General features: G+C 70.6%; 49 protein-coding genes, 1 tRNA gene and 6 pseudogenes. 30 read left to right on the top strand and 26 right to left on the bottom strand.

All coding sequences use genetic code 11. From position 1 onward, the window contains the following. Positions 1–324 precede the first annotated feature (324 nt). On the bottom strand, positions 325–1,521 hold the full coding sequence (locus tag Msi02_RS00005; protein ID WP_204046493.1) for a phosphotransferase: 1,197 nt from the start codon (positions 1,519–1,521) through the stop codon (positions 325–327). Between the two features lie 355 nt (positions 1,522–1,876). Between Msi02_RS00005 and Msi02_RS00010 the strand changes: the two genes are divergently transcribed. From Msi02_RS00010 to Msi02_RS00025, 3 genes and pseudogenes are all read left to right on the top strand, one after another. After that, the gene (locus tag Msi02_RS00010) at positions 1,877–7,255 is read left to right on the top strand and encodes a type I polyketide synthase (protein ID WP_204046494.1); all 5,379 of its coding nucleotides are present in this window, start codon (positions 1,877–1,879) and stop codon (positions 7,253–7,255) included. A gap of 139 nt (positions 7,256–7,394) precedes the next feature. After that, a pseudogene (locus tag Msi02_RS44360) lies at positions 7,395–8,044 on the top strand (DUF2332 family protein); the annotation flags it as partial. Between the two features lie 385 nt (positions 8,045–8,429). Beyond that, positions 8,430–8,843, top strand: coding sequence for an NUDIX hydrolase (locus Msi02_RS00025; protein ID WP_204046722.1), 414 nt, complete (start codon positions 8,430–8,432; stop codon positions 8,841–8,843). A 535-nt stretch (positions 8,844–9,378) separates the two neighbouring features. Here the strand turns inward: Msi02_RS00025 and Msi02_RS00030 are convergent. The 9 genes from Msi02_RS00030 to Msi02_RS00070 form a co-directional block, all read right to left on the bottom strand. Beyond that, a complete protein-coding gene (locus tag Msi02_RS00030; RefSeq protein WP_275414057.1) occupies positions 9,379–9,627 on the bottom strand; it encodes an STAS domain-containing protein in 249 nt (82 codons plus the stop codon). Between the two features lie 139 nt (positions 9,628–9,766). Next, the gene (locus Msi02_RS00035; RefSeq protein ID WP_204046497.1) at positions 9,767–9,931 is read right to left on the bottom strand and encodes a hypothetical protein; all 165 of its coding nucleotides are present in this window, start codon (positions 9,929–9,931) and stop codon (positions 9,767–9,769) included. Between the two features lie 96 nt (positions 9,932–10,027). Continuing rightward, positions 10,028–10,354: a hypothetical protein gene (locus Msi02_RS00040; protein ID WP_204046498.1), complete on the bottom strand. Its 327-nt coding sequence runs from the start codon at positions 10,352–10,354 to the stop codon at positions 10,028–10,030. After that, entirely contained in the window at positions 10,354–10,698 is a 345-nt protein-coding gene (locus tag Msi02_RS00045; protein WP_204046499.1) for a hypothetical protein, read from the bottom strand. Before Msi02_RS00045 ends, Msi02_RS00040 begins: the two co-directional genes overlap by 1 nt. 124 nt (positions 10,699–10,822) lie before the next feature. Further along, positions 10,823–12,190: a discoidin domain-containing protein gene (locus Msi02_RS00050; RefSeq protein WP_204046500.1), complete on the bottom strand. Its 1,368-nt coding sequence runs from the start codon at positions 12,188–12,190 to the stop codon at positions 10,823–10,825. Positions 12,191–12,309: 119 nt separating this feature from the next. Next, a complete protein-coding gene (locus Msi02_RS00055) occupies positions 12,310–13,635 on the bottom strand; it encodes a discoidin domain-containing protein (protein ID WP_204046501.1) in 1,326 nt (441 codons plus the stop codon). 108 nt (positions 13,636–13,743) lie between these two features. Continuing rightward, positions 13,744–14,955, bottom strand: a complete 1,212-nt coding sequence (locus tag Msi02_RS00060; protein WP_204046502.1) for a heparin lyase I family protein — start codon at positions 14,953–14,955, stop codon at positions 13,744–13,746. Between the two features lie 460 nt (positions 14,956–15,415). After that, positions 15,416–16,741 carry a sensor histidine kinase gene (locus Msi02_RS00065; RefSeq protein WP_204046503.1) on the bottom strand — a complete coding sequence of 442 codons (1,326 nt, stop codon included), beginning with the start codon at positions 16,739–16,741 and terminating at the stop codon, positions 15,416–15,418. 1 nt (position 16,742) lies between these two features. Continuing rightward, the gene (locus Msi02_RS00070) at positions 16,743–17,411 is read right to left on the bottom strand and encodes a response regulator transcription factor (RefSeq protein ID WP_079321023.1); all 669 of its coding nucleotides are present in this window, start codon (positions 17,409–17,411) and stop codon (positions 16,743–16,745) included. Between the two features lie 155 nt (positions 17,412–17,566). Here Msi02_RS00070 and Msi02_RS00075 point away from each other — a divergent pair, with 155 nt between their 5' ends. Then, positions 17,567–18,169 carry a hypothetical protein gene (locus tag Msi02_RS00075; RefSeq protein ID WP_204046504.1) on the top strand — a complete coding sequence of 201 codons (603 nt, stop codon included), beginning with the start codon at positions 17,567–17,569 and terminating at the stop codon, positions 18,167–18,169. Between the two features lie 196 nt (positions 18,170–18,365). Here Msi02_RS00075 and Msi02_RS42870 read toward each other — a convergent pair. Beyond that, positions 18,366–18,573 (bottom strand): annotated as a pseudogene (locus Msi02_RS42870) (ISL3 family transposase); the annotation flags it as partial. A gap of 118 nt (positions 18,574–18,691) precedes the next feature. Between Msi02_RS42870 and Msi02_RS00080 the strand changes: the two are divergent. From Msi02_RS00080 to Msi02_RS00115, 8 genes and pseudogenes are all read left to right on the top strand, one after another. Next, on the top strand, positions 18,692–18,844 hold the full coding sequence (locus Msi02_RS00080; protein ID WP_204046505.1) for a hypothetical protein: 153 nt from the start codon (positions 18,692–18,694) through the stop codon (positions 18,842–18,844). A gap of 21 nt (positions 18,845–18,865) precedes the next feature. Then, positions 18,866–19,228 (top strand): GntR family transcriptional regulator, encoded by a 363-nt coding sequence (locus Msi02_RS00085; protein WP_275414069.1) that lies wholly within the window; start codon positions 18,866–18,868, stop codon positions 19,226–19,228. A gap of 87 nt (positions 19,229–19,315) precedes the next feature. Further along, positions 19,316–19,885, top strand: coding sequence for a DJ-1/PfpI family protein (locus Msi02_RS00090; RefSeq protein WP_204046507.1), 570 nt, complete (start codon positions 19,316–19,318; stop codon positions 19,883–19,885). A gap of 19 nt (positions 19,886–19,904) precedes the next feature. Further along, the gene (locus Msi02_RS00095; RefSeq protein WP_204046508.1) at positions 19,905–20,063 is read left to right on the top strand and encodes a hypothetical protein; all 159 of its coding nucleotides are present in this window, start codon (positions 19,905–19,907) and stop codon (positions 20,061–20,063) included. Next, the gene (locus Msi02_RS00100) at positions 20,060–20,368 is read left to right on the top strand and encodes an ROK family protein (protein WP_204046509.1); all 309 of its coding nucleotides are present in this window, start codon (positions 20,060–20,062) and stop codon (positions 20,366–20,368) included. Before Msi02_RS00095 ends, Msi02_RS00100 begins: the two co-directional genes overlap by 4 nt. Positions 20,369–20,587: 219 nt before the next feature. Continuing rightward, positions 20,588–24,514 carry a ThuA domain-containing protein gene (locus Msi02_RS00105; protein WP_204046510.1) on the top strand — a complete coding sequence of 1,309 codons (3,927 nt, stop codon included), beginning with the start codon at positions 20,588–20,590 and terminating at the stop codon, positions 24,512–24,514. A 92-nt stretch (positions 24,515–24,606) separates the two neighbouring features. Next, positions 24,607–26,646, top strand: a complete 2,040-nt coding sequence (locus Msi02_RS00110) for a ThuA domain-containing protein (RefSeq protein WP_204046511.1) — start codon at positions 24,607–24,609, stop codon at positions 26,644–26,646. Between the two features lie 165 nt (positions 26,647–26,811). After that, a pseudogene (locus tag Msi02_RS00115) lies at positions 26,812–27,498 on the top strand (IS256 family transposase); the annotation flags it as partial. Between the two features lie 57 nt (positions 27,499–27,555). Here Msi02_RS00115 and Msi02_RS44245 read toward each other — a convergent pair. Both Msi02_RS44245 and Msi02_RS00120 read right to left on the bottom strand, forming a co-directional pair. Beyond that, positions 27,556–27,699, bottom strand: a pseudogene (locus Msi02_RS44245) (IS630 family transposase); the annotation flags it as partial. A gap of 410 nt (positions 27,700–28,109) precedes the next feature. Further along, positions 28,110–28,183, bottom strand: a tRNA-Pro gene (locus Msi02_RS00120). Between the two features lie 92 nt (positions 28,184–28,275). Between Msi02_RS00120 and Msi02_RS00125 the strand changes: the two genes are divergently transcribed. Next, positions 28,276–28,710: a hypothetical protein gene (locus Msi02_RS00125; RefSeq protein WP_204046512.1), complete on the top strand. Its 435-nt coding sequence runs from the start codon at positions 28,276–28,278 to the stop codon at positions 28,708–28,710. Positions 28,711–28,753: 43 nt separating this feature from the next. Here Msi02_RS00125 and Msi02_RS00130 read toward each other — a convergent pair whose 3' ends face one another. Then, positions 28,754–29,089 carry a DUF6458 family protein gene (locus Msi02_RS00130; protein ID WP_079319766.1) on the bottom strand — a complete coding sequence of 112 codons (336 nt, stop codon included), beginning with the start codon at positions 29,087–29,089 and terminating at the stop codon, positions 28,754–28,756. Positions 29,090–29,207: 118 nt separating this feature from the next. Here Msi02_RS00130 and Msi02_RS00135 point away from each other — a divergent pair, with 118 nt between their 5' ends. The 6 genes from Msi02_RS00135 (at position 29,208) to Msi02_RS00160 (ending at position 35,086) form a co-directional block, all read left to right on the top strand. Then, positions 29,208–29,849 carry a hypothetical protein gene (locus Msi02_RS00135; protein WP_204046513.1) on the top strand — a complete coding sequence of 214 codons (642 nt, stop codon included), beginning with the start codon at positions 29,208–29,210 and terminating at the stop codon, positions 29,847–29,849. Then, entirely contained in the window at positions 29,846–30,676 is an 831-nt protein-coding gene (locus tag Msi02_RS00140) for a hypothetical protein (protein ID WP_204046514.1), read from the top strand. Before Msi02_RS00135 ends, Msi02_RS00140 begins: the two co-directional genes overlap by 4 nt. Before the next feature lie 7 nt (positions 30,677–30,683). Then, on the top strand, positions 30,684–30,878 hold the full coding sequence (locus Msi02_RS00145) for a hypothetical protein (protein ID WP_030509495.1): 195 nt from the start codon (positions 30,684–30,686) through the stop codon (positions 30,876–30,878). A 161-nt stretch (positions 30,879–31,039) separates the two neighbouring features. Next, positions 31,040–31,321, top strand: a complete 282-nt coding sequence (locus tag Msi02_RS44365) for a CBS domain-containing protein (RefSeq protein ID WP_373308221.1) — start codon at positions 31,040–31,042, stop codon at positions 31,319–31,321. 37 nt (positions 31,322–31,358) lie between these two features. After that, entirely contained in the window at positions 31,359–33,092 is a 1,734-nt protein-coding gene (locus Msi02_RS00155; RefSeq protein WP_204046516.1) for an ABC transporter ATP-binding protein, read from the top strand. Continuing rightward, positions 33,089–35,086, top strand: coding sequence for an ABC transporter ATP-binding protein (locus Msi02_RS00160; RefSeq protein WP_204046517.1), 1,998 nt, complete (start codon positions 33,089–33,091; stop codon positions 35,084–35,086). The genes Msi02_RS00155 and Msi02_RS00160 overlap by 4 nt, the downstream gene beginning before the upstream one ends. A gap of 57 nt (positions 35,087–35,143) precedes the next feature. On the opposite strand, the gene Msi02_RS00165 is transcribed toward Msi02_RS00160, so the two are convergent. The 3 genes from Msi02_RS00165 to Msi02_RS00175 all read right to left on the bottom strand — a co-directional run bounded on the left by Msi02_RS00165 (position 35,144) and on the right by Msi02_RS00175 (position 37,774). Next, on the bottom strand, positions 35,144–36,442 hold the full coding sequence (locus Msi02_RS00165) for an NAD(P)/FAD-dependent oxidoreductase (RefSeq protein WP_204046518.1): 1,299 nt from the start codon (positions 36,440–36,442) through the stop codon (positions 35,144–35,146). 15 nt (positions 36,443–36,457) lie between these two features. Next, on the bottom strand, positions 36,458–36,874 hold the full coding sequence (locus tag Msi02_RS00170; RefSeq protein ID WP_179155480.1) for an ATP-binding protein: 417 nt from the start codon (positions 36,872–36,874) through the stop codon (positions 36,458–36,460). Positions 36,875–36,994: 120 nt separating this feature from the next. Beyond that, positions 36,995–37,774: a SigB/SigF/SigG family RNA polymerase sigma factor gene (locus Msi02_RS00175; RefSeq protein WP_193208067.1), complete on the bottom strand. Its 780-nt coding sequence runs from the start codon at positions 37,772–37,774 to the stop codon at positions 36,995–36,997. Positions 37,775–37,960: 186 nt separating this feature from the next. On the opposite strand from Msi02_RS00175, the gene Msi02_RS00180 reads away from it, so the two are divergent. After that, the gene (locus Msi02_RS00180; protein ID WP_239107979.1) at positions 37,961–38,317 is read left to right on the top strand and encodes an STAS domain-containing protein; all 357 of its coding nucleotides are present in this window, start codon (positions 37,961–37,963) and stop codon (positions 38,315–38,317) included. 40 nt (positions 38,318–38,357) lie between these two features. On the opposite strand, the gene Msi02_RS00185 is transcribed toward Msi02_RS00180, so the two are convergent. Continuing rightward, complete coding sequence (locus tag Msi02_RS00185) at positions 38,358–39,068, bottom strand: GAF and ANTAR domain-containing protein (protein ID WP_204046519.1); 711 nt, start codon at positions 39,066–39,068, stop codon at positions 38,358–38,360. Positions 39,069–39,165: 97 nt separating this feature from the next. Between Msi02_RS00185 and Msi02_RS00190 the strand changes: the two genes are divergently transcribed. The 5 genes from Msi02_RS00190 to Msi02_RS00210 all read left to right on the top strand — a co-directional run bounded on the left by Msi02_RS00190 (position 39,166) and on the right by Msi02_RS00210 (position 45,268). Next, entirely contained in the window at positions 39,166–40,971 is a 1,806-nt protein-coding gene (locus Msi02_RS00190) for a SpoIIE family protein phosphatase (protein WP_239107980.1), read from the top strand. A gap of 253 nt (positions 40,972–41,224) precedes the next feature. Next, complete coding sequence (locus Msi02_RS00195) at positions 41,225–42,277, top strand: glycosyltransferase (RefSeq protein ID WP_204046520.1); 1,053 nt, start codon at positions 41,225–41,227, stop codon at positions 42,275–42,277. Positions 42,278–42,367: 90 nt separating this feature from the next. After that, positions 42,368–43,588, top strand: coding sequence for a glycoside hydrolase family 16 protein (locus Msi02_RS00200; protein WP_204046521.1), 1,221 nt, complete (start codon positions 42,368–42,370; stop codon positions 43,586–43,588). A 20-nt stretch (positions 43,589–43,608) separates the two neighbouring features. Continuing rightward, positions 43,609–44,727 (top strand): RNA polymerase subunit sigma-70, encoded by a 1,119-nt coding sequence (locus Msi02_RS00205; protein ID WP_239107981.1) that lies wholly within the window; start codon positions 43,609–43,611, stop codon positions 44,725–44,727. 100 nt (positions 44,728–44,827) lie between these two features. Beyond that, entirely contained in the window at positions 44,828–45,268 is a 441-nt protein-coding gene (locus Msi02_RS00210) for a hypothetical protein (protein ID WP_079319754.1), read from the top strand. A 5-nt stretch (positions 45,269–45,273) separates the two neighbouring features. Here the strand turns inward: Msi02_RS00210 and Msi02_RS00215 are convergent, their stop codons facing one another. Further along, complete coding sequence (locus Msi02_RS00215; protein WP_239107982.1) at positions 45,274–46,329, bottom strand: PucR family transcriptional regulator; 1,056 nt, start codon at positions 46,327–46,329, stop codon at positions 45,274–45,276. A gap of 83 nt (positions 46,330–46,412) precedes the next feature. Here Msi02_RS00215 and Msi02_RS00220 point away from each other — a divergent pair, with 83 nt between their 5' ends. Together Msi02_RS00220 and pruA are read left to right on the top strand one after the other, a co-directional pair. Next, positions 46,413–47,324, top strand: a complete 912-nt coding sequence (locus Msi02_RS00220; RefSeq protein ID WP_204046523.1) for a proline dehydrogenase family protein — start codon at positions 46,413–46,415, stop codon at positions 47,322–47,324. Continuing rightward, the gene (gene pruA / locus Msi02_RS00225) at positions 47,324–48,997 is read left to right on the top strand and encodes an L-glutamate gamma-semialdehyde dehydrogenase (RefSeq protein WP_204046724.1); all 1,674 of its coding nucleotides are present in this window, start codon (positions 47,324–47,326) and stop codon (positions 48,995–48,997) included. The genes Msi02_RS00220 and pruA overlap by 1 nt, the downstream gene beginning before the upstream one ends. On the opposite strand, the gene Msi02_RS00230 is transcribed toward pruA, so the two are convergent. Continuing rightward, on the bottom strand, positions 48,991–50,268 hold the full coding sequence (locus Msi02_RS00230) for an MFS transporter (protein ID WP_204046524.1): 1,278 nt from the start codon (positions 50,266–50,268) through the stop codon (positions 48,991–48,993). The genes pruA and Msi02_RS00230 overlap by 7 nt on opposite strands. 96 nt (positions 50,269–50,364) lie before the next feature. On the opposite strand from Msi02_RS00230, the gene Msi02_RS00235 reads away from it, so the two are divergent. Continuing rightward, positions 50,365–50,817 (top strand): winged helix-turn-helix transcriptional regulator, encoded by a 453-nt coding sequence (locus Msi02_RS00235; protein ID WP_239107983.1) that lies wholly within the window; start codon positions 50,365–50,367, stop codon positions 50,815–50,817. Positions 50,818–50,882: 65 nt separating this feature from the next. Next, positions 50,883–51,041, top strand: a pseudogene (locus tag Msi02_RS42875) (MmyB family transcriptional regulator); the annotation flags it as partial. Positions 51,042–51,094: 53 nt separating this feature from the next. On the opposite strand, the gene Msi02_RS42880 reads toward Msi02_RS42875, so the two are convergent. From Msi02_RS42880 to Msi02_RS44370, 3 genes and pseudogenes are all read right to left on the bottom strand, one after another. After that, the gene (locus Msi02_RS42880; RefSeq protein WP_079320555.1) at positions 51,095–51,427 is read right to left on the bottom strand and encodes a putative quinol monooxygenase; all 333 of its coding nucleotides are present in this window, start codon (positions 51,425–51,427) and stop codon (positions 51,095–51,097) included. 11 nt (positions 51,428–51,438) lie between these two features. Beyond that, positions 51,439–51,705, bottom strand: coding sequence for a hypothetical protein (locus Msi02_RS00245; protein WP_204046760.1), 267 nt, complete (start codon positions 51,703–51,705; stop codon positions 51,439–51,441). A 217-nt stretch (positions 51,706–51,922) separates the two neighbouring features. Beyond that, positions 51,923–52,615 (bottom strand): annotated as a pseudogene (locus Msi02_RS44370) (serine hydrolase domain-containing protein); the annotation flags it as partial. On the opposite strand from Msi02_RS44370, the gene Msi02_RS00250 reads away from it, so the two are divergent. Continuing rightward, positions 52,548–53,126, top strand: coding sequence for a copper chaperone PCu(A)C domain-containing protein (locus Msi02_RS00250; protein ID WP_204046526.1), 579 nt, complete (start codon positions 52,548–52,550; stop codon positions 53,124–53,126). The pseudogene Msi02_RS44370 and the gene Msi02_RS00250 overlap by 68 nt on opposite strands. Here Msi02_RS00250 and Msi02_RS00255 read toward each other — a convergent pair. From Msi02_RS00255 to Msi02_RS00265, 3 genes are all read right to left on the bottom strand, one after another. Next, positions 53,109–54,176: a hypothetical protein gene (locus tag Msi02_RS00255; RefSeq protein ID WP_204046527.1), complete on the bottom strand. Its 1,068-nt coding sequence runs from the start codon at positions 54,174–54,176 to the stop codon at positions 53,109–53,111. The genes Msi02_RS00250 and Msi02_RS00255 overlap by 18 nt on opposite strands. A gap of 3 nt (positions 54,177–54,179) precedes the next feature. After that, positions 54,180–56,261: a sensor histidine kinase gene (locus tag Msi02_RS00260; RefSeq protein ID WP_204046528.1), complete on the bottom strand. Its 2,082-nt coding sequence runs from the start codon at positions 56,259–56,261 to the stop codon at positions 54,180–54,182. Between the two features lie 158 nt (positions 56,262–56,419). Beyond that, complete coding sequence (locus Msi02_RS00265; RefSeq protein ID WP_204046529.1) at positions 56,420–57,085, bottom strand: esterase/lipase family protein; 666 nt, start codon at positions 57,083–57,085, stop codon at positions 56,420–56,422. Positions 57,086–57,297 lie beyond the last annotated feature (212 nt).

Genomic DNA, 57,297 nt, shown 5'->3' on the forward strand with positions numbered 1-57,297 from the left:
CCTCCCCGTACACGTCCTCTATCAGGGCGTCCACGGAGACGATCCGCCCGCCCGCGACCAGCAGCCGGGCCAGCACGGTCCGCTGACGCGGCCCACCCAGGTCGACGGTTGCGCCGTTCGCGTCGTAGACCTCCACCGGACCGAGAACACGGAACTCCACCCCGAAACTCCCTGCGGTCGGCCCATCAGCCTCGCGGCCCCTACGGGCTGGGAGAGTACGGTGGAGCTCCGCCGGATTCGTCCGCCGGACGGGTGATCGACACTCCTCCGCCGGACGTATGCCGCGCACGGGCCGGGGTGGCGAGGGCCGCCATGCGAAAAAACCTATCCGCAGGTTCGCCGCATGCTGTCGAGGGATTCGAGATCCTCCACCGCCTGGGACATCCGGGCGACGTTGATCATGCTGAACGCCTTGGGCTGCATCTCGGGCTGCAGCCGCGAGGCCCCGATGGTGAACAGCCAGAACGCCAGCCCATGGAACATCTGTCGACGGTAGGCCAGCCAGGCCTCCCCGAAGGCCGGCGGCTCGCCGCCCGCCGCCTTCAGCTCGTCGAGATACAGTTCGAGGAGTTCACGCTCCCACGCCCTTCTGTCGTCCACCGTGAGGGCCGACGAGAGGGCGTACGCGACGTCGCCCGCCCACTGGCCCTTCGTCAGGCACTGCCAGTCGTACAGACCCATGGCCTTCTGCTCCGTGGCATACCAGTTGCCAATGTGGACGTCGGTGTGCAGGAGCGTCAGGGGCGGCCGCGAGTTCAGCGCGAGGGAGCGCATGAAGGATGGCCAGATCTCCGACCTGCGCCGCAGGACGGATTCCGGCATGATCGTGTCCGACACCTTGACGCCGTTCTCCGTGACGCCGCGGAACCCGATCAGCTCGTTCAGGTTGACCTGGTACGCCTCGGAGTTCTGCAGCCAGGGGAAATCGGCAGCCAGCCGGGGGCTGTCCCAGAAGGCGCCGTGGAGAGCGGCCAACTGGACCACCATGCTCTCGGCCATCTGCCGGTCCACGTACATCTCCGGATTTCCCGGCCGGGCGCCGCGGGTCGTCATCACGTCCTCGAGCAGGAACATCGAGCGCCAGGACCGCTCGTCGTAGGCCGCGTAGTAGCCGACGGGCGCCTCGATGGACAGGCCCGGCCGGACGAACCGGTAGAAGCGCGCCTCGCTGGAGACCGCCGCCGCGGGACCGACCAGCATCCGCGAGAGCAGCTTCGAGGTGAACTTGGCGAACACGGCCTCCGGCAGGCCGGCCTTGCGCCCGGCCTCGTTGTACGACACGGTCATCGCCTGACGGGACGTGGTCCCCTCACTGCCGGCGCCCCGCTCGAATCCGAGGACGCGGGCGCCCGGATGCTCCCGGCACAGGACGGCGGTGAGCCACTGCTCCGTGATGTCGTGGTAGGACCCGGGGATGTCCTCGGCGGTCGCCACGCGCGGCTTCGCGACCCGTTCCCGGAGGGTGTGGCCCGCGATGCGCAGCATCGATCCGGCCAGCCGTGCCTTCGCTGAAACGCTCAATTCTCACTCCTCATGTCGAGGGCCGGCCTCCCTGCCGGGAGGCACGGTCGCTGCCGGGGTCAACCCTGTCCGCCTCTCGTTGCGGACGACTTGAAACGTCCGGCAGGACGCACCCGGTGCCGCGAGGCGGCCGGCGCCATGTGGCCGCGCTCGCAGACCACCCCCACAGGACCCGCCAAGTCAGCCGCAAGGTTCGCAAGTCGGGGGCAAAGGGCGGGTGTCATCGTTCGGTGCGCTGGGACCGCGAGGGATGCGCGTCCGCTCACGCGGCCGCGGCCACTCCTCCGTGCCGCTCGTCAGGGACGCGGCGCGGGCTCTCGGCTCCCACCCGGAAGAAGCAACGAGGGACACCGCCATGAGCTCGAATCACGAAACCAGGCCTGCGCTGGAACCGATCGCCGTCGTGGGGATGGCCTGCCGGCTGCCCGGCGCCCGCTCCCCCGAGGAGCTGTGGGAGCTGCTGTGCCGCGGCGAGAACGCTATCTCCGAGATTCCCTCCGACCGGTTCCCGATCGAGGAGGTCTACGCCCCCGCATCCGGGGTGCCGGGAAAGCTCGCCTCGAAGTACGGCGGTTTCGTCTCCGGCATCGACGAGTTCGACGCGGAGTTCTTCGGCATCTCTCCCCGGGAGGCCGCGGCGACGGACCCGCAGCACCGCATGGTGATGGAGGTGGCCTGGGAGGCCTTCGAGGATGCCGGCCTGGTGCTGGAACGGATGCCTGAGCTGACCGGCGCTGTCTTCATGGGGGTCATCACCAACGACTACTGGGACCGGCAGTCGGGGGTGCTGGAAGAGCTCGACGTGCACACGGTCACGGGAAGCGCCAAAGGGGGCAACGCGGGCCGCATCTCCCACGCCCTGAACCTCACCGGTATGAGCGTGGCCCTCGACGCCGCATGCTCCTCCTCTCTGGTTGCCGTACAGCTCGCCGTCCAGTCGCTGCGGGCGGGCTCGTGCGATCTCGCCTTCGCCGGCGGCGTGAACGCCATCCTCACCCCTGATCACGGCATCGGGTTCTCCCAGGGCGCGATGATGGCCCTCGACGGCCAGTGCAAGGCGTTCGACGCCCGGGCCAACGGCTACGTCCGCAGCGAGGGCGTCGGCGTCCTGGTGCTCAAGACCCTCTCGCGAGCGCTGGCCGACGGGGACCGGATCCATGCCCTGATCCGCGGCGCGGCCGCCGGCAACGACGGGCACTCGGACGGTTTCATGGCCCCCCAGGTCCACGGACAGCAGGCCGCGCTGCGGGCGGCCTACCGCGACGCCGGTGTGGATCCGGCGAGCGTCGCCTATGTGGAGGCCCACGGCACCGGCACCAGCGTCGGCGACCCGGTGGAGATCGCCGCCCTGGACGGGGTGCTCGGGCAGGGGCGGCCGAAAGACCGCCCGCTCCTGGTGGGCTCGGTGAAGACCAACCTGGGCCACACCGAGGCCGCCGCCGGCGTCACCGGGCTGATCAAAACCGTGCTGTGCGTCAAGAACGGCTGGCTGCCGGCCAGCCTCAACTTCACCACGCCCAACCCCTCAATCGCATGGGACGAGATCCGGGTACGCGTGTGCGACCGGGGAGAGGTCTGGCCGCAGGAAAACCAGCCGCGCAGGGCCGGGGTCAGCAGCTTCGGCATCACCGGCACCAACGTGCACATCGTCGTCGAGGAGCCTCCGCAGACCACGCACCCGGACGAGAGCCGCGAGGGCGGCGACCGCCCCATGCTGCTGCCGGTCTCGGCCCGCACCCCCGGCGCCCTCACCGCGCTCGGGGCGCGCTACCGCGACCTCCTTCAGACGGCCTCGCTTCAGGACGTCGCAGCGGCGGCGGGAGTCCGGCGCACCCATCACGACCAGCGGCTCGCCGTGGTCGCCGTCACGGCCGAGGAGGCCGCGGCCAAGCTGGACGCGTACGCCGCGAACGGCCACGCGGAGGGCGTGTACACCGGCGAAGCCGACGAACTGGGCGGAGCGAACCGTACGGCGTGGGTGTTCCCGGGACAGGGCGCGCAGTGGGTCGGCATGGGCCGCGACCTGCTCGACCAGGAGCCGGTCTTCGCCGCGGCGATCGCCGACTGCGAGAACATGATGCGCCGCTACGCCGACTGGTCCCTGACCGCCGAGCTCAGGGCGGATCCGGAGGCCTCCCGCCTCACCGAGATCGACGTGGCCCAGCCGGCGATCTTCGCGGTACAGGTGGCGCTGGCTCGCCTGTGGCGGTCGTGGGGCTTCGAGCCCGATGCCGTCATCGGGCACTCCATGGGCGAGGTCGCCGCGGCCCACGTTGCCGGAGTCCTCGACCTCGACGACGCCGCCCGGATCATCTGCGGCCGCAGCCGGCTGATCCGCGCCACCAGCGGTCGCGGCGCCATGGCCGCGGTGGAGCTGTCACCCGAACGCGCCGAGGCGCTGATCGCGGAGCGCGGTGGCCGGGCGGTCCTGGCCGTGCACAACGGGCCGGCCTCCTGTGTGCTCGCCGGAGCAGCCGAGGAGATCGACGCCATCCTCCGCGACCTCGACGCCGAAGGCGTCTTCGGGCGGCGCGTGCAGGTGGACATCGCCTCGCACAGCCCGCAGATGGACCCGCTCAGGGAACCGCTCCTCGAGTTGCTCGCCCCCCTGCGCCCCCGGCAGGGCGACGTTCCACTGATCTCCACGGTCACCGGCCGATTCGTCGACGGGGCGAGCATGGACGGGGCGTACTGGGTGGACAACCTTCGCGAGCCGGTGCTGTTCGCGGACGCCGTCCAGCATCTGGCGGGGTCGGGATTCGACACCTTCGTAGAGTTCAGCCCCAACCCGCTGCTCGCCCGGGCTGTCCAGCAGAACCTGCGTCACGCCGGCGGGGACGGGGTGGTCGTCACCGCGCTCACCCGCGACACCCCTGGCCGTACCGCCCTGCTGGAGGCCGCGGCCGAGCTGTACGTCAACGGCCGGGCCGTCGATTTCTCCCGCCTGCAGCCCCACCGTGGGCACCACGTGCCCCTCCCCTCCTACCCCTGGCAGCACGCGAGGTACTGGAAGGACCCGGTCAGGCGACCCGGAGTCGTCCGGGACGGCGGCGGCCACCCGATCATCGGCGCGGCTCTCACGCTGGCCCCCGCCGACACCCTGGTGTGGGACTTCGACCTGGACACCGAGCGACTGCCCTACCTGCATCACCATCAAGTCCATGACATGCCGATGCTGTCCGGCACCGCCTTCCACGAGCTGGCCCTTGCCGCCGGGGAGGAGGCGTACCGCGGCCGGACCTTCGCCGTGGAGGATCTCCGCATCGAGCGCGCCGTGTTCCTCACGGCGGACGTCCCTCAGCGCCTTCAGGCCCGACTCGACCCGGCCGGAGCCGACCACACCCGCCGCTGGACGTGTTACCTCGCGGACACGACCGGCGAGACCACCGAATGGTCCCCCGTCGCCACGGCCCTTGTGTGTTCCACCAACTCCCCCGAGGAGGCCCCCTGGGAGGGCCGTCCCGACCTCACCTGTTATCCCTGGACGGTCGACGTGGGGGAGCACTACGCCGCGCTGCGCCGCCGGGGCATCCAGCAGACGGGCCCGTTCCAGGCGATCGTCGCCCTCCATCGCGCGGAGGCGGCCGTCGCGGCCGAACTGCGGCTCGACGCCAGCATCACCGCCGGCCTGGACCGCTATATGTTCCATCCGGCGCTGCTCGACGCGGCCCTCCAGCCCGTGATGGCCCTCCTCGACGACACCGGCGGTGCGCATCACACCTATCTGCCGGTGCGCACGACCCGGTGCCGGGCGCACCGGCGCCTTTGGGCAGGCACCCGTCTGTGGTCGACCGCCGTACGAATCTCCCCCGCGGACGATCCCGGCCTGGTGGAGTTCGACGTGCTGGTCAAGGACGACGAGGGCCGCGTGGTCGCGTCGGTCGACGGCTTCCAGATCAGGCGGCTCGACGAAGATCCCCCTGAGGTCACCGAGCGGAAGGCCGCCCGCCTGCTGTACGGAGTGGAGTGGGCGGAACTCGACCCCCTGCCCGATCCCGCACCCGGGCACGCTCCCTGGCTAGTCGTGAGCGACTCCCCCGTCGGCGCCGAACTGTGCGACTCGCTGGCCGCAGCGGGCGGAGAGCCGCTGCTGGTCCAGCCCGGCGCCGGCTACCGGAGGCTCGATCCGCGGCGGTGCGTGCTCGACCCGGCCTCCACTCAGGACTGGACGATGCTCATAAAGGAACAGACCGCGAGCGGAGCCTGGCCCCCGAGAGCCGTCGTACGCCTGTCCGCCCCGCACTCCGGCGAGGGAGCGACCGGGCCGGAGGCACTGGCGGGCTCCTACGAGGTGCTTACGCTGGTCAAGGCACTGACGAGCGATCCGCAGGCCGCTCCCCGGCTCTGGCTGGTGACCACCGCCGCCCAAGCTCCCGACGGCATCGGGGACGTCGACCCCACGCACACCGCCGTGTGGGGCCTCGGCCGAGTGATCCCCTACGAGCACCCCGAACTGCGCTGCTCGCTGATCGACCTCCCCGGGAACCCGGACTCCGGCGTACTTCGCGCGCTCTCGGCCGAGATCAGGAATGACGGAACCGAGACCGAGATCGCTCTGCGGGGCGGCCGCAGGTATGCCGGCAGGCTCAGCCGCCGGCCGCTTCCCCCGGCGCGCCCGGTCCCCGTGCGGCCGGACGCGACGTACCTGATCGCGGGCGGCTGCGGCGGGGTGGGGCTGCTCACCGCCGATTGGCTCGTCCGGAACGGTGCGCGCCATCTGGTCCTGGTGGGCCGGAGCGGCGCTCCGGAGAGCGCGGCGGAGCAGATCGCCGCGATGCGGTCCGCCGGCGCGAACGTGCACGTCGCCGCGGCGGACATCGCCTCCCGGGAGGCGGTGGCGGATCTGCTGAACCGCATCGCACGGGACATGCCTCCGCTGCGGGGAGTCGTCAACTCCGCCGTCGTCCTCGACGACGGGACGCTGGCACAGCTGGATCACGCGCGCTTCTTCGCCCCCATGTCCCCGAAGGTGGACGGCTCGTGGAACCTGCACGAGCTCACCCGCCACCTGCCGCTCGACTTCTTCCTGATGTACTCGTCGGCCGCCTCCGTCATCGGCTCTCCCGGGCAGGGGAACTACTCCGCGGCCAACGGCTACCAGGACGGGCTGGCCTGGCACCGCCAGTCCTGCGGGCTCCCGGCACTGACAGTCAACTGGGGACAGTGGGCGGCCACCGGGCAGGTCGCCAAGGCGAACAAGGACCTCCGGCTGAACGAGCGCGGCTTCGCCGGTTTCGCCCCTGCGGAAGCGCAGGCCGTCCTCGGCCGGCTGCTGTCCTCTCCGCACGCGCAGGCGTCGGTCATGTCGTTCGACCCCACCGCCTGGACCCACTACTTCCCGGCTCTGCGCACCTCGTCCCTCCTCCGGCACCTGGTGCAGGACGAGTCGCCGGACGCGTCCGCGGCCGACCTCGATCGGGCCGCCCTCGCCTGCCTCGGTGAGGAGGAGGCCGGGCAACTGATCGCGGCGTACCTGTGCAGGCAGGTCGCGGCCGTCGTCCAGTTGCCCGAGGAGAAGGTGGACCCGGCGCAGCGCCCGCACCGTCTCGGACTCGATTCCCTCATGGCGGTTCAGCTGCGCAACCGGATCGCGGCCGACCTCGAGATCAACGTGCCGGTGGCGGTCTTCCTGCAGCGGCGTACGATTGGCGATCTCGCCACCGTCGCCCTCGCCCATCTGCGGGAATCCGCAGTCACGCCACACAGCTCCGACCCGGCGGGCCCGGGCAGGTGATGAGGTGCCGAAGAGCCGGCTCTCCGGCACCCGTACACGCCGACGCCGCCACCTCGTGCTCTCTTCCGGGGTGACCGCGGGCGACCCGCCCTCGTCGATCCGGCCGGCGAGCGGCCGGCACTGCCCGGCGTACGGGGAAGTGGCGTCGGCCGTCGTCGCCGACCCGGATCTGATCGGCCTGATCGACGGTCTCCCGGGGATGGAGCGCCACCCCAACCTGGTGCTGGCCGCGGCGGGTTTCCTCGGCGGGCCGCGGGAGGACGCCTCCCGTCTTCCCCGGTGGTGCGTGCGGCACTGGGACTCGCTGCGGGAGACGATCCTCACCCACCGGGTCCAGACCAACGAGGCCGGCCGGTGCGCGAGCCTGCTCCCGGCGCTCGCGTCCCTGCCGCGGCCCTCGCCCTCATCGAGGTCGGCGCCTCCGCCGGGCTGTGCCTCTACCCCGACCGCTACCGCTATGACGATCTGCCGCCCGTCGGGCTCGTGGACAGCCCCGTCGTCCTGACGTGCCGCACGAACGGAAGGGTCCCGGTGCCCGAACGGGTGCCGGAGGTGGTGTGGCGGGCCGGCATCGACCTCGACCCGGTGGACGTTCGAGACGACCAGGCCCTGCGCTGGCTGGAGTGCCTCGTGTGGCCGGGCCTGGACGAGCGCCTCGAACGGCTGCGCGCCGCCGCTCGGGTGGCACGGGGGACCCGCCGCTCCTGGTGCGGGGCGACGCCGCCGAGCGCTCCCGACCCGGTCACCCGGGCGCCAGGCGACGCGACGGTGGTGGTCTTCCACAGCGCGACCCTGCACTACCTGGATGCGGAGGCCCGGGACCGCTTCGGGGCCACCGTGCGGAGCCTGCCCGTCCGCTGGATCTCGACGAGGGCTCGCCCTGGCTGCGCTCCATCCTGCGACCGGTACGTGCCGTCGTCGTACGTGCTGCAGTCCCGCGACGGGGTGCCACTGGACTACGTGCGCCAGCTCAACGCGCTCGCGCTCCGGCCGGACCTGGCCGTGCTCGTCACCGCCTACCCCGGCATCCTGGAGGACCGTCTACGGGCCCGGGGTGCGCACTTCCGGTTCGAGCACGACGGATCATCCCGCGTCGAGGCCGGCATGTACGACGACCTCGCCGACGTGCTCGCCGAGGACGGATTCCCCATATGGCGGGTGGACACCGGTGACGATGCATGGCCGGATCCTGCTGTGCCTGCGCCAGGGCACCGGCTACGCCGACGACCTGTACTGCCTGCCGTCCGGGCACCTGGAGCTCGGCGAGACCATCGTCGACTGCGCGGTCCGCGAGGCCCGCGAAGAGGTCGGCGTCGCGATCGACCCGACCGACCTCCGCCCGGCCACCGTCGTCCACTACCTGTCCCCCGAGGGCCGCCCCCGTCTGGGTGTGTTCTTCGCGACCGACCGCTGGCCCGGGGAGCCGTACAACGCCGAGCCGGCCAAGTGCGGCGGCCTGGCGTGGCCCCGGGTCGACGAGCTGCCGGACAACACCGTGCCGTACACCGCCGCCGGCGTCGAGCTGTACCGGTCCGGCGTGAGCATCGGCCTGCGCGGCTGGCCCGAACTCGTCGGCGCCACGGCGTAGCCCGCGCAACACGAAGAACAGCCCCGCTCTCCCCGGGGGAGAGTGGGCCCTCGTTTCTCCGGGCTCATCATGCGTGGCGAGGATGGATCGCCCACGCGACTGCAACTGCCCCCGGCGTACCTCGTGGTGCGGACCGTGCGGCCCGAGGTCTAATGGCGCGCACCTCGGGCCCCCGGGCATGGGTTTGTCATGGTTTAAGGTCGGTTGCTACGAGTATTAGAGACGTCCGAGACGCAGCGGTTAGGAGGCTCGGGTGGATGTCCTCGATCAACTCGTCGACGCGGAGTTCCGTCTCGAACTCCTTCTCATGGCAGCCCTTCACGAGGAGGCGGAACGGCTGACCGGTCCGTCCGTGAGTGACGTCGGCGCACACGTGAGGTAAGAGACGGATGCAGCAGGATCACGACCGGACAGCCGGCACAAGCACGCCCGACGACGCGGCAGCGGCGGCGGCGCGGCTGGAGGCTGAGACCGCCGCGGCGGTGGCTTCCCTGCGTCGTCAGGCCGCCCAGCTCCGTAGCACAGAGCCGCACGCTCAAGCCGGTTCGAGCGGCTGACCGTCGGCGTCTGCTGCGAGGGCGTCGCCGACGGAGCGAGACCGCTCGAAGTGCGGCAGTAGGTTCGTGATGCGGAGCGCGCTCTCGACGCGGGGATCGATTCCGGTGAGGACCAGGCGGATCCCACGCTCCTGGCAGCCCTTCCACGTGAAGACGAGCACGCTGAGGCCGGCCGAGTCGCAGAAGGTCACCCCTGCCATGTCCAGGACGACGCCGACCGGCTGCATCTTCCAGGCGCCGATGCGGAGCGCTGCATGATGACCCAGAAGGGGCCCGTTGCGTCCTGCCGCCGGATCACAAATCCGGCCACGTGTATCCCCCCATATCAGCGGCGGAGGATGCGACTCAGCGAGGCGGCGAGGACTCCTACGAGGACGGATAACGATCCTGCGGGGAGGCGGTGTTCAACGATGTGCCGAGGGTGGCCTTGAGGTCGTGGAGGATCTGTTCGGCGGCGGCCTGGCGCTCGCGCAGGACCTCGTCGAATCCTTCCCGTAGGTGTTCCTGCTCGGCGAGGGCTTCCGAACCCATCACTGGCCCCCTTCTCGTTTGCCGTTCATCGGAACGCCTGCCCATTACGACCAAGACCATCCGCCTGCTCATGGATAGGGATGTGTGCTCCCCGAGCTATGGGGAGCACGCCTCGGCGATAAGGATGGCCCCGCCCTCGAAGCGACGAAGAAGAGGGCGGGGCCGGTGATGTTCTCCGGGGCCGCCCGGGCGCGGCAGAGCCCTGGCGTTGACGCTGATCGGGTTGTTGACGTTGTCAGCCCATCGGATGGTTCTCCACGCCGATCCGTCCCATACGAGCTCGGAATTCGTGTCGGTCTGCCAGATGTGCATCCCGGTGACGGGTGGAGGGCGTGTGCCGGACGTGCAAACGATCAGTGCCTGGCGCATGAGGTAGATATCCGCCGAGGTGAGTACTTCGGTGCCCCACGTCTTGTACGGCATCAGGCGATCCTCTTCGCGTACAGGTAGGAATTCGTCTTCACCTTCGCCGGTGTGGCGTTCGCCGCGGATTGCGCCCAGCGGAACGTCAGCGTCCCCGAGGACACAGTGGTGAGCCGCCCCCGAGGCATGAAGATCACGTCTATGTTGTCGCCGAAACCTGCCGCGTCGGCCTGCCCGCCGGAACCCAGTTGCGCGACGCTGATCGTCGCCTGGTCCCGGTTCGTCTGGGCAAGGTGCGGGGACAGCGCCGACCATTCCATCGTCGCGTCGCTCGGGGCGAGCCAGCCGAGCTTCATGTCGGCGTTGGTCGGTGACGAGCAGATGATGAACGCCTCGGCTCTCACTGCATCCGTCAGGTATGACTGTCACACGCGCCGTCGGCCCTTGTGATCCGCTAGCGGCCGCCGCTACGGACCTCTTCGGAGAGGTCCGCGGCGGGGCGACGGGCGCGTGGAACGGCGACGCCCGTCAGCCGTTGCATGAGACCGGGCCTCCGCTGTCCAGAACTGCGCCGTCGTCCCGCACGAACTGCCATGAGTAGGCGTTAGCGGCCAGGGTGAGCTTGAGGACCCCGTTCGCCTGGAGCCGCCTTTGGCTGTTGGCCCGGACGGTGCCGAAGGGCTTCGGCGTCGCGCCCCCGGTGCCGACGACGAACTCGCGGATCCCCGACGAGGAGGCCACAGCGTCCGGTGTCTCCTTGGCGAACCGCTCGTAGTCGTGGTCGTGACCGCTGAGCACCAGGTCCGCGCGGACGCCGTACAGCACGTCCCAGAACGGCTTCATGTTGGGGAAGTCGCCGTGCTCGGAGCCGGAGCTGAACAGCGGGCGGTGCCAGTAGGCCAGCACGCAGGGTTTGGTGGTGCGGGCGAGGTCGTTCTGTAGCCAGGTGACCTGCTCGCCGCCCGCGCTACGGCTCACCTCCGAATTGAGCGACACGAGGTGCCAGTCGCCCAGGTCGAAGCTGTACCAGCTCTTGCCCGCGGGTGCCGCCGCGGTGCCGAAGTACTGGAAGTAGCCCGCCGCGCCGTCGCCGAGTCCGTACTCGTGGTTGCCCGGCGCCGGCTTCGTCTTCGCCTTGAAGCGGCCCCAGGTCGTGGCGTAGTAGCGGGTGAACTCCTCATACGTGCCGTTGTCGTACTGGTTGTCGCCGAGGGTCAGTACGGCGGCGGGATTGATCGCGAGGACCCGCTCGGAGGTGCGGGCGTGCCCGCAGCCGCTGCCCTCGCAGGTGGTGGCGATGTCACCGGCGGCCACCACCACGTGCTCGCCGTCCTGGCCCGAGTCGGGCCCCAGGGCGGCCGTCTCCAGGATGCTGGCCCAGGAGCCCTCCTGGCTCTGCCAGAACGAGATCCGCACGTAGCGGGCGCTCACCGGCGCGGCGAACGGGTAGCTCTCGAACCCTGCGGTGCTACCCGAACTGCGGCCGGCCCAGACCACGGTGTAGTTCGCGCCGTCCGTTGAGGTGTAGATGTTGAAGTCGTTCCACCGCAGGTCGCCGCGGTGCCAGGCGATCTTCAGGCCGCACAGTGTGCGCGCCTGGCCGAGGTCGAGCACCAGGTTCGCGCCGAGTCCCTGACCCGACCACCTGGTGGTGAGGTCGCCGTCGACCGCCTGGCGCGGGGGGTTAACGTCCTCCCACGTACTGGCCGTGACAGCGGAGACCGGCTGAACCGCCGTGCATCCGGGGATGGACGGGACGACCGTCGAGGGCACGTCCGCGGCTCGGGCAGGAAGACGCGCGCCCGCGTGCGCGGCGCCCGCGGCGCCGAGCGTGGACAGCAGGAGGAGGGCGCCGAGCGCGGCCCGCAGTACTTTCTTCCGGGAGATTCGGGACATTCGTGACCGTCCTGTCGGTGTTCCGGCGGTGGTGGTGAGCGTCCGGCCGCTCCGGAAGGCGGCCGGACGTGAGGGCTTGCGGCGCCTGGCGGATAGGCGTCGCGAACCCGCTTACGGGGTCAGGAGACGCCGTAGGCGGCGGCCTCGGTGATGCTGGCCCAGCCGTTGCCGGCGGAGCTGTTCCACCAGGAGACGCGGACGAACCGGGCCTGGCGCGGCGGGAAGCGGTACGGCTCGGCGTTCAGGGTCGACCCCGAGCTTCGTCCCTCCGCGGCCTTCGTGTAGGCGACCCCGTCGGGCGAGGTGTAGACGGTGTAGTCGTTCCACCACTGGTCGCCCTGGTACCAGGCCACGTTCAGCCCGCACACCGACCGCGCGGCGCCCAGGTCGAGCGTCAGGTTCGCGCCGTACCCCTGGCCCGACCAGCGCGTGGACGGGTTGCCGTCGACGGCCTGCGCCGGCGGGTTGACCGCCTCCCACGTGCTCGCGGTCACCCCTGCTGGAGCGAGCTTCACGGGGCAGGGGTCCGCCTGCCCGTCGGCGGCGATCTCCCGGACGCTGAACTTGGCCAGATCGACCCGCGTGGCGTCGTCCCAGCGGAAGGCCGCCTTCGGGCCGCCCCACGTCACCTTCTCGTCAGGCGACCCACCGCAGGGGTTGGGCGTGTCGATGGACCACCCGCCGGTGTCCTCGCGGGCCGCGACGCGGGTCCACGTGCCGTTGTTCGCCCGGTCGAGGTACGCCTCCAGCCGCACGCCGCCGGGGATGTCGTACATGACCATCTTGAAACCGACCATCTTGCCCTTGATCGAGTCGCCGCCGCCCGTGTAGGAGTCCTGCGCGTACCCGGCGCCTCCGTCGTGGTAGATCTCCTTCTCGAACCTGACGGCGCCGTCGGAGTAGCGCAGGTCGCCCTTGTAGGCGGTCCCCCAGCACGCCTCGGGGGTCTGCCCCTCGCCGGTGTGCCGGCCGCCGCGTGCGTACCAGGTGAAGGCGTCTGCGTCGTCGGTGCCGCTGACGTAGCGGACATAGCCGGTGATCTCGACGTTCCGCCAGTCGTTGCCATCGTGCATGAACCCCTGAGTACGCAGGTCGGGCTGGCGCCAGGTGAGGGAGTCCTCGTCCTCGTCCTGGTCGTAGGTGGAGGTGGAGACGCCGATCCGAGTCTTGACGTCGCGAACGGTGAAGGTGCCGTCCAGGTTGGACGACATGGGCGTGCCGTCGAGGCGGGTGTCGGCGGAGGGATCGGCCGACAGGTGCCAGACCTGCCCTCCCGGCTTCGTGGGATAGATCATGCCGACGCCGTCGACCGGGTCGACACCCGCCAGCGGCACCGCGGCCGCGACAATGGTGGGCGTAGTGGGAACCGAGGTGAATCCGGTGGCCGAGACGGCGCCGGCGACGGCCAGCGCGATCATCAGCAGGGAGGCACGGGAGCGTCGCATCGCGAACCGCCTGGTGTGGTGAGGAGGTCGTCGCTAGGGCCGCTCCCGCGGTGTCTGCTCGTGGCAAGGGTGGTGCGGGAGCGGCGGGACGTTGAGGGAAGGGTTGGTTCAGGAGCCGAGGACGGCTGCTTCGGTGATGCTGGCCCAGTCGTTTTGAGGGTTCTGCCAGAAGGAGACCTTCACATACCGGGCGTCGCGGGGGCCGGTGGTGAACAGCTCCTGCTCAAATCCCAGCGTCGTGCCCGAACTGCGTCCCTCCCACGCCTTGGTGTAGGCGACCCCGTCGACGGAGGTGTAGGTGGTGTAGTCGTTCCATCGCTGGTCACCCAGGTGCCAGGCCACCCGCGTCCCGCACACCCGGCGCACCGACCCCAGGTCCAAGATGAGTGAGGCGCCGAAGCCCTGCCCCGACCAGCGGGTGGAGAAGTTGCCGTCGATCGCCTGAGCGGGCGGGTTGATCGCCTCCCAGGTGGTCGCCGTCGCCGACGCCACCGGCACCGTCCCCGCGCACGAGGGGTCCCCCGAACCTCCCGGCGCCACGTCGGCGTAGACGGCCCGCTGGTCACCCAGCCGCAAGGAGTCGTAGAACATCACCCGCTGACTGGTGGTCGACGGCTTGTCGGGATTGGCCCAGTCCCACTTGTAGATGCCGAACTTGAAATACGGCGACCGTGGCCCGCCGGCGTGCGTTGCACCACTGCGCTGCAGCACCCGCTGCCCGTTGCGCCACACCTCGAACATGCCCTGGGTGTCGGTCCGCCACTTGACGTGCACCACCCAGTCGGTCCAGGCCCCGGTGGCGTACGGGCCCAGGTCGATGATGTCCCCGCGGAAGTCCACCTTCCAGTGCCCCTCGTCGGTCAGCAACGCCAGCGGCGGAGACCCGCCCCCGCAGTCGTCGCACTGGTGCCACTGACTGACGATCTCCGCGGACACGTCGTAGACCCAGCTGGCGGGCAGGTTGACGCTGAAGCCGTACCACCGCTCGGCGTTGAGGGGTTGTTCGTCGCGCTGGCTGATCTCCGCCCGCTTGCTGCCCGACTGGATCGGATCACCCCGGTCCAGCTCGAACCGCGCCGCGTAGGACCCGTCGCGTACCGGGCTGGACACCACGGCCGCGCCGTGGTCGGCCACCCACTGCTTGACGAACCCCGGAGGCGCCGAGGCCGGCATCGTCCGATCGGCCGCCGCCTCCCAGTTCAACGTCCTGAACACCCCCGCCGGATCGGCCTGCGCGGGCAGCGGCGTGCCCCCCAACACCATCACCACCACGGTGACCAGCACCGCGGCGGCCGACGCCGCGACTCTCTTCCAGATCACTGTCATCACTCCCCTGTGGCCGGCCCGGCCCCGCCACTCGCGGCGGGGGTGCCGGCCGGTGTGCGTTTCCGACAGCATCGGGGAGCATCGGATGACGGTCATGAGTAAGCGATGCTCATTCGTCGAGTCATGCCGCCCGGCCGGAGGCGGCCGTCAGGAGGCGACCGGTGTTCACGCGGTCGCGACCGAGCCTCGGATGTGCCCCCGCCCCAGACTGGCAGCGGCGGGACCTTCACCGTCGTCGCACACGTTCCCGGTTCACTGGCGGCGCTCTTGGTCGCCGTCCGGGGGGTGGGCGGGCAGGTGAGCAGGGCCACCCACTGCCCGGAAACCAGTTTCTGCCAGCGCGATTGTGGTCGGTGCACCTCGCTGGGCAGCGGTATCAGGATGTCGCGCGGGGGTGGGCGGACACGACGAGCGCATGGGGGCGAGAAGCCAGTACCCACGCGGCTGCCGCCTCCTACACGCGGGCCCGCACCGCAAGGTCACCCAGCGGGTACGCAACAGACCGCCCGGACAACGGGAAGACCGCACGTAGCCTCGCGCCCGGGCTGTGCGGGACCACCTGGAGGGTCCCCCCGTGAGCCCGCGCGATATCCCGGGCGATCGGCAGCCCCAACCCCGAGCCTCCCGTGTCCCGGGTGCGGGCGTGGTCCAAGCGGGTGAATCGGTCGAAGACGATGGTGTGGTGTTCCGGGGGAATACCGGGGCCGTCGTCCACGACGTCGAGGACGGCGTGGTCGCCCGGAGACGTGAGGGTGACGTGGACTGACGTGGAGGCGTGGCGGACCGCGTTGTCGACGAGGTTCGCGACAAGACGGCGGAGTTGATCGGCGGAGCCGTTGAGGAGCAGGTCGGGGGTGAGGTCGAGGTACACATGGACGTCCGGACGAGGGCGTTTGCGGACGGCCTCCTCGGCGACGACCTGGGCCAGGTCCAGTTCCTCGGCCCGCGACAGGGGTTCGCCGGCGTCGAGCCGGGCCAGCAGGAGGAGGTCGGCGGAAAGGGACTGGAGGCGTGCGACATCGTCCAGTGCCGCAGTCGCCAGCTGCTTCTCGGCGGGCCGGGCCAGCTCCAGCCGGGTTCGCAGGATCGCCAGTGGGCTGCGAAGTTCGTGTGCGGCGTCGGCGACGAACTGCCGCTGCGCGTCGACGGAGGTCTGCAGCCGGTCGAGGGTCGCGTTGACGGTACGGGCCAGTGCGGCGATCTCGTCTCGGGTGTCCGGCTCCGGCACGCGTTCGTGCAGGCCGTGCGCGGTGATGTCGGCGACCTTCGCCCTGATCGCGGAGACCGGGCGTAGCACTCGGCCGACCGCCAGCCAGGTGAACAGTGCGACCACCGCGAGGAGCGCCGGAACCCCCGGGATCAGCAGGTTCCTCAGCGTGGTCATCGCCGCCAGGGCGGGTGCCTTGGAGGCCTTTCCGAGGACGGTGACCGGGCCGTCCTCGGTCTCGAACGTCTGTCTGACCACGAGCACGGCCTCATCGGGTACCGGAGGGCCGTCGTCTTTGCCGGTGGCAGCCGAGCCCGGCATCGGTCCCTTCCCGCCCGGCGGCACCGCTCCCTTTCCGAGCAGCGGCACCATTCCTTTTCCGTCCCCCGCGTCACCCGGCCCCGACTCCGCCTTCAGATGCCGCATCTGTTCCTTGGCGTCGTTCGCCGCCAACTCCTTGGTGGAGGCCGTCAGGCTCGAGTCCAGCGCGGCGAAAAGCGCGATCGAGGCCAGGCAGAGCGCCGCCGCCACCGCGGCGGTGGCCGTCAGCGTCGTGCGTAGACGGACTCCCATGTCAACCCTCCAGCCGGTAGCCCACGCCCCGCACGGTCTTCAGCGTCGTCCGTCCGAACGGTTTGTCGATCTTGCGGCGCAACGCGCTGATGTAGACCTCGACGACGTTCGAATCGCCGTCGTACGCGAAGTCCCAGGCCTGGGCGAGCAGCTCGGCCTTGGTCACCACCTCGCCCGCGTGCCGCGTCAGGCAGTGCAGGATCGCGAACTCCTTGGGTGTCAACGCGATCTGTACGTCCCCGCGACTGCACTTCAGCCCCGCCGGATCGACCCGGAGATCCCCGGCGGTCAGCACCGTCGGCCGCTCCCGCACCTTGCGCCGGGCCAGTGCTCTTAGTCGCGCCAGCAGTACGACGTACGAAAATGGCTTTGTCAGATAATCGTCCGCGCCGGTGTCCAGCGCCTCCGCCTCGTCGTACTCTCCGTCCTTCGCGGTCAGCATGAGGATCGGCGTCCAGTTTCCAGCCTCCCGCAGCTTCGCGCAGACCCCATAGCCGTGCAGCAACGGCAGCATCACATCCAGCACGATCACGTCGTACGAATGCTCGGTCGCCATCCACAGGCCCTCGCACCCGTCGTAAGCGAGATCGACCGCGAAGCCCTCTTTGGTCAGGCCGTCTTTGAGCAGCTCGGTCAGCCTGCGTTCGTCTTCCACCAGAAGTAGGCGCACATCAACAGGGTGAAGGTACGTACCTAAGGTAAACCTGAAGATCATCTTTTACCTCTTCAGGGTCGCTTCAGGTGTAGGGGCCCAAACTGCGGAGCGTTCCGTCAACCGATCACTGGCGGCCCCCACGGGCAGCCGATCTAGGGAGTGACCAGAGAATGAAGAAGAGGAGCATGATCCTCGCGGGGGTCGTCATGACGGTGGGCCTCGGCATCGGCGGCGCCACGGCCGCGTCCGCGACCTCCACCGGCGCCCCGAAGCCGGGGGTCGCCTGCGCCGTGAAGGGTGGTCCGACGGCCACGGGGGAGGGCAAGACCACTGTCAATGTCGACCAGGACGGCAAGGTCTTCGTGGACGGCAAGGAGGTCCCGAAGAGTGAGCTGAGGACCCTCTGCAAGGAGCCCCCGCTGCCCGGCAAGGGCGTCGCCTGCATCATGAAGGCCAAGGCCGACAGGGCCGACAAGGGCGGCAAGTTCAGGGGGGACAAGTTCAGGGGCGGCAAGGTCTTCGTGGACGGCAAGGAGGCCCCGAAGAGTAAGCCGAGCGCCCTCTGCAAGGAGCCCCCGCTGCCCGGCAAGGGCGTCGTCTGCATCGTGCACGTCAAGGGCGAGGAGAGCGGCGGGTTCGGCCCGAGCGACGAGAAGATCTACGTCGACGGCAAGCTGGCGCACGCCAAGTGCCCCCTGCCCAAGAAGCTCGGTGAGGGCATGGATGATGTGCACGTCGGGGACGACGCCCCGGTGGCCGTCACGCCGAACTGACACACGACTCGCCGCAGGCGCTGACCACTCCATGCGAACGTCCCGCCGGCCACCTCGCCGGCGGGACGTTTCCGTCGGCGCGGGCGGCGGGAACAGCAATGGGCAGATGGCGTGAGGTCATCGCCGAGTTCGCCGGCACGGCGCTCCTGCAACTGCTCGCCGTCAGCGCGCTCGTCGCGGGCTTCACACCAAACGTGGTGTCGGCCTCACGCAGCCTGCCGGGGCGGGTGAGTAGGAGCCGAGCAAGACGGCGTGGCGTGACGACGGGCCGATCGCCCCTCGGCCCGGCCTCGAGTGATGTAGCGGTAGAGCAGGTTGAGGCTGCGCGAGTACCCGAGTTCCTTGATCTCACCGAACAGCTGGGGGACCGGGACGGCCGGCTCGGCGGCGCGCCGCTCCCGCACGCAGGATGGCTAGCATCCGTCACCTTTCCTATACGATCCGAGTGGTCGTCAGCATGCAGCAGCGTTGCGACCGATGTCAACAGGTTCGCGAAGACGCTAGAAGGGACCTCACGTCACGATGGACGACGAAGTGATGATCGCGCGGCGCCCTGGGGCCATGACGGGCGGAACGCCGCCGGGAAGATCTCGCGGCCGGCTTGCCGACGAGGTGTACGACACGCTGCTCGGACAGCTGGAGGACTTCCCGAAACTCGGCTATTACGTATGTTGATGTGACGGTCGGTCGCTACGGATCGAGCCTGGCTCCCGCGTCACGATCGACGCCCTGGCGCGAGAGCTGGGGGTCTCGCAGACGCCGATCCGAGACGCTCTCAACCGGATGGAGGCCGAGGGCCTGGTCGTGCGTGTGCCCCATGCCGGCTATCGCATTCCCCCCCAGATCACCCGTCAGCGATTCGAGGACATGCTCGAGCTCCGCCTGCTCCTCGATCCGGCAGCGGCGCGCAGATCCGCCGAACGCGCATCCCCGAAGCAGGTGGCCGGTCTGCGACGACTGCTGGAGGAGATGGCGGAACTGGAGGGGGGCAACGGGCTCATGGCCTATGGCGCCTTCGGGCTACGCGAAGGGCGCGGACGGAATGGCGTAAAGGCTTGACGGGCGGGCTGGGTCGAGGAATGCTGACGCAATCGGATCGGATTGGATTGGATCCACCTCACCCGCCCCAGTTGCGAGGAGAAGCAGGTGCCCAGAGCGCTGCTCCTGACCGGCGATGCCGCCGAGGAGCTCGACACCATGTATCCCTACTATCGCGTGCAGGAGGGCGGCTGGGACGTTGACGTCTCGTCACGGACGATGCGTGACGTTCAGCTGGTCATCCACGAGTTCGACCCGAACTCCGACGCCTACGTGGAGAAGAACGGCCGGAAGTTGCCGGTCGACGTGACCTGGGCCGAGGTCGACGTCGAGCGCTATGACGCCCTCATCATCCCCGGGGGACGTGCCCCCGAGTGGATCCGGGTCGACGCCGACGTCAGGCGCATCACCGAGCACTTCTTCGCGCGCAACCTCCCGATCGCACTGGTGTGCCACGGCGCGCAGGTGCCGGCTGTGTACGGGCTGCTGAAGGGCCGGAAGACGGCGTGCTTCCCCCCCATCACCGGTGACATGGAGAACGCGGGCGCGACGGTCATCGACGCTCCCGACGTCGTGGACGGCAACCTCGTCTCCTGCCGGGGCTGGCCCGACATGCCGCAATTCGGCAGGGCGATGATGGAGGTCTTCTCGAAGTCCATCGACTCCGCATCGGCATGAGCACACCCGAGGTGTCTCGGTGACGGCACTTCGGACCGTCACCGTCGACGGCTCCCCCGTCCACGTCATGGAGAGCGGCACCGGGCCCGCGGTGCTGATGCTGCACGGCTCCGGACCCGGTACGACCGGATCCGGAGCCTGGGCGACGACGGCACAGGCGCTGGCGACCGGCGCATGATGCAGGCGGTGGCGCAGGTCGGCCAATGGCTCGGGCTCGGCGGCTCGATCGTGGCCAACCTGTTCAACCCGCGAGTGATCGTCATCGGGGGCTACTTCGCCTCACTGGCCGAATGGCTGCTGCCTCACGCGCAGGATGAGCTGCAGCGGCTCGTGGTGGCCGCCCCCGCCGCCCAGTGCCGATTCGTCGCCTCCACGCTCGGCTTCGGCGCCGCTTCCCGCGGCGCCGCAAGCATGGTGGTCAACCGGATCATCGACGACCCGACCACGATCATGGATTCACTACCCCGGCCGACAGCCTACTGACGGCCCCCACAGACCTGGAGGCGGCACCTCTCCAGCAACCCCCCGTATCCGCAACCAACGCCAACAAGCGGCAACAAGCGCGGCGGCGCGCGCCTTGCCTGACGTCCCCCCGGTCAGGAAGGGTTTTTCATGTCTCCACGTCATCGAACGTGGGCCAGGCTGCTCGAAGCAGCCCTGCCAGAAAACGGACGACGCCCGAGACGTCGCACCGCGACCACGATGGCCTTAGCCCTCATCGCCCCCTTCATCACGCTCCTCGCGACGCCGGTGAGCGCCGAGGCCCCCACGGCGGCTGAGCCCGCTTTCGTCGCTGCACCGGCGCTGCTGCAGCCGTCCGCGCCTGCCGCCAAGGCCGCACCACCAGACGCCGGCTTCAAGGTGCTCGTGGTGCGCAGCACCCAGGACGCGGTGTCGTCGGCCGGCCTGGCCGCGATCCGGGATGCGGCCAGAACCGGTCATTTCACGGTCGTGGCGCCCGGGCCCGCTGACGTGGGCGACCATTTCACGAAGAAGAAGCTGGAGCAGTACCGCGCGGTCGTGTTCTTGGACACGGGTCACGCGAGCCCGCTCACGGACGCGCAACGCGCGAACTTCGAGAGCTACTTCCGCGACGGCGGCGGCTTCGTCGGCGTCGGCTCCGCGGTCGAGACCGACGAGTCCTGGTCGTTCCTGACCGACATCCTGGGGACGCGTGCGTCCAGCAGGACCGACGTGCAATCGGGTGACGTGAAGGTCGCCGACCGCGTCCACGACGCGACCAAGGATCTGCCGCAGATCTGGTCGCGGACCGACAACTGGTACAACTTCACGAAGAACGTCCGCGGTGTGTCACACGTCCTCGACACCGTCGTCGAGGACCCGTTCGGGCCGCAGCCGCAGGGTGCCAACCTCGACGGGATCGCCGGGGGCACGATGGGCGCCGATCACCCGGTCTCGTGGTGTAAGGACTTCCAGGGCGGCCGCTCGTTCTACACCAGCCTGGGCAACACGGCCGCGAGCTTCGACGCCGGCCTCACCAAGCACCTCAAGGGCGCGATCGGCTGGGCCGCGGGCCAGGCCGACCCGGTCTACAGCGATTGCGGCGCGACCGTGCTGGCCAACTACCAGCAGACGAAGATCGGCTCGCCGCCGAACCTGCAGGAGCCGATCGGCTTCGACCAGCTGCCGGACGGCCGCATTCTGCAGACGGACCGCCTCGGCTCGCTGCGCATGCACGACTCGACCACGGGCGTCACCACGGTCGTCGCCAACTTCGCCGATCCGAGCCTGCCGATGACGCAGCAGATCTACTCCGCGGGCGAGGACGGGCTCTATGGCCCGGCGGTCGACGCCAACTTCGCGACCAACAAGTGGGTCTACCTCTACTACTCGCCGAAGGAGGTCACCGACGTCAAGCTGAGCGACGGATCGGTCGTCACCCAGATCACGCCGAACACCACCCCGCCGGACGTGGCGGCGTCCAAGACCGCGTGGGATCCGTACGTGGGCTATTTCCAGCTCAGCCGCTTCAAGTTCGTCGACGCCACCGACAGCACGCCGGCGCACCTCGACATGGGCTCCGAGCAGCAGATCATGCGCGTGCCGGTCAACCGCCAGGAGTGCTGCCACGTCGGGGGCGACATCGACTTCGACAAGCACGGCAACCTCTGGATGGTCACCGGCGATGACACGCCCGCGGGCGGCATCAACGGCGGCGGCTACGGGCCGTACAACTCGCAGAAGACCGACGAGCAGCAGACCGTGCGCGTCACCAACGCGACGGGCGGCACGTTCACGCTGACCTTCGAGGGCCAGACGACGGAGCCGATCGCGTGGAACGCGGACCGCAATGCGATCGACGCGGCGCTCGAGGCGCTCTCGAACATCGAGGCGGATGAGATCCAGACCAGCGGCGGCCCGGTCAACACGTCGAACGTCAACGTGTTCTTCCGCCGCGGCAAGCAGCAGTCCGATCAGCCGCAGATCACCGCCGACGGCGCCGGCCTGACCGGCACCGCCACGCCGGCGATCGCCACCAACACGGCGCAGGCGGGCGGCTGGTATCAGCGGCTCACCGGTGACTCGCGCCGCAGCGCGCTGAACACCAACGACCTGCGCGGCAAGATCCTGCGGATCAAGGTCAAGGACGGCAACATCTCCGCCGCCGACGCCAACAAGGCCGACTTCGGCTCCGGCACGGGCGCCTACTCGATCCCGTCGGGCAACCTGTTCCCGCTGGTCGCGGGCGCGCCGCAGGACAAGACGCGGCCGGAGGTCTACGCGATGGGTTTCCGCAACCCGTTCCGGATCCAGGTCGACGAGAACGACGTGGCCTACATCGGCGACTACTCGCCCGACGCCCAGACACCGCAGCGCTCGCACGGCCCGGCGGGCACCGGCCGCTACGAGATCGTGCGCAAGCCGTCCAACTACGGCTGGCCGACGTGCTACAAGCGCGACCTCGCGCACTACCAGTGGAACTTCCACGAGTTCGCGCCCGGCACCACCACCGCGGGCACGCCGCTGAACAACCCGCCTCAGAAGTTCGACTGCGACGGGCCGACGCAGCGCAACGACTCGCTGTGGAACATTGAGGGCGGTCCGACGGTCGAGCCGGGCCTGAGGGACGTCCCGCCGGTCACCGACCCGGACATCTGGTACTCCTACCGCGACAACAACACGAACGCGCCGCTCGGCACCCCGTGCGAGGCCTACTACGCGCCGACCCCGGGCCCGATCGCGCCCGGCTCGACGACCGAATGCCCGCGGCTGTTCCCCGAGCTCTACACCGGCGGCGTCGGTCCGCACGGGGTCACGAAGTACCACTACGACCCGGAGAACCCGAACCCTCACAAGTTCCCGCCGTACTACGACGACTCGGTGATCATCAGTGAGTGGACGCAGGACACGCTGCGCGAGGTCAAGCTCGACAAGCAGAACAACCACGTCCAGAAGATCAACAACTTCCTGGATTGCGGCAGCCGTGCGAACGCCGGGGCAGGCAGGTTCCGGTTCGAGTGCGACAACCCGATGGACTTGCAGTTCGGTTCTGACGGCGCGTTCTACCTGCTGACCTACGGCAACGGGTTCAACGTCATCAGCCCCGACGCGGGCATGTACAAGTGGGAGTACGTCAAGGGCAAGCGCGCGCCGAAGGCCGTGCTCACCACGGACCGCACCGACGGCTCAACGCCGCTGACCGTGAACTTCTCCAGCGCCGGCTCGCTGGATGAGGATCCCGGCGACTCGATCCGCTACGAGTGGAACTTCGGCGACGGCTCGGCGATCGAGACCGACCCGAACCCGACACACACCTACACGCAGTCCGGCCGCTACACGGCCGTGCTGACCGTGCTCGACTCGTCCGGCAAGCAAACCTCGACCAGCACCGTGATCACCGTGGGCAACACGAGCCCGACGGTGGTCGTCAATACGCCGGTGGAGGGCGGGACGTTCGCGTTCGGCGACGACATCCCGTTCTCGGTCACGGTCACCGACCCCGAGGACGGGACGGTGAATTGCTCCGAGGTGCAGGTGACGTTCGTGCTCGGCCACGACGCGCACGGCCACGCAGAGGAGTCCGTCAACGGCTGCTCGGGCGTGCTCCACACGGAGGCCGACGACGTCTCACACGGCGGCACCGTCCTCGGCGTGGTCCAGGCGCGCTACACCGACCACGGCGGTCCGGGCGGCGTCCCACAGCTGACCACGACCGGCCAGCACCAGATCCGCCAGAAGCACCAGGAGGTGGAGTTCGTCGTCAACCAGTCCGGCACCAACACGGCGACCAACACCGACGGCGGCGCCGGCGTGCACCGCGGCAGCCTGGGCTCGGGCGACTGGCTCCAGCTCAACGGCCCATTCAACCTGACCAACATCGATTCGATCACGTTCCGCGTGGCGGACGCGGCGACCGGCCGCACGCCCGGGTCGCCGCTGGCGGCAATCGAGGTCCGTCAGGACTCGATCACCGGGCCGATCCTGACGACGGCCAACCTCGTGTCCACCGGCGGGACGGGAACCTGGACGAGCCAGACGTTCCCGGTCTCGATGTCCGGGACGCATGAGCTGTTCCTGGTGTTCCGCTCGGTCACGGGTGGCGCCACGGGCGGCAACCTGTTCAACCTCAACTGGGCCGAGTTCGTCGGCACGGGCATCGGCACCTAGCGAGCCCGCCCGTGCCGACGAACCCGAGTTCGTCGGCACGGGCATCGGCTCCTAGCGAACCCTCCCGTATAGCGGCAAGAGAGAAGACACTCATGCGGAGAAGATTTCGCACATCGGCAGTGGCCGCCTTCCTGACGGCGGCCGCACTCATCCCCGCGGCACCGTCGTGGGCACAGGAAACGACACCGCCGACGATCAACGTGGCGACGCTGTCGCCCTCTGCGCCGACCGGCCAGAACAACTGGTACACCGGCCCGGTGACGCTGAACGTGTCGGCGACCGACGACGTCGGCATCGCCAAGTTCCAGTACTCGCTCAACGGCGGCGCCGCCTACATCGACGTGCCCGTCGAGGGGGCGCCGGCGTCGGCCACGGCGTCGGCGGTGATCACGCAGGAGGGCAACACCAGCGTCCGGTACCGCGCGGTCGACACGGCCGGAAACGTCGCGGCGTTCCGCTCGATCTCGGTCCGGATCGACACGCGCGCGCCGGCTGCATCGTACCCGGCGATCACCGACGGTCACGTCGGTCACGTCGCCACACTTATCCCGACGCGCACGGACCCCGCCCCCGGCTCGGGCGGAGTGGCTGTGCTGAACATGTACCTCGACGGCAAGCTGGTCCCGCCGTTGCCGGCGCAGACCTCCGACCTGTCGCTCGGCGTGCACACGCTCGCGGTGCATCTCTCTGACGCTGCTTCCAACAGCGCGAAGTACACACAGACGTTCATCGTGACGACATCGTTCGCGGACGTCGGCACGCTGATCACCCGGTTCGTGACCGCCGGCAGCGTCCCGGCGGAGGTCGGCGCGGCGCTCCAAGCCAAGCTCGACCAGGCGAAGGCGCTCGCCGACGCCGGTTCGGCCAAGCGCGCGAGCCAGGTCCTAAACGAGTTCGTCTCGATCGCCGGCGACCGGATCGCGCCCGGCTCGGCCCGCCGCACACTCGTGGGCGATGCGCGTTACCTGATCGACCAGCTCAACGGCCGGCTCGCGCCGGAGCCCGCGACGGGCCTCGAGTCTGAGCCCGCGGAGGGCCCGAAGTTCATCCCGGACCCGGTGCTCGCCCCGCTCCCGCACAACCCGGACGCCGACTACAACGTCCTGGTCTTCTCCAAGACGACGGGCTTCCGGCACGACCACATCCCGCACACCGTGGCCGCGATCCAGAAGCTCGGCATCGCGCACAACTTCAACGTCGACGTCTACGACCCGCAACTCCCGACCGTCACGCTGCCCACGAGCCCGTTCCTGAGCCTCGACACGCTCAAGCAGTACGACACGATCGTCTTCGAGTCCAACGTCGGGCACCCGGGCCCGCTCAATCCGATCACTGAGCAGCCGAACTTCGAGGCCTACATGCACCAGGGCGGCGGCTATGTCGGCATCCACGGCGCCGCCGACTCGTTCGAGATCGGCACCTGGCCGTGGTACGGCGACCTCGTCGGTGGGTTCTTCACCAACCATCCGAACGGCCAGAACGGGTTCGGCCAGTGCGGCAGCTGCATCCACACCGAGGTGGTGACCGAGGACAACACGCACCCGGCGACCGCGCATCTCCCTGACCGGTGGATGACGGTCGACGAGCTCTACAACTTCGACCGCAACATGCGGGCCGACGTGCACACGCTGCTGAGCCTCAACGAGGACAGCTACCAGCGCAGCCTCAACAGCGGCAACGCGGCCACCAACCCGCTGCGGCTGATGAACGGCGACCACCCGATCGCGTGGTGCCAGAACTGGGACGGTGGCAAGGCGTTCTCGAACATCCTCGGCCACTTCCGGACGCAGTACTACGACGACTCGTTCATGCAGATCATCCTCGGCGGGATCGAGACGACCGCCGACCGCAAGGGCGCCAACTGCTCGTCCTACCGCGAGACCAGCCTGCTGATCGAGGCCGACCGAGCGGCCGGGCTGCTGACCGCGGCCGCCGCGGACGCCGCCGGTGCCGCCCTGGACATCGCGCGGGACAGCTACCTGGCAACCAACTACACCACCGCCATCCCGGCGCTGAACTCGATCGTCGACCTGGCGAACGACAAGGCCTCCGGCGACGCTGCGGCGCGTTCCGAGCTCGCGCGGCAGGCGCGCGAGCTGCGGGAGTGGATGCAGAACCTCAACCGCCGCTGACCCGTTAACGCGGCGGGGGCGGTGGATCGCCGCTCCCGCCGCGCTGACGCTGGAGCGCACCACTATCGCGGATTTATGCACGACCTTCTCCTGATCATCGACGAAACATCGGTAGGTGCCGCACGTGACCCATCCTCCGAAGGGAGCGGTGATGGGTCGTGAAATGTCGCCACCGGCGTGAACGCCAACGGACAGCGGGAGATCCTCGGGCTGGAGGTCACCTCACGCGAGGACGGCGCCGGCTGGCTGGCGTTCCTGCGTGGCCTGGTCGCCCGCGGCCTGTCGGGGGTGCAGCTGGTCATCTCTGATGCCCATCTCGGGCTGGTCGAGGCGATCGGGTCCACCCTGCCGGGCGCGTCCTGGCAACGGTGCCGGACCCACTACCTGCGGAATTTGCTCACGACCGTGCCCAAATCGGCTCAGCCGTGGGTGGCGACCCTGGTCCGCACCATCTTCGACCAGCCCAGCGCCGAGCAGGTACGCGCCCAGCACCGCTGGGTTATCGACGCTCTGGAGGCCAAGTACCCGGCCGCCGCCGACCACCTGGACCACGCGCGAGAGGACCCGCTGGCCTTCGCCCAGTTCCCGCGGGAGATCTGGAAGCAGATCTGGTCGAACAATCCCCAAGAGCGGCTGAACAAGGAGATCCGCCGCCGCACCGGCATGGTCGGCATCTTCCCCGACCGGGCCGCGATCATCCGTCTGGTCGGCGCTGTGCTGGCCGAGCAGACCGACGAATGGACCGAAGCCCGCCGTTACATGGGCCTGGACATCCTCGCCAAAGCCCGCCTGCGAGTGATCCCCGGAGACACGCCGAATCAGGCACAGCCCCCCGGCACCCTCACCGCTTAACCTGCAGAAACGGACCACGCGGTGGCAGCTCATACACCACCTCAGTGGACGCGACCCTTCATCGGCCTGCACCAGGCGGGCGATCACCGGAACGGTGTTACCTCCGGCCGAGGCCAGCACGATCATCGCTCGCCGGTACCGCACCGAGCTGGTGCTACCCCGGCGCACGATCCGCTGCAGCTTCTGCCCTTCCTGATCCATCAGTCTTCGCACCCTGACCGGTTCTGCCACCGCGCCTCCTCGCGCCGATCGGACCTGTACGGCACATCCAATCGGCGCGACGGACTACACGCGAACCCGGTGATCGTTTCCGGTCACAGCACTAGTCATATTCGCCAAGCACAAGGCTGTGACGCCTGTTCCCGAGATAGTGCTCTTGCGGAGTTCTTCTTTACATTGAAGATCATCATTACCGATCGTTGCGGCTGGCTGGTTCGAACACTCGGCGAGCTCATTCGCTTCAAGGCGTTGGGATGGGCGGCAGCCTGCGGCAACGGGAGACATCGGGGTGCCGGCAACTGACGGCTCGTCCGAGCAACAAACGAGCAACGAGAAACAGAAAAGCCGTGATCACTTTCTCGTGATCACGGCTCCGACCTGCTAGAACAGTGTCGGGACGGCGGGATTTGAACCCACGACCCCTTGACCCCCAGTCAAGTGCGCTGCCAAACTGCGCTACGTCCCGTTGCCCTGGTCTCCCCGGGCACACCCAAACCTTAGCGCAGTTTCCGCCCTCGTGCGTACACGAACCGCGCCAGTGGGCCTAGGCTGGCGATCATGGGGAGGAAGGCGCGCATCGACCAGGAAGAACTCGTCCGGCTGGCCGCCGAGGGGTGGACCAACGCCCGTCTCGCCGAGCACTTCGGTGTCACGGAGTCGGGCATCCTGCAGGCGAAGCGATCAGCCGGCCTCTCCAAGCCGATGACGGACCACAGCCGTGCCCTGCCGTGGAAGCTCCGGCGCGAGCACAGCCAGAGCGGTCCCGCCACCAACCTGCGGAACCTCTCCGCCGCGACCCAGGGCCGCCCGGTCCCCAAGGACAAGCTCAACACCGCCCTGCGGTGGGCGAGCCGGCTGGTCGACAACGGGCTCGACATCGCCTACGACCCGGAGCGGGGCTTCCACGAGGTGCCCGCCGGGGACGACTCACACGTCGCCCGGATCCTCGCCGAGGCCCGCGAGGCCGCGGACGCGGCGGGCACCACGCCCTGACCGTGCGGACGCGGCGGGCACCACGCCCTGACCGTACGGCCGCTCACACACCGTCGCGCGGCAGGGGCGTGGTCTCCTCGCGTACGTGCACGTGGCGCTCGCCCGGGTGGACGGCGGTGTGCGACTCGGTCTCCTGGACGTGGACGTGCGGCTCGGCCGCCGGGTCCACGGTGTACATCGTGTCCGGCTCGATGGTCTCCACCGTCTCCTCCGTCCGCGGACGGCGGGTGTAGCGACCGGTCAGCACCATGCCGACGACTCCCACGGCCATGAGAATCCAGCCGATCATTTGAAGGTCGATTCCAGGAACGTCCCATTTGACGGCGAACGCGAGAACCGCGCCGACCGCGATGAAGGCGAGACTGGCCCCGAAGCCCATGGCTACCTCCTCTGCTGGTCAACGGCCCTTTACCCGCAGAATCCACGATTACGCAAGGCGTGAAGGCTGCATTCCCGGGCAGTGCGGATGAACAACGCATTCACCCCTGGAGGCAGATATGACCGCCATAGCATGGGTGGCCGTCGTGATCGTCGCCGTGCTGGTGATCCTGGCAGTCGGCTACCTTGTGTCGGCACGCAACCGCCGGCGCCACCTGCAGGACCGGTTCGGGCCCGAGTACGAACGGGCGGTGCGCGAGAGCGACAGCCGCAAGGAGGCCGAGCAGGAACTGCTCGCCCGCGAGGAGCGCCACGCCAAGCTGGACATCCGCCCGCTCGACCCGCAGACCCAGGAGCGGTACGCGAGGAAGTGGACCGAGGTGCAGGAGCGGTTCGTGGACGCTCCCGGCTTCGCCGTGACCGAGGCCGACGCGCTGGTCACCGCGGTGATGGCGGAGCGCGGCTATCCCACGGACGAGTTCGAGCAGCGGCTGAGCGACCTGTCGGTGGCCCACGCCGCCACACTCGACCACTACCGCAAGGCCCACGACATCAGCAGCCGCGCCGCCCGGCAGGACGCCACCACGGAGGAACTCCGTCAGGCGATGGTCCACTACCGCGCGCTGTTCCAGGAGCTTCTCGGCGACGGCGCCGACGTTGCTCTCAACGACCACGTCAACGGTGCCGCGTACACCACTGACGGGTACGACGGCGTGTCGGCGAACGGTCACCACGCGGACGTACGGAAGGCGGGGCGATGACGATGCGGACCAACAGGTACGACGAGCGCGACAACATCGCCGAGCAGCCGACTCCCGAGACCCCCGAGCCCCTCGAGGAGGAGGCTCGCAGAGAGAGGGCGCTCGCGGACGCCGGGCGGGACGAGCACGAGGGTCCCGGTCCGGTCTACTCCCCCAGCGACGCGTACACCGCCGGCTACGCGGACGGCACGGCGGCCGACGCCGGCGACCGCGCGTACGGCGACGGCACGAACAGAGAGACCGGCGGCGACGCGGAGACGGGCGGAACGGCCGACGCGGACGGCGACGGCTCCCGCTTCCGCGAGCCGTACGGCCAGGCGGGCGACGACGTCCTCACGTCGCCCCGGACCGGCGGCAGGCACACGGCCGAGGGCGACCGCCTCGTCGCGGGCGGCCGTACGGACGACTACACCGAGTCCCGCACTCAGACCGAGCGATCCGGCGCGTACACCGCCCACGGCGACGACGCGGACCGCACCCCTGAGACGGACGGCACCGAGTACACCGGCGACGCCACCACCGGCGCCACCGTCGACGGCCCGGTGGCCTACCCCGCCACGGCCACCACCGCCGCCTCCGGCGCGGCGTCCGTCCTGGACGAGGCGCTGGAGAGCCGGTGGCGCGAGATCAAGACCGGCTTCGTCGACGATCCCCGCCAGTCGGTCGAGCAGGCGGACGCGCTGGTGGAGGAGGCCCTGTCGGCCCTCACCAGCCGCCGGCAGGCGCTGCTCGACCAGTGGAAGGACAACGAGCGGGGCGACACCGAGGCGCTGCGCCTGGCCCTGCACGAGTACCACGCGTTACTTGCCCACCTGACCCGGAAGTGAGGTAACCATGCTCGCCATCGCCGCGGCGGTCGTCTTCGGGATCGCCTTCCTCCTCGACCTTCTCAACGCCAGCATCGGCATCGGCCTGACCGCGCTGCTCGCCCTCGGCCTGTGCCTGCTGTCCCTGCACCAGGCCGGCGTCGGCACCGCCGGGGTGAACTCCTGGCGCGGCGGCTGGCGTGGCGGACGCGTCCGTCGCTGACCCCCCGCGAACCGAACGTCTCCCCTCGGAGAACGCCGGAGAACGCCGGAGAACACACCCCTGAAAAGCGCGAAACGGTCTCGCGGAGGCACGTCTTCCGCGAGACCTTGAGCGTCACGTCCCCTCAGGAGACCGAGATGCCCCACAAGGTGGAGGAGGTCATGACGCGCGATCCGGTCACGCTGCCGGAGGAGGCCCCGGTGGTGAAGGCCGCCAAGCTGATGCGCGACAAGGACGTGCACCAGCTTCCGGTGGTCGGGGCGGCCGCCGGGTCGGCGTCGTCGCCCTGGCCGATCTCTCCCTCGGCCTCGATCCCGCTCCCGCCTGACGGTCTCCGTACGGCCCTGTCCCCTGTGCGGGGAAGCGTACGACAGCCCCCTGTTCGCTCCTGCCGAAAATCATGCGTGAGTGAGCTAGCTGCTCATATAGCGTGTTCCGCATGATTTTGCCCTCCCCGCGACGCTCTCCTGGACCACGGCCGTGCTGAGCCGCCTGCTCCGCACGTACCTGCGGCCCTACTCGCCCGCGCTCACGGCGGTGGTGCTGTTCCAGCTCGTCGGCACCATCGCCTCCCTGTACCTGCCCAGCCTGAACGCCGACATCATCGACCAGGGAGTGGCCACCGGCGACACCGGCTACATCCTGGGCACCGGCGGCTGGATGCTGACCGTGTCCCTCGTGCAGATCGCCTGCTCGATCGCGGCGGTCTATCACGGTGCCCGGGTGGCGGCGGGGTTCGGCAGGGATGTCCGATCGGCGGTCTTCCACCGGGTGAGCGGCTTCTCCCAGCGGGAGGTCGCCGAGTTCGGGGCTCCGTCGCTGATCACCCGCAACACCAACGACGTGCAGCAGATCCAGATGCTCGTGGTGATGACCTGCACGATGCTGGTCGCCGCGCCCATCATGGGGGTCGGCGGCATCATCATGGCGCTGCGTCAGGACGTCGGGCTGTCGTGGCTCATGCTGGTCTGCGTCCCGGTGCTGCTGGTCTCGATCGGGCTGATCGTCTTCCGCATGGTCCCGCAGTTCCGCACCATGCAGACCCGCATCGACGTGGTGAACCAGGTGCTCCGCGAGCAGCTTTCCGGCATCCGCGTGGTGCGGGCCTTCGTCCGGGAGCGCGAGGAGACCCGCCGGTTCGGGACGGCGAACGACGAGCTGACCGGTACGGCGCTGCGCGTCGGGCGGCTGACCGCGCTCATCTTCCCCACCGTGATGCTGATCCTCAACGCCTCCAGCGTCGCCGTGCTGTGGTTCGGCGCCGCCCGGGTGGACAGCGGCGAGATGCAGGTGGGCGCCCTCACCGCGTTCCTCATGTACCTGATGCAGATCCTCATGTCGATGATGATGGCCACCTTCATCTCGATCATGATCCCGCGCGCCGCGGTCTGCGCGGAGCGCATCGCCGAGGTGCTGGACACCGAGTCGTCGGTGCGCCCGTCCGAGCATCCCGTACGGCAGGTGGACCGCCGGGCCGAGCTGGAGCTGCGTGACGTCGAGTTCCGCTATCCGGGCGCGGAGGCGCCGGTGTTGTCCGGCATCTCCTTCCGCGTGGCCGCGGGACAGACCACCGCCGTCATCGGCAGCACCGGATCGGGGAAGACCACCCTGGTCTCCCTGGTGCCCCGGCTGTTCGACGCGACGTCCGGCGCCGTGCTGATCGACGGTGTCGACGTACGCGACCTCGACCCCCAGATGCTCTGGACGCGCATCGGCCTGGTGCCGCAGAAGCCGTACCTGTTCACCGGCACCGTGGCGAGCAACCTGCGGTACGGCAACCCGGACGCCACCGACGAGGAACTGTGGGAGGCGCTGGAGATCGCCCAGGCCCGCGACTTCGTCGAGGCGATGCCCGAGGGCCTGCAGGCGCCGATCTCCCAGGGCGGCACGAACGTGTCCGGCGGGCAGCGCCAGCGCCTGTCCATCGCCCGCGCGCTGGTCGCCAAACCCGAGATCTATCTGTTCGACGACTCGTTCTCGGCGCTCGACCTGACCACCGACGCCAGGCTGCGCGCCGCGCTGCGCCCGTACACGGCCGACGCCGCCGTGGTGATCGTCGCCCAGCGGGTCTCCACCATCGCCGACGCCGACCAGATCGTCGTCCTCGACGACGGCGTCGTCGCCGGCATCGGCACCCATGACGAACTGCTCGATACCTGCCCGACGTACGTCGAGATCGTCGAGTCCCAACTGACCGCGGGGAGTGCGGCATGAGCGACCGGCCCACGGCACGGCCCACAGCACCGGCGCGGCCGCGGCCCGCCGGAGGCGGCGGTTTCGGGCCCTTCGGCGGCGGGCAGATGCCGGCGGAGAAGTCGATGAACTTCGGCCCCTCCGTCCGGCGGCTGCTGCGCCGGTTGAGCCCCGAACGGCCGAAGCTCCTGGCCGTGATCGGCCTCGCCGTGCTCAGCGTGGTGTTCTCCGTCATCGGGCCGAAGCTGCTCGGCCGCGCGACTGACGTGATCTTCAGCGGCGTGATCGGCGGACGGCTGCCCGCGGGGACGACCAAGGAGCAGGCCGTGCAGGGGCTGCGCGCCTCGGGCCACGGCGACTTCGCCGACATGCTCGCGGGGATGGACGTCGTCCCCGGTCACGGCATCGACTTCCACGCGCTCGCCACGGTCCTGGCCTGGGTGCTGGCGCTGTACGTCGCGGCGTCGCTCTTCATGTGGCTGCAGGGCCGGCTGCTCAACGACGTGACGCAGCGCACGGTGTTCCGCCTCCGGGCCGACGTCGAGGACAAACTGCACCGGCTCCCGCTGAAGTTCTTCGACGGCCAGCCGCGCGGCGAGCTGCTCAGCCGGGTCACCAACGACATCGACAACGTGTCCCAGACGCTGCAGCAGACGCTGAGCCAGCTGCTGAGCTCGCTGCTCACCGTGATCGGCGTGCTGGTCATGATGTTCGTGATCTCGCCGCTGCTCGCGGCGATCGCGCTGGTGACGATCCCGGTCACGATGATCGTCACCGGGCAGATCGCCAAGCGCTCGCAGAAGCAGTTCGTCGCCCAGTGGGCTCACACCGGCACGCTGAACGCCCACATCGAGGAGGCGTTCACCGGTCACGAGCTGGTGAAGGTCTTCGGGCGGGGCCCGGAGGTCGAGCAGGTGTTCCGGGAGCGGAACGAGGCCCTGTACAAGGCGAGCTTCGGCGCCCAGTTCATCTCCGGGATCATCATGCCGGCGATGATGTTCATCGGGAACCTCAACTACGTCGCCATCGCGGTCGTCGGCGCCGTACGGGTGGCCGGTGGGTCGATGAGCCTGGGCGACGTCCAGGCGTTCATCCAGTACTCCCGGCAGTTCACCCAGCCGCTGACCCAGGTCGCCTCGATGGCCAACCTGCTGCAGTCGGGGGTGGCCTCCGCCGAGCGGGTCTTCGAGCTGCTGGACGCCGAGGAGCAGGAGCCCGACCCCGCCGACCCGGTGCTGCCCGCCACGCGGCGGGGACGCGTCGAGTTCGAGCACGTGTCCTTCAGTTACGACCCCGAGCAGCCCCTCATCGAGGACCTGTCGCTGGTGGCCGAACCCGGGCACACGATCGCGATCGTCGGCCCGACCGGCGCGGGGAAGACCACGCTGGTCAACCTGATCATGCGCTTCTACGAGCTGGACGCGGGCCGCATCACCCTCGACGGCGTCGACATCACGGCGATGCGCCGCGAGGACCTGCGCTCCCAGATCGGCATGGTGCTCCAGGACACCTGGCTGTTCGGCGGGACGATCCGCGACAACATCGCCTACGGCAACCCCCGGGCCACCGACGAGGAGATCCAGGAGGCGGCCCGGGCGACGTACGTCGACCGGTTCGTCCGCACCCTTCCCGACGGGTACGACACCGTGATCGACGAGGAGGGCGGCAACATCAGCGCCGGCGAGAAGCAGCTGCTGACCATCGCCCGCGCGTTCCTCGCCAACCCGTCCCTGCTCATCCTGGACGAGGCGACCAGCTCGGTCGACACCCGCACCGAGGTCCTGGTGCAGCACGCGATGGCCGCGCTGCGCAGCGACAGGACCAGCTTCGTCATCGCCCACCGGCTGTCCACGATCCGCGACGCCGACCTCATCCTGGTGATGAAGGCGGGGAGCATCGTCGAGCACGGCACCCACGACGAACTGCTCGCCGCGCGGGGTGCCTACCACCGCCTCTACTCGTCGCAGTTCGCCGGCGCCCTGGCCGGCGACGACACCCCGACGGAAGTGGGCTGAGGAGTGCCGCGTGACCTCGGGTGACCTCGGGGTCACGCGGCACTCCCCCACCTCGGGTCACGAGCGGGCGGACAGGGTGAACTCCTTGCGCGGCTCCTCAATGGCCCCCAGCGAGACGATCTCCCGGGGGAAGAACAGCCCGAGCGTCCAGTCCATGAGGATCCGGGTCTTCTTGTTGAAGGTCGGCATCCGCGTCAGGTGATAGGTGCGGTGCATCAACCAGGCGGGGAAGCCGCGAAGCTCCCGCCCGTAGATCTGCGCGACCCCCTTGTAGAGTCCCAGGCTCGCCACCGACCCCGCGTACTTGTGCCGGTACGGCCGCTGGGCCTCCCCGCGCAGCGTGGCAAGCAGGTTGTCGGCCAGCGTCTTGGCCTGCCGTACGGCGTGCTGGGCGTTGGGCGGGCAGAACTCGCCGGGACGGGTGAGGTCGGGGACGGCGGCGGAGTCGCCCGCGGCGAAGGCGAAGTCGGTGCCGTGCACGCGCAGGCAGGGGTCCACCCTGATCCTGCCCTTCTTGTCCAGGGGCAGGTCGCCCGCGCCGACCAGCGGATTCGGCTTGACGCCCGCCGTCCAGACGAGGGTGTCGGCGTCGAACTCCTCTCCGTCGCTCAGCACGATGCGGCAGCCCTCCGCGGACTTCAGCAGCGTGCCCATGCGGATCTCGATGCCCCGCTCGCGTAGCTGCAGGGCCGTCCACTTGCCCATTTCCGGGCCCACCTCGGGCAGAATGCGGTCGGTGGCCTCCACCAGCACCCAGCGCATGTCCTCCCGGCTGAGCCCGCTGAAGTACTTGAGCGCGCCCGCCGCCATGTCCTCCAGCTCGGCCAGGGCCTCCACGCCGGCGTAGCCGCCGCCGACGAAGACGAAGGTGAGGGCTTTGCGGCGGACCTCCGGGTCCGGCGTGGACGCGGCGATGTCGAGGCGGCCGAGCACGTGGTTGCGCAGGGCGATGGCCTCTTCGATGGTCTTGAAGCCGATGCCGTGCTCGGCCAGGCCCGGCACCGGCAGCAGCCGCGAGATCGAGCCCGGCGCGACGACCAGGTAGTCGTAGTCGATGGTGAGATCGGGCCCCTCGTGCGGGGTGAACTCCGCCTTGCGGTCGGCCAGTCGCACCTGGGTGACCCGCCCGCTGAGGATCTGGCATCTGTTCAGCACCCGCCTGAGCGGGACGACGACGTGCCGCGCCTCGATGTTCCCGGCGGCCGCCTCCGGCAGGAAGGGCTGGTAGGTCATGTAGGAGTCGAGGTCCGCGACGGTCACGAGCGCCTCGCCGCGGCGGAGCCTGCGCTGCAGGCGGAGTGCTGTGTACATGCCGACGTATCCGCCGCCGACGATCAGAATCCGTGGGACAGCCATGGCTGTCCCCTACCCCTACTCGAGGAGGAAACGCATCGTCACCGTGGTCCCCCTGGGACCCGTGGTGACGTGGAGATCGTTGCTCAGCATGCGCGCCACCCACAGTCCCATGCCGCTGGTCGCGTCCTCCGGCGGCGGGTCGTGGCCCGGCTCGCCCTCGAGACGCCACTCCCGGCCGTCGTCGTGCACGGAGACGACCAGGGCCGGCCCCTCGCGCCAGATGCCCAGCCGCGCCTTGGTCGACCCGTGGGTGACCGCGTTGGTGGCGACCTCGTTGAGCGCGACGAGGAAGTCGCCGATCGCATCCTCCCGCATGCCGCGACGCAGCGCCTCGGCGGCGGCGAACTCCCGCAGATCGGGCAGATCGGCTAAGGAGAAGGCACGCTCCCTCGCCGCTCTGGTGACGTGCGCGGGAACGCCGTCATCTTTCACCCGGTACACGCCTCCCGCCGGAAATCTGGCCGTCTCAGGATCTATGGGCTGTGGGCAGGACGAAGATACCCCGGGACACCGCCTTGGCACAGACGGTGTCCCGGGCATCGTCGCATCCTCTCATCCCGCGACGAGCTCCGCCCGGAGCTGGTCGAGGGTCTTGCGGAGGATCCGTGAGACGTGCATCTGCGATATGCCGAACTCCGCCGCGATCTCGGCCTGCGTCATGTTGCCGTAGAAACGCAGCAGGAGGATGTTCTTCTCCCGCTCGGGGAGAAGGTCGATCAGAGGCTTCAGCGCCTCGGTGTCCACCAGGGTGTCGAGCGCGTCGTCCTCTTCGGGGATCACGTCGCCGAGGGCGGCGGCATCGTCGTCGGCGCCGATCGGCGCGTCGAGGGAGAGCGTGCTGTACGCCGCGGAGGCGTCCATGGTGAGGAGCATGTCCTCCTCGGACAGACCCATCTTCTTGGCGAGCTCCGCGACCGTGGGGAACCGGCCCAGCTCCTGGGTCATGTCGGCGACGTGCCGGTTGAGCTCGGCCCGGCGCTCCTGGTAGAGGCGGGGCACCCGGACGGCCCAGGTGCGGTCCCGGAAGTGCCGCTTGACCTCGCCCGTCATGGTGACCATGGCGTACCCGCGGAAGCTGTGGCCCAGGGTGGGGTCGAAGCCGTTGATGGCCTTCATGAGGCCGACGTACGCGGCCTGGAGGAGGTCTTCCATCGGCTCGCCACGGTTGAGGTACCGCCGGGCGATGTCCCTCGCCATCGGGCGGTGCATTTCTACGATCTTCTCACGGAGGCGTTCCCGCCGCTCCTCGGACAGTCCGTCCTCGGCCAGCTCGGCCAGGAGCTCTTCGGCGGTCGGATTGCTGGCGGTCTCTGCACGGACCTCGGCAGCCATCTGCGCAGTCCCCTCGTATTTTCTTGCGAGGGCGCCTACGCGCTGGGGTGACCACGCAGAAGGCACGCCTCGCTACAGTATCGAGACGAGGCCCTCTGCTGGACCTCTGCTTCAGTATATTGCCCCAAAATCAGGAGTATCACCACCCCTTCGGCACCAGTAATGTTGCCGCAGAGGAGGCGCGAGGTGTCTAACAACGGACTGCTGTCCCTGACGTCCAGCATGGCGGGGGACATCGTGGTGATCCATGTGAACGGTGTCCTCGACGCCACGACACGCGAGCAGTTCTCGGACTATCTGGACGCCGCGGCGGACGACCACGGCCCCGACATGGTCCTCGACCTGGGCGGCGTGACGTTCATGGACTCCCGGGCGCTGGGCCTGATCGTGCACCACTGGCAGCGCTCGACCACCGCCGGCGGCAACTTCGCGCTGGTCTCCGTGCAATACCCGAACTCCAAGGTGATGTGGGTCACCGGCCTGTCGGAACGGCTGCCCCTGTTCGACACCCTCGACGAGGCCCTGGCCGCGTTCGCCGCCTGAACTCTGCCCACGCGCGCCGCCGCCCGCGCGTACGGCCCGCTCAGGCCGGGGCGGCTCCCCCGTGCTTCTGCTGGTGCTCGGTCACCAGGAGCTTGGCCAGGTCGGCCACCTTGACCTGGTGGTGCTGCGACACCCGCCTGAGCTCCTCGAACGCCTCCTCGGCCGAGCAGCCGCTCTTCGACATGATGATGCCCTTGGCCTGGTCGATCACCGATCGGCCCGCCAGGGCCTCCTGCATCTGCGCCGCGCCGGTCAGCACGTCGTCGAACTCCCAGATGTTGGCCAGCGCCACGGTGACCTGCTCGCGCAGCAGGGCCATGAGCGAGCCGCCGGAACTGAACACGCCGGGGCGCACGCCGTACAGGCCGATGATCACGACGGCGCCTTCCACGGCGATCGGCACGACGAGGACCGAGCGCACCCCGTGCCGGACGGCGGTGGCCGCGTAGCGGGACCAGCGGGACTCGCGCATCACGTCGGGGATCGTCACCGGGCGCCCGGTGGACAGCGCCTCCCTCGACGGGCCCTCGCGCAGGTCGCGTTCGCGGTCGATCAGCACGGTGAGCTCGCTGTGGGAGGCGGCGAGCAGCACCCGCTCCTCCATCCACAGTTCGGCGGTGCCGCCGGCGCAGCCGGGGACGCCGCGCGCGACCGCCTCGGTGATGCCACGCAGAACGCTCTCGGCGGACGTGCCCTCCGTCACACGGCCCAGCGCCGCGAGGTCACGCGCGAGGATGGATGTCGTCTCCATGGTAGAAAGACCATTCCCATAGTTTCCGGGTTAATCCAGGCTGGATCGATTAGACCCGGAGTTTGGCGTAGCGTCTACGTCGAGAGAGGGGGGCAGCTTGCCCGACACCGCCGAGCTCGAGCGCGCGTTGAGCGGGCTCGCCGACCGCATCGCCACCCTACGGGACGATCCCGATCCGGGTGCGATGCTACGGGAGCTGGACGCCGCCGAGGAACTCGTCCGCAAGGCGCTGAGCGAGCTGGCGCGCAGCCGCAGGCGCAGGGACGGCGGCAGTCAGCGCGAGCAGAAGCTGCTGCGCCAGGTGTTCCGCGCGCTGCCGATTCCCGTGATCATCATGGACACGGGCGGCACGGTGCGCCGTATCAACAACGAGACCACCCGCCTGCTCGGCAGCCCCGCCGGCTACCTCATCGGCCGCGCCTTTCCCCTACTCGTCGACGTGACCGCCCGCGCCGCGTTCCGGCAGCGTTTCGCCGCCGTCCTCCACGGCGACGACAGCGCCTCGTTCCAGACCCGGCTGGCCCATCAGGGCCGCGCCCACACCGTACGTCTGGTGCTGAGCCGTCTGCGCATGCCGGGCGAGCCGCAGGAGATGATCGCCGGGGTCGTGCTGCCCACCGAGGTCCAGTTGCCGGAGCCGGCCGTGCAGACGGGGGTGCCCGACGACGCGGCGGTCCTGGCGGCGGCGAGGCGGCACGAGCTGCTGTCGCGGCTGACCGGGCTGCTACTGGACGAGGAGAGCCTGCGCGAGCCCGTCGCCCTGCTGCGGGCGGCCCGCCTGCTGGCCGCGGAGACGGCCGACTGGGTGATCGCGGACGTCGCCAGGGACGGCGGCCTGGTCCGGTCGGTGGTCATCGGGCCGAGCGACCAGCCCGTCGGGCGGCTGCAGCGGACGGTCGAGGAGGCCCCGCCCGCGCTGGCGCCGGTCGTGGAGCAGGTGATGACGACGCAGAGCGGCGTGGTCCACGAGATGCTGGCCGACGACTCCCTGCTCGGCGGCGACGTGCTCCAGGCGATGCGCGCGGGCTCGTTGCTCAGCGTGCCGATCCGGGCCGACGACGAGGCGCGCGGCGTGCTCACGCTGGTGCGGCTGCGCGACCGGCCGCCGTTCGGCCTGGCCGACCTGGGCCTGATGGAGGAGATCGGCCTGCACCTCGGCCTGGCGATGCGGGCCCAGCAGGGGTTCCAGCGCCGGGCGCAGGCCGCCGACACGCTGCAGACCGGCGTGCTCCCCCGTACGCTCCCCGAAATCCCCGGTTTCGAGATCGCCGCCGTCTACCACCCCGGCTCCGGCATGCGCGCCATCGGCGGCGAGTTCTACGACGTGTTCCCGGTGAAGAACGGGTGGGGCTTCGTGATCGGCAGCGCGGCGGGACGCGGCGAGGAGGCGGCCGCCGTCACCGCCATGGTCCGCAACGGCCTGCGCGTGCTGAGCGTGTGGGAGGACGACCCGGGGGAGGCCCTGCGCAAGGTCAGCGACGCCCTCGTCGCGCAGAACACCGGCCTGTTCGTGATGGCCGCCGCGGGTTTCGTCCGCGGCCGCAAGGTGCGGCTCGCCTCCGCGGGTCACCATCCCGCCGCGCTGATCCAGCCGGGCGGCGATGTCCGGTTCTCCGAGGGCGGCGGCGTCCCCCTGGGCTTCGAGGAGGGCTCGGTCCCCGCGACGGAGGAGCTCACGCTGTCGGCCGGGGAGACGCTCGTCCTCTACAGCGACGGACTGGTGGGCTCGCAGAGCCCCGCCGGGGACAACTACGGCGAGCAGCGGCTCACCGAGGCCCTCGCCCGCTGCGCCGGGCAGCCCCCGGGCGCGGTCGTCAAGGCCATCGAGGAGGACCACCGGGCCTTCTGCGGCAGCCACGCGGTCGACGAGATCACCGTCCTCACGCTGCGCCGATCCCGCTGACGGGATCGGCCGGGACGAGAGGCCCCGGAGACGGCCTGTGGCCCGCCTGATCTGCGGCTACGTGGACATCCGGCAGGAGGAGGGCGGCTGCCGGATCAGGCCGCAGCCGGCCACGTCGCGGCTGCACGAGTCCGCGTGATTTTTCCCGATTAGGCGTTTAGCGCGTATCAGAGTAAGGTAAACACCATCTACATCGATGGTGCCTAGGACGCAGGCACACCCTTTCAGACGCCTTCCTGTCTTGAGGTGTGCCATGGATATCGCGATCGTCTCCGCGCACGAACTGACTCCCGACACTCCCGCCATCGCCCGCGAGCTGGGCCGGGGCCACCGGGTGACCGTCTACACCCGCTCGAAGGTCCAGGGGGACGGTGTCGAGCACGTGCCCGCCGGACCCGACATGGAGCTGTCGGAAAGCGACCTCCTTCCCTACATCTCGGACTTCAGCGACGGGCTGCGGCGCAGGTGGCGGGAGCATCGTCCGGACATCATCCACGCCTACTCGTGGTCCAGCGGCCTGGCCGCCATCGCCGGGTCCGAGGGCCTGGGCGTGCCGGTCACCCAGACCTTCCACAGTCACTACGACGACAACCGCAGCGCCGCGCCGGTGCGGCGGCTGGAGTGCGCGATCGGCCGCCGGGCCAGGGCGGTCATCGCCGCCTGCGCCGACGAGGAGTCCGAACTGATCCGGATGGGCGTGCCGCGCCGCAACATCTCGGTCGTCCCGCACGGCGTGGACATCGAGCGCTTCCGCCGCCAGGGCCCCGCGTTCCCGAGGGGCGAGCGGCCCCGCCTCCTGCACGTGGGGCACGTGGGCGCCGACTGGGCCGTGCACGCCCTGCGGGCCGTGCCGGAGGCCGAGCTCGTGATCGCCGGGGGCGACGACCAGAGTGTCGAGCGGCTGCGCGCCCTCGCCGGGGAGCACGGCGTGGCGGACCGCGTGGAGATGCTCGGCATGGTGCCGCACACCGCGATGCCCAAGCTCATGCGCAGCGCCGACCTCGTGCTGTCGCTGCCGCCGACCGTTCCCACGGGCACGGCGGCGCTGGAGGCCATGGCCTGCGGCATCCCCGTCATCGCCTCGGCCGCCGGGGCGCACCTCGACTCGGTGGTGGACGGCGTGACCGGATTCCTGACCCGGCCCGACCGCCCGCTGGAGATCGCCCATCGGATCCGCCGCCTGCTCGGCGACGCCACGCTGCGCACGGCCATCGGCTACGCCGCCGCCGACCGCGCCCGTTCCCGCTATTCCGTGGAGCGAATCAGCATGGAACTGCTCCGCGTATACGAGAAGACCTGCGCGTAAAGGCAAGCGATATTACCGGATTTAGGCCGTTATCTGAGTGAAATCATGTGATTAACTCGGCTCATGTCACGTCATGGGCCTGGTTTAGCGGTGGCGGCGGCGATGCTCATCGCCGCCGCCACGGCCTGTTCGAACGGGGACTCGACGAAGGTGTTCAACGCCGGGGGCGAGTCCACCGCACAGGGGTCGGCGTCCTCCCCCGGTTCGTCCGGCGCGCTGCCGGGCAACGCGAACGCGGCGGGGCTGAGCGCGACGCAGACCGCAACCGCGGCCGCCGCACCCGCCGGCGAGAACGCCGGCCAGAAGGGCGACGAAGCCGCGGAGAAGATAGGCGACACCACGGTCGCGGAGAAGATCGGCGACCTCCCAGCGGGCCCGTCGCCGCGCCCCTCCCCCAGCGTCTCTCCCCGTCCGTCCCCCGGCCTCTCGTCCGGCCCGTCGGCGACGCCCACGACCGAAACCGAGCCGCCGATGCGGCTCGCGCGCCCCGTGCGCACCGCGGACCGGCCGGTCGTGGTGGACGTCATCGAACCGGAGGACGTGCCCCGGGCGGACCGCGCGCCCGCCGGGGCGACCCCGGGAGGCGCGAACGGAGGCGCGCGGGAGTCCTCCTCGCCGTCGCGTACGCCGTCGCCCCGCTCGTCCGGCGCCTCCGCGGGCGGCTGGGGCGATCCGGCCCTGACCGAGGACTTCGGCGGGCAGGCGCTGCGCGTCACCGGAGGTGGCGCCGGCGTGGACCTGTCCGGGTCGTCCGTCCAGCGGTACGGCCGCTGGGAGGTGCGCCTCCGGGCCGATGAGGGCGCGCTTCCCGTCGCGCTGCTGCGGTCCGCCCGCCCGGCCGCCGCCGAATACGGAGACTCGCGGCGCGACGACTCCCGATACGACGATTCCCAATACGACGACTCCCGATATGACGAATCGCGGTACGACGACTCGTGGAGTGACGACTCGGAATACGCCGGTCCGCAGGACGACGTCCCGCGATCCGCGCGATCCACCCGATCCACGGAGACGGAAGACGCGTCGATCGGCGTGGCGGGGATCGCGGGCGGGCGGCGCGCGGAGCTCTCCGTCCGGCAGGACCGGGAACTGGCCAGGGCCGAGACGGCGGCCGACTTCACCCAGTGGCACACCATCGCCGTCGACTGGCTGCCCGGCCGGGTGACCTTCTGGCTGGACGGCAGGCAGGTGTGGAACTACACCGGCCCGTACGTTCCCCGGTCCCCGTTGGGCCTGGTGCTGCGCAACGACGCCTCCGGCGGCACGGTGTACGTCGACTGGGTGCGGATCTACCGGGTTCCGGAGCGGTAGCCTTCCCGGATGATCTCGGTGTGCGGCGGAGACGCGGGGCGGGTGTGAGCGGACGGCACGGCACGGCCGGGGAATCCCCGGCCGATCCCACGACGGACAGCACGGCGGACTGCACGGCGAAGGCCGTCCGTGCGGGCGACGAGGCCGTGTTCGGCGAGCTCGCCGCGCGTCACCGGCACGAGCTGCGGGTGCACTGCTACCGGATGCTCGGGTCGTTCACCGACGCCGAGGACCTGGTGCAGGAGACGCTGCTGCGGGCCTGGCGCGCGCGGGAGAGCTTCGAGGGGCGCGCCACGTTCCGGGCATGGCTGTACCGGATCGCCACGAACGTCTGCCTGGACGCCCTGTCCGGCCCGGCCCGCGCCCGCGAGGTGGCGGCGGCGGCCGCCTCGGAGAGCCCGCGGCGTCCGGCGGCGGCCGACGTCGCCTGGCTCCAGCCCTATCCGGACGACCTGCTTGATCTGGCGGCGCCGGACGAGGGCGCGCCGGACGCGGTGGCCATCTCCAGGGAGACCGTCGAGCTGGCGTTCCTGGCGGCGATCCAGCACCTTCCGCCGCGGCAGCGGGCCGTGCTGATCCTGCGCGACGTCGTCGGCCGGCCGGTGGCCGAGACCGCCGAGGCACTGGAGATGAGCGTCGCCTCGGTCAAGAGCGCGTTGCAACGCGCCCGCGCGACGCTGCGCGAGCGGCTGCCCAGGCGGCGGGCGGACTGGGCCGCGGCCACCCGGCCCAGCCGCGACGAGCTCGACCTGCTGGAGCGCTACGTCACCGCCTCCAGGAACGCCGACCTGGCGGCGCTGGCGGCGCTGCTGCGCGAGGACGTCCGGCAGGCCATGCCGCCCGCGGCCCTGGTGTTCGACGGGCGGGCGGCCGTGCTGGACATGTGGCGTCCGGTCCTGGAGGGCGAGGAGCGCTGGGGCGAGTGGCACTGCGTCCCGCTCGCGGTCAATCGGCAGCCCGCGGTGGCGAACTACGTGCGGCGGCCCGGTGAGGCCTCCTACACCGCGGTCAACATCGACGTCCTGTGCGCCGAGGACGGCCTCATCACGGAGATCACCACCTTCGGCCCCGAGCTGCTGCCGCTGTTCGGGCTGCCGCTCTCCGTCGGCCCCACCGCCGCCGAACGGGCCGTTATCTAATCGTGATCCTTGCCGCCCGCGCGGACCGATTCCCTTTCCGGGCGCGCACCGTCGTACGAGCGGTATCGCAGACCGCGACCAACGGGAGAAGGGGAACACCATGTCGGACATCATCGAGACGACGCAGCCGGACGAGCAGCTCAGGGCGCTGGACCGGCTGGTCGGCTCATGGCGCGTGACCGGCGGCGCGGAGGGCACGGTCACCTACCGCTGGATGGAGGGCGGCTTCTTCCTCATCCAGGACATCCGGCTGGAGCAGGACGGCGAGCCGATCGTCGGCTTCGAGGTCATCGGCCGCGAGAGGCCCTACGGGGCGGACACGCCGAGCGAGGACATCAAGTCGCGCTACTACGCCGGCCGCGGCGACACCCTGGACTACGTCTACGAACTCGACGGCGACACGCTGACCATCTGGTTCGGCGCGAAGGGATCCCCGGCGTACTTCCGGGGCACCTTCAACGCCGCAGGCGACGTCATGGCCGGCCGCTGGAACTACCCGGGCGGCGGGGGCTACGACTCCGTCATGACCAGGATCGGCTGACCCCGTCACGGGTGGGAGGGGAGGAGGGCCGCCGCCTTCAGCGACAGGTGGAGCAGCAGGCGGTCCTCCCCGTCGGCGAGGTCGAGCCCGGTGAGGTGCCCGGCCTTGCCGAGGCGGTAGTACAGCGTCTGCCGGTGCACGCCCAGCGCCGCCGCCGTCTCCTGGACCTGCCCGGCGTGGTCGAGGTACGCCTCGACGCTCGCCGCGATCCGGGGCGTGAGCGCGGCCGACTCGGCGGCGAGGTCGGCCAGGTCACGCGGGGTCAGCCGGGCCAGCAGCCGGTAGACGCCGAGGGCGCTCCAGTCGGCGACCGGGGCGTGCCGTTCGACGTGCTCGGCCACCCGCAGCGCCAGCAGCGCCTCCCGCCAGCTCTGCCACGCCTCCCCCGGGTCGTCGCGCGGGCCTCCGATGCCCGCGGCCATGCCGTACAGGCCGTGCAGGAGGCGCGCGACGTGCGCGGCCTGCGCGGCGGGCGCCAGCACCGCGAGGAGCGGCGCGTCCACGGCCGTGCCGGTCACGTCCGGGTCGGCCAGCACGCCGCGCGGCAGCGTGCGCGGCGGCCCGGGGACCTCCTCGGGCGTCCGCACGGCCACCGCCGTCACCGGGCCCTCGACGTCCACCCCGGCGGTGGCGCGGACCGCGGGGTCGGCCGAGAAGAACTGGCGCAGGGGGGCGTGCCGGCCGCGGGCCTGCGTGGCCAGCAGCGCGGCCGCCCGGCCGACCAGCGGCGCGACGGCGGCCAGCCGCTCGTCCGTGAGCGCCCCGGATTCCAGCGCCCACAGGTAGCCGTAGGTCACCCCGCCGTGCCGCAGCGGCACGCACACGCGGCCGAGCAGGCCGGGCAGCCCGGGGATGCGCACCGGGCCCGTCGCGGTGGCGATGCCGTACGCCTCGAAGTGGGCGCGCACCTCGTCGGACGCGTGCCTGCGCAGGATCGACTCCTGCCGCACGCGGTCGATGTCCCCGCTCTGCGCGCCGTACGCCAGCAGGTTGAACGAGCGGTCCTCCAGCGTCACGGAGGCGTCGAGCAGCCGGGAGATCTCATCGACGATGTCTTGCATGCTGACATTCTTGTGCATTTGTCGAAAAATGCTGTGGCGGATGTCCGTGGAACTTCCGTGACGTGCGGATTTAGCCTGAGGCCATGCTCGGTTCCCTGCTTCTCGCGGGCTCACGCAGCCCGCTCGCCCGCCGGGCCGTGTCGGGGCTCCCGCTCACGCGCAAGGTCGTCGACCGCTTCGTGGCCGGGGAGTCCACCGCGGACGTCGTCGCCGCGACGCGCCGCCTGACCGGCTCGGGGCTGTCCGTCACGATCGATCATCTGGGCGAGGAGGTCCGGGACCCCGGGACCGCCGTCGCCGCCGCCAAGGCGTACGTCTCGCTGCTCGAGGAGTTGCGGCCGCTCGGCCTCGGCGCCCGGGCCGAGGTGTCGGTCAAGCTGTCGGCGGTCGGCCAGGCCCTCGACCCGGGCATGGCCCTGGAGAACGCGCGGCAGATCTGCGCGGCGGCGCGGGAGTCCGGCTCCACCGTCACGCTGGACATGGAGGACCACACCACCGTCGACGCGACGCTCGGCGTGCTGCGCGCGCTGCGGGAGGACTTCCCGGAGACGGGTGTGGCGATCCAGGCCTACCTGTTCCGCAGCGAGGCCGACTGCCGCGACCTCGCGGGGTCGCGGGTGCGGCTGGTCAAGGGCGCCTACGCCGAGCCCGCCTCGGTGGCCTGGCAGAACAAGGCCGAGGTCGACCGCGCGTACGTGCGGTGCCTGCGGGCGCTCATGAACGGCACGGGCTATCCCATGGTGGCCACGCACGACGACCGGCTGATCGCGATCGCCGAGTCGCTCGCGGTGAGCGCCGGGCGCGGCCCGGACGACTACGAGTTCCAGATGCTCTACGGCATCCGGGCCGACAGGCAGGCGGCGCTGGCCGCGGCCGGGTCACGGGTGCGGGTCTACGTCCCCTACGGCGACGACTGGTACGGCTACTTCATGCGCCGCCTCGCCGAGCGCCCGGCCAACGTCGCCTTCTTCCTTCGCGCTCTGAGGGGTAAATGATGGATGCGATCACCGACGTCCCGGTGCCGGCGAACGAGCCGGTGCACGCGTACGGACCGGGCAGCGCCGAGCGCGCGGCCCTGGAGACCCGGATCAAGGAGCTGTCGGGGGCGTCCCTCGACCTGACGATGACGATCGGCGGCGAGCGGCGCATGGCCGGCGGCGCCCCGATCGACGTCGTGCAGCCGCACAACCACGCCGCCGTGCTGGGCCGTACGGCCGACGCCACCCCGGCCGACGTCCGGGCGGCGGTCGACGCCGCGCTGGAGGCCGCACCGCGCTGGCAGGCCCTGCCGTTCGAGGAGCGCGCCGCGGTGTTCCTCAGGGCCGCCGACCTGCTCAGCGGCCCGTGGCGGGCCACGCTCAACGCGGCCACCATCCTCGGCCAGTCGAAGTCGGCGCAGCAGGCCGAGATCGACGCCGCGTGCGAGCTGATCGACTTCTTCCGGTTCAACGTCGCCTACGCCCGGCGGCTCCTCGCCGAGCAGCCGCAGTCGTCGCCCGGCGTGTGGAACCGCATGGAGTATCGCCCGCTGGAGGGCTTCGTCCTGGCGATCACACCGTTCAACTTCACCTCCATCGCGGCCAACCTGCCGGCGTCGGCCGCGCTGATGGGCAACGTCGTGGTGTGGAAGCCGTCGCCGACGCAGCAGTTCGCGGCGCACTTCACCATGCGGCTGCTGGAGGCGGCCGGGCTGCCGCCCGGTGTCATCAACATGGTCACGGGCAACGGCGCGGCCGTGTCCGAGGTCGCGCTGCCGCATCCCGAGCTGGCCGGGATCCACTTCACCGGCTCGACGGCCACGTTCCAGCACCTGTGGCGCGCCGTCGGGGAGAACATCGCGGGCTACCGGGGCTACCCGCGGCTCGTCGGCGAGACCGGCGGCAAGGACTTCATCCTGGCCCACCCGTCCGCCGAGGCCGGTGTGCTGTCGACCGCGCTGCTGCGGGGCGCGTTCGAGTACCAGGGCCAGAAGTGCTCGGCGGCCTCCCGGGCGTACGTGCCGCGCTCGCTGTGGACCCGGATGCGCGACGACTTCGTCTCGGCGGCCGAGTCGCTCACCGTGGGCGACGTATCGGGCGACCTGTCGACGTTCATGGGCGCGGTGATCGACGCGCGGGCCTTCGCCAAGCACAGGGAGGCGATCGACCGGGCGCGGTCGGCGGACTCGATCGAGGTGCTCACCGGCTCCTACGACGACTCGGCCGGCTACTTCGTGCGGCCGACGGTGCTGGAGTGCGCCGACCCCGCGGACGAGGTCTTCGTGAAGGAGTACTTCGGCCCGATCCTCGCCGTCCACGTCTACGACGACTCCGCGTACGACACCGTGCTGGACCAGATGGAGAGCGTCGCGCCGTACGCGCTGACCGGGTCGGTCATCGCGCGGGACCGGTACGCGATCGACGACGCCACCGAGCGGCTGCGCTTCGCGGCGGGCAACTTCTACGTCAACGACAAGCCCACCGGGGCGGTCGTCGGGCAGCAGCCCTTCGGCGGGGCCCGCGCCTCGGGCACCAACGACAAGGCCGGCTCGATCTTCAACCTGATCCGCTGGGTCAACGCCCGCACGATCAAGGAGACCTTCGTGCCCCCGGTCGTGAGCGGGCCGTACAAGGGGGACGTGCCGCAGGGCGGCTGGCAGCAGCCCGACCTCGGCGACCTCGGCTACTGACGGATCGCGATGCCCTCGGAACCCGATGCGGGGTCCCGAGGGCATCGGCGCGTCGCAAGGCGGGACCGGCGTGCGGACAGTGCCCAGACGGCGAGGGCCAGGAGGCTGAAGGCCGCGCCGAGCAGGCAGACGGCGCCCCAGCCCGCGACGCCGTACACGGCGGTGGAGGCCAGCGCCCCGGCGGCGCTCCCGGCCGAGTAGAAGATCATGTAGCCGCCGATGACCCGGCTGCCCGCGTCGGGACGGTAGGCGTAGATCATGCTCTGGCTGGTGACGTGGACGGCCTGCACCGCCAGGTCGAGCAGGACCGCGCCGAGCGCGAGAGCCCACAGGGACCGCTGGGTGAGGGCCAGGGGGATCCAGGAGATCGCGAGCAGGAGCAGAGCTCCCCCGGTGGTCCGCTCGCCGAAGCCGCGATCGTGCAGACGCCCGGCCGGCGAGGCGACCGCGGCACCGGCGGCACCGGCGAGGCCGAAGGCGCCGATGGCGGTGTGCGTCAGGGACAGCGGCGGAGCGCTGAGCGGCAGGGCCACGCAACTCCACAGTGTGCTGAAGGACGCGAAGACGAGCAGGGCGAGCACGCCCCGGATACGCAGGAGGGGTTCCCTGGCGAACAGCGCCACGGTGGAACGCAGCAGCCGGCGATAGGGCATGCGGGGCGGCCTCACGGGCCGGCGAGGCAGGACACGCCGCAGGGCGAGGGTGAGCAGCAGCATCGCCACGGCCGAGGCGAGGTAGACGGCGCGCCAGCCGGCCAGGTCGGCCAGCAGCCCGGAGACGGTGCGGGCGAGCAGGATCCCGAGCACGACGCCACTCGTGACCTGGCCCACCACCCGACCTCGTCGGGCCGGCGTGCTGAGCGCGGCGGCGTAGGCGACCAGCGACTGGGTGACGACGGCCAGGAAGCCGACCGCGGCGGCGGCGGCGAACAGCACGGGCGCGTGCGGGGCGGCGCCCAGGGCCGCGAGCGCCGCGGCCAGCAGCAGCGACTGCCTGGTCACCAGCTTTCCACGATCGAGGACGTCGCCGAGAGGCACCAGGAGGAACAGGCCCAGCCCGTAGCCGAGCTGGGTCGCCGTGACCATCGCGCCGGCCGCCGCCTGCCCGATCCCGAAGTCCTGGGCGAGGGTGGCCAGCAACGGCTGCGCGAAGTAGACGTTCGCCACGGCAGTGCCGGCGGCCAGGGCGAACAGCGGGGTGGTTCCGCGCCGTACGGGGCCCGCGTCCCCCGTGTGCGTCTTGCGTCCGTCCGTGGTCCGGCACGTGGCCATGAGCCCTCCTGGTTTCAACTTGCTACCAGGGCGAGACTAGGGACCTTTGGTAGCATGTTGCAACCGGCAGGGGTGCGAGAAAGAGGGACGAGCGTGGTGAGACGGACTCGTTTCGACGACAGCGACTGCCCGGTGGCGCGTTCGGTGGACGCCATCGGGGACTGGTGGTCGCTGCTGATCGTGCGCGATGCCTTCGACGGGCATCGCCGCTTCGGGGAGTTCCAACGGAGTCTCGGCGTCGCGAAGAACATCCTCGCCGCACGGCTGCGCGCCCTCGTCGCCGGCGGCGTCTTCGAGGTCGTGCCGGCCTCCGACGGAAGCGCCTACCAGGAGTACGTCCTGACCCCCAAGGGCCGGGGGCTCTTCCCGGTGATCGTCGCCCTCCGGCAGTGGGGTGAGGACCACTTCTTCGAGGAGGACGAGCCGCATTCCCGACTGGTGGACCGCCTGTCCGCCCGGCCCCTGGCTCCCCTGCGGATCCAGGCCGCCGACGGGCGTCCCGTCGCCCCCGAGGACACCGTCGTCGTCAAGGTCCCCCACGATCACTGACGCTTCGACGCCTGCCGGCCGCGAGCAGGCCGAGGTAGGCGTCGAGGTCGACGCGGGCGCTCACCGTGCCCGCAGCAGGTACGGCCCACCGTCCAGCGGCTGCTGGACGCCGCGCCGCCAACGGCACCGTCGCCCTCCTGCACGCCCAAGTCGGCCGCGACCCCTACGACAAGGACCTCGCCGACCTCATCGGCGAGCTGTCCACCCGCAGCGACGACTTCCGCGCCCGCTGGGCCCGCCACGACGTCCGCCGGCACCACATCGGCACCAAGCCCTCTCAGTCCTCGGCGGGGACGGCCATCTCGCCGAGGAGGGACCAGTCGTCCTGCGGAACCGTGACGTTGACGATCCTCGGGGTCTCGGCGAGGTGGGGCGGCAGCGTCCGCCGGGCCGTCTGGAAGTGCTCCGATCCCACGTGCGCCGCTCCGGCCTCGTCGTCCCGGAACGCCTCGACGAGGACGTACTCGGCCGGGTCGTCGAGGCTGCGCGACCAGTCGAACCACAGGCAGCCCGGCTCGGCGCGGGTCGCCTCGGTGAACTCACGGGTGATCTCCGGCCACTGGTCGGCGTACCGCGGCAGCACCCGGAACTTCGCGGTGATGAAAATCATCTGGCGTCTCCTCACGTGACGGAGGGCAGAACGACGTCCTCCAGGACCGCCCTGGGCGCCGTGTCCTGGCCCGGCCCGTTGTAGTCGCCGCCGGTGACGGCCACGACGAGGCCGAGATCGGGCAGCAGGAACAGCCGCTGGCCGCCGTTGCCCATGGCCGACGCCCGGCCGTCCGGTCCCGCGTACCACATGTACCCGTAGGAGACGCCTTCCCAGGCGGGCACACGCGGGCGCAGCATCTCCCCTATCCAGCCGGGGGCGACCTCCCGGTCGAGCACCGCCTGCCCGATCCGGGCGAGGCCGCGCGGCGTCAGGCGCAGGCCGGAGGCCGCCAGAGCGCTCCCGTCGGAGCCGGTCGACCACTCGAAGGCCCCGGCGCCGAGCGGCTCGAACAGCGCGGTGCGGGCGAACTCCTGAAGGCGCAGGCCCGTGGCCCCTCTCCACGATCGCGCCGACGAGAGCCGCGGCGCCGCCGCTGTAGCGCCACCGCTCGCCCGGCTCCTCCACGAAGGGGCGTTCCAGCACGTAGCGGCAGCGGTCGGGCGCCAGCTCCATCGCGATCTCGCTGTTCGCCGGGCTGGTGTAAGGGGCGCTCTCGTCCCACTCCAGGCCCATCGTCATCGTCAGCGCGTGGTCGATCGTCAGCCCGGCCCTGCGGGGGTCGGCCGCCAGGTCGGCGTACTCGGGAAAGACCGTCAGGATCGGCTCCCCCGGGTCCGGCACCAGGCCGGACTCCAGCGCCATGCCGTACAGCAGCGCCACCAGGCTCTTGGTCACAGAACGCACGTCGTGCAGCGTGTCCGGCCCGAAGTCCACGTGGCCGAGCGGGGTGTTCAGCAGGTGGTCCTCGCCGCCGCCGTACCACTCCAGAACGACGCGGCCGTGCCGGGCCACCACGACGCCGTGCAGGGCCGGGGCCCCGCCCCGCCGTACGAGGTCGTCCAGCCGGTGGGACAGGTCCGGCGCGAACCCGGCCTTCTCCGGGGAGATCAGCCGCATGCGTTTCCTCCGCGTTCTCCGGGATTCAATGTCCCGAGGCTCGCATAATTTTCGGGCGGTAAACAACCGAAAGAGGGGGTACTCCGCCTCGAAAGACGCCTCCGAGCGAGCCGAGGTCGACATGCGCAGGATCCTGGCGGCTCTATGCATCGCGGCCGCGGCCGTCACCGCCGCCGCCTGCGGCGACATCAAGCAGGACTACTACACCCAGACGATGCCGCAGAACGAGGGGGCGAACGTCAACTTGCCCGGTCTGCTGCTCCGCAACGCCTTCATCATCGGCTCGCAGCAGCCCGCCCCGCCGGGGACCGACATGCCGATGTACATGATGCTGCTCAACGAGAGCGGCCGCACCGACCGTCTGGTGTCGGTGGACACCGGGGGCCTGTTCCGGGAGGCGCGCCTGCCGGGCGGCGGCCTGGAGATCCCCGGCGGCAGGTACGTCGGCGGGACGGCCCTCCCCCAGGTGCTGCTCGCCGGCCTCACCCGCCCGCTGGGCAGCGGTGGCACGATCCCCGTGACGTTCCGGTTCCAGAACGCGGGAACGGTCCGGATCGACGTCCCGGTCCTGCCGCCCGGCGCGTGGAGGAGCACCTACTCCCCCTGGCCGGGCGCGTCGCCCAGCCCGTCGCCCAGTTCCTCGCCGGCCGTTTCGCCAAGCCTGTCACCTTCGCCGAGCCCGTCACCGGCCGGGAGCTGAATCGTCCCGGATCTCGGGGTTCGCGGCGATGATCTCCTCGGCGACCGCGCGCAGGCGGGGCAGGTACGCGGAGACCTCGCTCGCCCTGCGTCGCAGGTCGTCCGGCGACCCGGCGCCGAGGTCGGCCGCCAGGTCCGCGAACCCGCCGAGGTGGCCGGTCTCCCCCGGCGCGTCCGCGGCGAGGATCTTCAGGCACCGGGCGTACGTCGCGGCGATCCAGAAGACGGCCTCGCGGTGCAGTCCCCGCGCGACGAGGTCGCGGCTGCCGTCCACGGCCACCGGCCGGGCCGCCTCGGTGACGTCGGCGGAGAAGGGGAACGGCGTGCGGGCCACGGCCGCCGCCGCGTCGAAGGCTCTCGTCATCGTGGCGAGGTGGGCGGTGACCCGCTCGGCGGTCAGGTGCGCGCAGCCGAGCAGGCCGAGCAACTCCTCGTAGACGTCCATCCGGCCGTACGCCCGCAGGAGTTCGCGGACGGCCGGGTAGCGCAGCCGTACGGTGGGGTTGCGCAGCCCGGCGGCGAGGAGCACGTGGGTCGTGATGCCGGCCGGGAACAGCCAGGCGGTGACCTGGTCGTGGAACGGTTTGCCGGAATCGAGCGCCGCGAGCCCGCCGGTGATGCGGCGCTCGGCGTCCTCGCACCGCAGACGGACCCAGCGCCGTTCGGCGAAGCCGGCCGCGACGGCGGCCTGGAGCCGGGCCAGCCGCCCGGTGGGGTCGGCGATCACGGTGTCGGTGCGGAAGGCGCCGGCCAGGTGGCAGGAGGCCAGCACGTCGCGCGCAGAGCCGAGCCCGTCCCAGGACACGTACGTGACCTCGACGAGCACGCCCTCCCAGGGGACCTTGCCGAGCTTGGGCGGCGCGACGGGGCCGGTGACCACCACCGCCACGTCGACGTCCGACGTGGGCGGCAGCACCGCGTCGGGATCGGCCCAGGCCGCCGACCCGGTCAGGAAGGCTCCGGCGAAGTCCGCGGCGGAGGCGGCTTCACGGGCGACCCATCGGGCCGCGGCGGCCCGCGCGTCCCGGACCCGTGGCCCTTCCGATCCCATGGTTCACAGTGAACCATGGGATCGGAAGTCGGCCCCGGGAACCACGTGCGTGCCGGTCGGCGCCCGTTCCGGCGCCGCGCCGGTCGCGGGAACGGGGAGCACGACCTCCACCGTGGTGCCCGCCCCCGGATCGCCGGTGACGAGGCAGATCCCGCCCAGCTCCGCCGTACGCTCGCGCATGGAGGTCAGGCCGACGCCCGAGCGGCGCTCCGGCGGCAGACCCACGCCGTCGTCGGCGATCAGCAGGCGCAGCGCCGCGGGCTCGCGACGCAACTCGACCCGGACGCGGGTGGCGCGCGCGTGGCGCCGGACGTTGGTCAGCGCCTCCTGGACGATCCGGTAGACGGCCACCTCGACGGCGGCGGGCAGGTCGGCCAGATCGCCCTCGGTGCTCACCGCCGTGGCGGGGCCTTCGGGATCGTCCGGCCCGGCCAGCGCCTGGACGGCGGCGACCAGGCCCAGGTCGTCCAATGCCGGTGGGCGCAGGCCGTACACGAGTTGCCGCAGGTCGCCCGTGACCGCGTCCATGCCGGAACGCAACGCGCGCAGCAGCCCGTCCGCCGCCTTTGGGGAGGTCTTCAGGCTGACGCGGGCCATGTTGACGGTCATGGCCATCTCGCCGAGCGTCTGGCCCAGGCCGTCGTGCAGGTCGCGGCGCAGCCGCCGCCGCTCCTCCTCCCGTGCGGCCAGGATGCGCTCCCGGGAGCGCTGCAGGTCGGCCGCCATCCGCACCGCGTGGGCCACGTCGGCCGCGTACGGGACCAGCGTGTCCAGCACGCGTTCGTCGTGCGCGGCGGGGAAGCGCCGCGGGGCGGGCGGGCCGACCAGCAGCCGCCCCACGCGCTCGCCGTGCCAGATCAGCGGCACCTCACGCGGGGAGTCGCCGACCTGCCCGCTGACCGCGCTCACGACCTGGTGCCCCGGCTCGCCGCCGGTCACCTCCACCGCGATCCCCTGCACCGCCAGGCCCTCGCGCAGCACGCCGATCACCGGCGCCAGCGCCTGCGCGGGGTCACCCCGGCGCACCTCCCGGACCAGCCGCTCGGCGAGCACGCGCGGATCGCCCACCGGGCCGTAGAGCAGGCGGTCGACGGCACGTTGCAGCATCCGGCGCAACGGCTGGAAGAACGCGCCCGTCAGCAGGGCGGAGACGAGCCCGGCGACCTGGTCGTACCCGGACACCACCAGGCTCGACAGCGCGGCCACCCCGAAGTAGACCCCGCCGACCACGGCCAGCAGCCCCGCGGCGACGAAGGTCCGGCTGACGACGGTGTCGATGCCGTACAGCCGGTAGCGCATCACCGAGAACACCATCAGGACGGGGATGAGCGCCGCCCAGACGACCGACAGCCAGTACAGTTCGGGCACGAAGATGCCCGCGATCATGAACACGATGTATCCGGCGAACGCGAACAGCGGCCAGCCGATCTGCCGCCTGCCCACCGGGTCGGCCCTGCGGAAGCGCAGCAGCAGCGACAGCGCCGTCAGCGACACCGTCAGCATGATCAGAGTCCAGAGCACCACCCCCGCCGCCGGCATGTACGGCGCCAGGGCGGGGATCGGCAGCGGACTGGGGATGACGGCGGGTAGCAGGTAGCCCTCGAGCGGCGGATCGGGACGCACGAGCTGGAGGGTCATCTGGGTCCCGAGGGACGCCGCGGCGAGCACCACCACCACCCGCCAGCGCCGCGAGAGAAGCCTGCCGTCCGGGGTGTACAGCGGCAGCAGGATCTCCAGCAGGAACCCGTCCACCGCCCAGGCGACATACGCCGCGAACCTCAGGATCCCCGCCGTCGCGAGATCCCCGCCCGCCGCGGATGCCAGCGTCGCCGCCTGGAGGAGGTCGTAGACTCCGCCGGCGAGCCCGCCCACGCACATGAGCCACGCCAACCTGAGCCGGGGCCGGTACGCGAGGAGGAACGCGCCGACCGCCGGGAAGGTCACCCCCGCCGCCGACTGCGTCGTGACCATATCCGGCAGCCGCCACTCCGCCGGGATTCCCGCGGTGATCAGCCTCGCCACGACCACGAGCGCCGCGGACATGACGGCCATGGCGACGGCGGCCGCCCGGGCTGCCCACGCCATCCCGTCCCCCGCTTTCCGGCTCCGTTCCCGCCTGCCCCCAGGGTGCCTGCGGAACGGCGCAAAAGCCGCGATTTCCCCGCCATCGTGGCGGTGCCGTTACCAACCGGAAAACGCGCGGCCGGGCGGCCACTGGGCCGCCCGGCCGGGAACGGAGGCGATCAGCTGTTGAACAGGTCGCGGATGCCGGACATCGCCTCGACGTTGCTCAGGATCGACAGGTGGTCGACGCAGGCGAGGGTGTGGTTGTCCGCCCCGGACAGCCGGGTGCTGGTGTAGGGGATGATGATGCCGTCGCAGGGCGACACCCAGGTGCCGTACTTCGCCGATCCGGGTGTCTCGTCGCCGCTCAGCGAGGTGATGTACGCCGAGCCGGGCAGCATCTCGATGCACGAGACGTAGATGGTGCAGGCACTGGCGTAGGTCGTGCCGTGGTTGGCGCCGGCCAGCGAGGCGACGTGGTCGACGTTGGCCGCTCCGCCCAGCTTCTGGAGGTAATACCGCGTCACCAGGCCACCCATCGAGTGGTTGACGATGTCGACCCTGGACGCGCCCGTGCTGGCCTTGATCTGGTTGACGAAGGCGGCCAGGCCCTGGGCGCTGATGATGTTCGACCCGGCCCAGTTGTAGTTGTAGCCGTACAGCCGGCCGGCGGACCAGCCGTTGGCGACCAGGTACGCCTGCAGGGTGGCGAAGTTGGTGCTGTTGCCCGTGTAGCCGTGGACGAAGACGACGGGGTTGTGCGTGGCCGCCTGCGCGGGGGCGGCGGGGGCGAAGAAGCCGAGCAGGGCCAGGATGCCGATGAGGGGGCCGACGATCCTACGCATGAGATCTCCTTGCCATGGGGGATGACAGGAGTCTCGCGATCGGGACCGGTCACGGCATCGGGGAAATCACCAGTCGCCGTCCCCCGTCTCGGCCGGTGCGGGAAGTCAGGCGGGGATCCTGGCGCGCATGCGCCCGTCGCGGTGAGTCCGGGGCCGGATTCCCGGCGGCCGTGTACGTCGCGAGGCCGGGGGTAGGCGTGGAAGTCCCGACC

Origin of the sequence: Microbispora siamensis (genome assembly GCF_016863095.1) — a bacterium.
In the GTDB taxonomy this organism is placed as follows: domain Bacteria; phylum Actinomycetota; class Actinomycetes; order Streptosporangiales; family Streptosporangiaceae; genus Microbispora; species Microbispora siamensis.

Coding starts and splice junctions, on each gene's coding strand:
- Msi02_RS00025 (WP_204046722.1), top strand. CDS start 8,430: ATGCATGGCCGGATCCTGCTGTGCCTGCGCCAGGGCACCGGCTACGCC.
- Msi02_RS00030 (WP_275414057.1), bottom strand. CDS start 9,627: ATGCAGCCGGTCGGCGTCGTCCTGGACATGGCAGGGGTGACCTTCTGC.
- Msi02_RS42880 (WP_079320555.1), bottom strand. CDS start 51,427: ATGATTTTCATCACCGCGAAGTTCCGGGTGCTGCCGCGGTACGCCGAC.
- Msi02_RS00215 (WP_239107982.1), bottom strand. CDS start 46,329: ATGCAAGACATCGTCGATGAGATCTCCCGGCTGCTCGACGCCTCCGTG.
- Msi02_RS00165 (WP_204046518.1), bottom strand. CDS start 36,442: ATGGCTGTCCCACGGATTCTGATCGTCGGCGGCGGATACGTCGGCATG.
- Msi02_RS00035 (WP_204046497.1), bottom strand. CDS start 9,931: ATGGGTTCGGAAGCCCTCGCCGAGCAGGAACACCTACGGGAAGGATTC.
- Msi02_RS00075 (WP_204046504.1), top strand. CDS start 17,567: ATGAAGAAGAGGAGCATGATCCTCGCGGGGGTCGTCATGACGGTGGGC.
- Msi02_RS00265 (WP_204046529.1), bottom strand. CDS start 57,085: ATGCGTAGGATCGTCGGCCCCCTCATCGGCATCCTGGCCCTGCTCGGC.
- Msi02_RS00100 (WP_204046509.1), top strand. CDS start 20,060: ATGATGCAGGCGGTGGCGCAGGTCGGCCAATGGCTCGGGCTCGGCGGC.
- Msi02_RS00250 (WP_204046526.1), top strand. CDS start 52,548: ATGCGCAGGATCCTGGCGGCTCTATGCATCGCGGCCGCGGCCGTCACC.
- Msi02_RS00195 (WP_204046520.1), top strand. CDS start 41,225: ATGGATATCGCGATCGTCTCCGCGCACGAACTGACTCCCGACACTCCC.
- Msi02_RS00145 (WP_030509495.1), top strand. CDS start 30,684: ATGCTCGCCATCGCCGCGGCGGTCGTCTTCGGGATCGCCTTCCTCCTC.
- Msi02_RS00175 (WP_193208067.1), bottom strand. CDS start 37,774: ATGGCTGCCGAGGTCCGTGCAGAGACCGCCAGCAATCCGACCGCCGAA.
- Msi02_RS00220 (WP_204046523.1), top strand. CDS start 46,413: ATGCTCGGTTCCCTGCTTCTCGCGGGCTCACGCAGCCCGCTCGCCCGC.
- Msi02_RS00105 (WP_204046510.1), top strand. CDS start 20,588: ATGGCCTTAGCCCTCATCGCCCCCTTCATCACGCTCCTCGCGACGCCG.
- Msi02_RS00080 (WP_204046505.1), top strand. CDS start 18,692: ATGGACGACGAAGTGATGATCGCGCGGCGCCCTGGGGCCATGACGGGC.
- Msi02_RS00130 (WP_079319766.1), bottom strand. CDS start 29,089: ATGGGCTTCGGGGCCAGTCTCGCCTTCATCGCGGTCGGCGCGGTTCTC.
- Msi02_RS00135 (WP_204046513.1), top strand. CDS start 29,208: ATGACCGCCATAGCATGGGTGGCCGTCGTGATCGTCGCCGTGCTGGTG.
- Msi02_RS00040 (WP_204046498.1), bottom strand. CDS start 10,354: ATGCCGTACAAGACGTGGGGCACCGAAGTACTCACCTCGGCGGATATC.
- Msi02_RS00010 (WP_204046494.1), top strand. CDS start 1,877: ATGAGCTCGAATCACGAAACCAGGCCTGCGCTGGAACCGATCGCCGTC.
- pruA (WP_204046724.1), top strand. CDS start 47,324: ATGGATGCGATCACCGACGTCCCGGTGCCGGCGAACGAGCCGGTGCAC.
- Msi02_RS00110 (WP_204046511.1), top strand. CDS start 24,607: ATGCGGAGAAGATTTCGCACATCGGCAGTGGCCGCCTTCCTGACGGCG.
- Msi02_RS00125 (WP_204046512.1), top strand. CDS start 28,276: ATGGGGAGGAAGGCGCGCATCGACCAGGAAGAACTCGTCCGGCTGGCC.
- Msi02_RS00230 (WP_204046524.1), bottom strand. CDS start 50,268: ATGGCCACGTGCCGGACCACGGACGGACGCAAGACGCACACGGGGGAC.
- Msi02_RS00055 (WP_204046501.1), bottom strand. CDS start 13,635: ATGCGACGCTCCCGTGCCTCCCTGCTGATGATCGCGCTGGCCGTCGCC.
- Msi02_RS00160 (WP_204046517.1), top strand. CDS start 33,089: ATGAGCGACCGGCCCACGGCACGGCCCACAGCACCGGCGCGGCCGCGG.
- Msi02_RS00260 (WP_204046528.1), bottom strand. CDS start 56,261: ATGGCGTGGGCAGCCCGGGCGGCCGCCGTCGCCATGGCCGTCATGTCC.
- Msi02_RS00050 (WP_204046500.1), bottom strand. CDS start 12,190: ATGTCCCGAATCTCCCGGAAGAAAGTACTGCGGGCCGCGCTCGGCGCC.
- Msi02_RS00140 (WP_204046514.1), top strand. CDS start 29,846: ATGACGATGCGGACCAACAGGTACGACGAGCGCGACAACATCGCCGAG.
- Msi02_RS00210 (WP_079319754.1), top strand. CDS start 44,828: ATGTCGGACATCATCGAGACGACGCAGCCGGACGAGCAGCTCAGGGCG.
- Msi02_RS00255 (WP_204046527.1), bottom strand. CDS start 54,176: ATGGGATCGGAAGGGCCACGGGTCCGGGACGCGCGGGCCGCCGCGGCC.
- Msi02_RS00065 (WP_204046503.1), bottom strand. CDS start 16,741: ATGGGAGTCCGTCTACGCACGACGCTGACGGCCACCGCCGCGGTGGCG.
- Msi02_RS00185 (WP_204046519.1), bottom strand. CDS start 39,068: ATGGAGACGACATCCATCCTCGCGCGTGACCTCGCGGCGCTGGGCCGT.
- Msi02_RS44365 (WP_373308221.1), top strand. CDS start 31,040: ATGACGCGCGATCCGGTCACGCTGCCGGAGGAGGCCCCGGTGGTGAAG.